We start from the raw sequence: 57,671 nt of genomic DNA on the forward strand, positions 1-57,671 counted from the left end.
AAATGATCAAATTATTACTCTAGATAGTGTGGTTTCTGCTCCTACACTGAGCTTTTCACTTACCTCGAATGAACTCACAAGTACTACTGTTGCAGTAACACTGGCAGACGACGTTGCGTCATGGGAATACAGTTTAGATGGCGGAGAAACTTGGAATGAGGGCTCCGGAGAGCGCTTTAGCTTAGCACCATTAACGGCTTATGACGCCAATGCTATTCAAGTTCGTCAAACTGATATAGCAGGTAACGTTAGTGATGTCGTAGCGAATGAATCTTTAGAAACGGATGTGGCGATAGATCCGCCAAGTTTTGAATTGGCTTCCGATACAGGGATTGCAGCTGACGATTCCATTACTTCGTCTGCGACTATGAATGTCACCTTGCTAGAAGGAGATGAAGGGGCCGTGAGCTGGAACTACAGTTTAGATGGCGGTATAACTTGGTCTGATGATCAAGATATTTCAACGACCAGTTTTGAACTGGCAGACAATACCACCTACGACGTAGGACAAATCCTTGTTACTCAAACCGATGCCGAAGGAAACGTCAGCGCCTTCGCATCGAATGACAACACAGTGATTGTTGATTCTTTAGTCGGTGCACCTGAATTTAGCCTAAACACCGATACAGGAAGTTCTGATACGGACGGTATTACCAATGATCTCACCGTAAACGTAGATCTTGCCGATGATGTAGCAACTTGGCAATACAGCTTAGACAGCGGTTCAACTTGGTTGGATGGGAATGGTACGAGCTTTGAACTTGCTGCAAATATTTCCTATGCAGCGGGTGCTATTCAAGTTAAACAAATCGATCTAGCTGGAAATGAAAGTACAGCGACTCTAAATGACAGCAATATTATTACGGATACAATCCCTCTTGATGCGCCAACCTTTAGTCTGAATAGCGATTCTGGGAGTAGCGATACAGACAATATTACCAATGATTCGGTTGTAAATGTTGTGCTCTCTGAAGACGCCGCTACTTGGCAATACAGCACAGACGCCGGCATAACTTGGCAAACCGGCACTGGAACCAGCTTTGATCTAGCCGCTAACACCACCTATTTGGCGGGAGATATCCAGGTTCAACAAATAGATGTCGCTGGCAATACTAGCGCTTCAGCCAGCAACGATGCCACGATTGAAATAGACACCACCGCACAGACACCAACTCTATCATTGAATGTAGATTCAGGCATTGATGATTCAGATGGCATTACCAATGTCATGCAGGTGGATTTTGGTAGCAATGGTGAGTCAACTATTCAAAGCTGGGAATACAGCCTTGATAACGGTGCTAATTGGACAGAGGGATCAGGGTCTAGTTTTATTCTTGTCGACAATACGAGTTATGCCGTAGGTTCTATCCAAGTTCGTCAAACGGATCTAGCTGGTAACCTTAGTGCTGTAGGTTCTAATTCGACGGCTATCGTCACCGATACCATCCCGCTAGCTGCGCCAAGTTTTACCTTGCATGAAGACACTGGTGACTCAGACAGTGATTTTATCACCAGCGACACCACCATTGATGTGACATTGGACGCAGAGGCTGCCAGCTGGGAATACTCGTTAGACAGCGGTGCTACGTGGACGGAAGGTTCTGGCACTAGCTTCGAAATGGGCGCATTGCAAACCTATGAAATTGGTCAAATTCAAGTTCGTCAGTTAGATATTGCCGGTAATATTAGCGCGGCAGCCAGCAATGAAGTGCCGTTTGTTTCGGATTCTCTGCCTGCCCCAACAGTGCAATTAGCAGAAGATACGGGGCTGTCTGATAGCGATAATATAACCAACGATCTAACAGTTAATGTCACGTTAGATGTGAATGCTGCCAGTTGGGTTTATAGCTTGGATAGCGGATCGACTTGGGTTGATGGAGAAGGAAGCAGTTTTGAGCTAGAAGCCGATACAACGTATGCCGTTGGTAGTATTCAGGTTAAACAGTTTGATGCAGATGAAAACGAAAGTGCGATCTACTCAAATGAAAGTGAAATAGTGGCGGATAACTCGTCTATGCAAGCCATGGAGGTTGGAACGGCCAGTGTTATTCAAATTGAGGTTGATGACGGATCTTATATCGGTGACAGACAAACAATATCGTTAGAAAACGGTAAATTTGTAACGGTTTGGATTCAATTTGCTGAAACTTCCATGGTTGGCGTTCAGTATTATAATGCCGATGGGTCAGAAAGTGGTCTGCCATACTTTATACCAACCGGACAATCTTATCAGGAATATTATCTACAAGACGTTTTCTCTGTAAGTAGTGACAGTGGTCTAATTGTGGCTTGGACTGGTGAGACTTACGACAAAAACACATCAGAGCAAAGTGGTTTGTACTTTCAATTGTTTAACGCTGATGGTGCGCCTGTTGGTGAGGTGCATGAAGCTACTGATGATCCAGATTGGAGTGGTGATAGCTGGCCTTATCCATTAGGAGATACCGGCAACTACATACTTACTTGGACTGAAAATGTCGGCACTGGCCAAGAAGCTTATGCTCAGCGTTATGATTCAAATGGCAACCCTATTGGTTCAGTGATAACGATTGAAAATTCAGTGGTTCCAACGGTTTTAACAGTTGGAGGCAGTGGAGCCTTTATCCTTGTCTGGAATGAAGTACTTGATCTTGATAATTCTTTGGCTGTAGTAAAAGCACAATCCTATGGGGCTGATGGCTTGCCAAACGGCAACGTTATTACTTTGACGCAAACCAGTGATGAAATGCCAGGTGAGTATCTAGAACGGGCTAAAGAAATTGGGTGGGGAGATAATGCCGCTCTGGCCGCTATTTTAGTGGATGAAACCAACTCTACCTTGAATCTACAAGTGGTTAATGTAGACACTAATGTGAGTACTAGAATAGAACTGGGTGAATTTACCGACTCAGATAACCTTGCTACAAGAATTAACTTTATCAACGAAGACCATGATTTTGCGGTGTCATGGACAGGGGCCGATGAAAACGGAGATTTGGCTGTATTTACGCAGACTTTTTCACAAGATGGTGCAGCATTAAGTGAAGCTAAGATGTTGCCGATCACACTTGATCCAGATTCTGACTACAAAATGAAGTTGTATGTAGATTGGCTAGAAGCTGATGAGAGCTATCTGGTCACTACCAGAGCGCAAACAAGAGATGAGAATGGTAATAAAATTCAAATATTTGAACTGGTACACGTGCAAGGTGACACCATTACATCAATCATTTCTGCAGAAGACAATGTGGTCGGAGTGGATGTCGTCACTTTAAATACGAATGGTGATTTTGCCATATCTGGTGTGACATTTGAGTCATCAGATACTGCGCATCACAATGACAATTACTCTTGGTTCCAACTGTTCAATCTTGATGGTAGTGCGAAAACGGAGCAAATAATAGTTAGCAATAACACCTACTCTCCACTTCGCTTTACTGTAGTGAATGATGATGGAGACTTTGTTATCACCTCATCGTCTTCTAATGGTGCCACTAATATCCATATGTATTATGCCGATGGTTCTCCTGTTTTAGAAACAGTGTATAAAGCCGGCGACGACGTGGCTGTCACAGCGAGTGAAGACGGCATCGCCTACCTTGTTAGTGCAGAATTCAGTATTGAAACATTGGACGATATTTTAGCGTTAGATGATGGCAGTTGGCGTAGTGTCACGGTGTACGCCGACAGTGCTAGTAGTTTTGCAACAGAAGGCTTAGCGAATGGGGAGTACTTTGTTTATGTTACCGATGTTGCTGGCAATATTGCTCAAAGTACCTCAATTATTGAAATACAAACCCTGTTAGCCGAGCCTGATGTTGTACTGAATAATGACACAGGTAAAGATGACGATGATGGTGTGACTAGCGATACGCAAGTCAATGTGACGTTAACTGGAGGAGCCGTTCGCTGGGAGTATTCTTTAGATCATGGTGTAACTTGGCTTGAAGGTCAGGGAACTAGCTTTAATCTTACCGATAATACTGAATTTAAATATAACGACCTGCAAATAAGGCAATATGACGAGAATGGAAACGTCAGTGAAATTGCAGCAAATTCGGATGGTTATATTGTCACAGACTCATTCGTTTCAGCGCCTCAAATTGAGATTGTCGGAACCACGGCATTCGTCACCCTAGATGATGATTTGGGGTATTGGGATTACTCCCTTGATGGCGGTGAGACTTGGACTGAAGGCGTGGGTGACAGCTTTTCATTAGAGCCGAACATGACTTATCAAGTCGGCGATATTGTTGTTTATCAAGAAGATCTAGCGGGCAACGAAGCTGAATTTACCTACAATCAAATAGTAGAAACCCCAGACGCTTATGAAGCGCCAAGCTTTGAGTTATTCGACGATACCGGGCTTTCTGATAGTGATGGCGTAACGTATGAGAGCTCGTTGAATGTGTTCTTGTCAGATGATGCGGTGGCATACGAATATTCACTTGATGGTGGTGAAACATGGCAGCATGGTTCGGGGGCGTATATTCTTTTGGCGGATGGAGAGTCATTTCCTGCGAGTGATTTTGTGGGGTATGAGTACGATGCGGATGGTAATGAATCAGAAATGATGCTCGATTATCCGGAAGATGAAGACGTTGATTTTGCAATTGGTTTTGATGTTGCTGAAGGAACGGTTAGCTGGCGTTATTCAAAAGATGGTGGAGATACCTTTACAGAGGTTCAATGGAATGAAGTAGATGGGTACTTTATAAATCTTGACAGTAAGGACGAATATGACGCTGGTGACATTTTAGTTCGTCAAATTAATAGTAGTGGAGAAGTGAGCTTAGCGGCTACGAACGAGCAAGCCATTATTATTGATGATAATTGGCCTTATGACTTAATTGTCGCGCCGAGCACTAGCAAGTTAGAAGGAGTAGAACAGTCTAATGTCTCTTATTTCCAAGAATCTTACGAGACTGTTTTATTAGGTAATACAGGCCAATCAGCAGTGGTATGGATAGAAAGTATTTATGCAGAGTCTGGCACAGACTACAGAATGATAGCGCAGCGCCTTGATACTACTGGCGATTCTGTAGGTGATGCGCAAGTTATCTTGTCAGGTAATGCAAATGGTTCTCCTAATATTGAAGATGTATTGTCCTTGGGTAACTCTGGATCTTTTATTGTCTTTTTGCGAGGTCAGGATGAGTCGTTCAATAGCGTTGGTTACTATCAAATAGTTGATGAAAATGGCGCGGTAGGCGATATACAGTCTCTCGCTGGTGACTATTTTAATGCTTCTATATCAGCCATTGGTGACAACGGCAACTTTGTAGTGATCACTGCTGGATATGCAAACGAGGCCTACTTTACCAATGCACAACTGATGGATGTGAATGGTGAACTGATTACTCAGTTGGAAAACAGAGAGGAATTTAATAGCCTTAATGTGAAGTCACTTGGAACGGACGGAAGTTTTGTTCTTTATGATGATAATTCAGTTTCTCTTTATTCTTCTGAAGGAACGCTAATCAATAGCACAACAGTAACACCGGATTCGTATAGCATGTCGCGTATCGTTGAAGATGTGGTTGAGCTCGATACTGATGGCTCATATCTTGTGCTTACGCAAGGCAGCACAACAACCGATACATCTTCTTATAGTTATATCTCTGTTTACGCATTTAATGCTGATGGATCATCACAAGGTAGTACGATTGACGTTGCACAAAGTGCTATACAATCGAGTTTTAGTAACGTCAATATTGGCTTATTAGGTAATGGCGGCTATGTAGTTACTTGGAGCGAAAATAATCAAAATAACTCAGAGTCAGTTACTTATCTACAAGCTTTTAATAGTGACGGCAGCACAAATGGTGCACAAATTAACCCATTGCTAACTAGTGAAATCGGTCGTGTATATGGCAGTAGCTTACAGTTGACAGGGTTGGGTTCTGATGGCAGTTACTTACTATCTGGTCAGTACAATGTTTATAACAGTGAAACAAATTACTATGAAAATGAGATCTACTTTGTCGATTATATCAGTGCTGATGGTACGGTAAGTAGAGTTCGAGAATCTGAAAGCTACAATCAATATGCGCTTTCTACAGTGGGTGATGATGGTGCGTTCGTTATTGCTTGGAACCGAACTGATTTAGTTGGTTATGGAGTGAGTGTTCAACTCTACAATGCTGATGGCACAGCAAATGGTGAAACATTGTTGCTTGAGGTAAATGAATATTCCTTCGATAGATCTCCTTCTATTATTGATTTAGGCAATGGTGAGTTTGCTGTCAGTTGGATGGGTGATACCTATAATCAAAATGGGACATCAACAAATGTTTACATCCAAAAATTTAATGCGGATGGCACCATTGTAGATAACACCATTGTCGATACGAACGGTGAGGTATCGGTTACTAGCAATGAAGATGGCGTTGCTTATCTAGTCAATAGTAGTCTGTTTGCTGATGACTTTTTGTCTGACGATTGGCAATGGAATGACGGCCTGTTTGAAACCACACTTAATGCGGATGATGCCTATTGGAATAGTGTTGAGGTGACTGCAGGGGAGGAAGCCAAAGTCTCTGCAGATGGTTTGGAACCTGGCACTTATTATGTATTAGTGACCGATCTAGCTGGCAATGTGAATGTGAGTGATGTGGGAATTACCGTCAATGAAGCGCCTAAAGAGATTGTTTTTGATTTAACTACAGGTGAATCGACCGATCTCGATGGGCAAGTTTTCTCTGCTGATGAAACTTACGACATTTACATTAATGTCGGAGATGGCTCTAGCTTGACACTTAATATGGGCGAGCAGTGGAGCGGCGCCGAAAATCTTGGTGATGACGATACTATTATTCTGGTGAGCGATGCTACCGTCGCTAGCTTCTCTGCAAGTACAGATATTAATTGGGAGCTCGCTGATAGCAATGCCATATTGACGGCGGAAGGTGAGTTCACTATCGCAGAGACAGTTGACTTGTGGCAGGGGGCATGGGCATCGAATCCAGATGCCGGATTACCTATGTATCAAGTTATCGCCACTGAAACGCCAGAAGTTTAGACGACAAGGAGTGATCAAGGTGAGGCTTAATGACAATACTCATGGAAGAGTGTTGGGTTAAGCCTTTCTTTGGTGTGATCATTTATGGATTCTAAACTGGCGTTACTTCGCGAAATGGCGGAGCAGCAAGAATATTTAGCACTGCAGCAAGCCTGCCGTGAACAGCTTATGCAGTCGGATTTTCGACCTGTACAAATTCTCTTTGCCTTATCTTGTGCGCATTTGAACGAGCTTGAAACAGCACAAAGTATACTTTCTCGTGTATTAGGAACGGCTGTATCTGAGCCGCTTTCTTTGCCCGAACAGCAAGATGTGAGCGCTGTGTATATCGCCATGTCCGATTACTGCACAGCAGAACTCAGCTTGGATCGTTTGCTGCAACAAGATCCATCTAACGCGCTTAATCTGGCGAGAAAAGCCTACTGCCGACTAATGCAAAACGATAGTCGAGGCGCTTATCAGCTATATACTCGCTCTATTGAACATGACTCTAGCAAAGTCGAAATATGGCTGAACCTTTGCTTGCTGTTGTTGGCAAACCAATCCGACAATAGTGAATTATTATGCTCAGATGTAACCGACTCTCTTGATCTAGTTTGGTCGCATTTAGCGCAAGCCGAAGCGCAATTTACTGAATTTCAAGACATCTACACAGCACAACGCCGTGAGAGCTTAATCCGCCAACTAGGCTCGGTACGCTTAGAATGTTGGGTATTGGAAAGCAAGTTCGCAGAGGCGGAAGCTTGGTTAAACGCTTGCTTGGGGGAGAGCGATTATTACCGAGACAATGTGCTTTTTTATGCAGAATGCCTCTTTTTACATGGGAAACAGTTTGTTGCCGAAGCGGCGCTATTAAATGCGGCCAAACAGTATCCTGACCAGGCTGAATTTTATCGTCAATTAGCTATTTTTGCTTATGAGCAAAATCGAATGCTTGATGGGCAATATTATCAAACGCAGTACGATGCTCGGATTCTTAATCACAATGAACGCTGGATCTTTGGGCAAGGCGTCGGCGTTCTTCCCTTGGTTGATTTTAAAGATAGCGCTCGAATCAGAGCGCGTTTTAATCGTGACTTTATATCACGATTTACTTCTGTAGAGTCGCAAGACGAATCGCTAAATGCCTTACAGCCGGTTTTTATTATCGGCGTGCCATTTTCTGGATTATCCCTTGTCGAACAATTGCTGCTTAGCAGCGAGCAAGTGGCTTCGCTTGGCATTTCTTCCCACTTTCCTGTGCTGGTGGAAGGTTTAAATCACCAGCATAGAAAAAAAGGTTCTAATCGATCTTATCCAGATAGTGTTGATACCTTGAGTTTACAGTACTTGGCTGAAATGGCGCAGGGGCTGCAATCACTGTATGACCGCAAAGCCCCGAATGCGTTTGTGGTGATAGACAAATGTGCCCACAACATATGCCATATCGGTCTGATAAAAAGTGTTTTTCCTAACGCCAAAATCATATCGGTTCGCCGTGATCCAAGAGCGCTCGCCTTGTCTTCTCGTGTAGCCCATTGGCTAAAGCCGCATCTAAGCCAGTCTATGACTTCCTATGATAGTGAATCTACGACGGTGCCATATTTGCTGGGGCAACAGTTGGTGCAATACAACACCTTGTTAGCACATTGGAAAAGCTTATTCGCAGAGTCAATATTTGAATTATCGTTTGAAGAACTTACTTCAAAAGGCAATATTGTTGCATCACGATTGTTTGACTTTCTGGATGTGCCCGTGCCAAAAAATATAGAGCAGGCGGTAACAAGGGGCGCACAATATGCCCCTGATGATGCCTCTATAAAATGGTCGACTTATAAACAAGAACTGTCCTTGTTATTGCGAGCCATGAGTAAAAAATCCCCCGCACCTGTTAACGACATGGTTACCTTGCCGGAGCCAAATATGTTGTCGAACGCTTATGAATATTATCAGCAAGCTGCTTATCAAGAAGCCGAATACCAATGCAAGGTAATCTTGCATCATTTACCGGATTTTGCGCCTGCGTTGTACTTGCTTGGTGAAATTTACCTGCGTAATGATTTACTCGCAATGGGCGTTGAATATCTTAATAAAGCAATAGATCTAGCACCGTGGAAGCGTCAGCAATGGCAGCAAAATTTAACCAAAGCCGTGCAGCTTTTGACGTCTCAGGAGTCGTCTTCAAAACAGTTTCCATCGACTCATTCTCAATGCGATATGGAGGCAAAATGAGACATTTTGTTTTGTCGATTGTAAAAGCTTCATGGTTTATAAAAGTACCGCTTATAAAATGCTGTTTGGACTCTTGGTGATGGCATTTTCTTCAGCTGCATTGAGTGAAAGCGATAGCAGTACGAGTTTTGCAAAAGCACTAAACGCCATGCTAGAGCGACATCCCGCGCTGCTTGGCAAGCAAGCTCAGATCGAATCGAAAGAATTTTTACTTAAAAGTGCTGAGGCAGAACGCTATCCAAGCTTGAATGTCTCCTATGGTGAAGATCGAGATGACAACCAAGAAGGGGCCTTCATCTTAAAACAGCCTTTATGGGCGTTTGGACGTATCGATGCGGGTATTGATTACGCCAATATTGACGTAACAGCAGAATCTATTGATAAGTTGAGATTAACCCGAAAACTTTTGGAAGACACCGCTATTGCTTACGCCAAAGTGATCGGAGTGCAAGAACAGCTGCGGATTATTAAGCAAAATATTGTGCAATATCAGGAGTTTGTAGAGCAAATTGAACGCAGGAAATTGGGTCGATTAGCATCCGAAACAGACACCCAATTAGCCGCATCTCGGCTGACTCAAGCGCAAGCGCAGGAAATCCAAACTCAAGGAGATCTAAGAGACGCCTTGATGGTTCTGCAAACGTTAACGCAATTGCCCATTGAATCAGTCGATCTTATTTCGGCAGATTTATATCAATACCTACCGGACGATGTTGCGATTCGGGACAAAGTACTGAAGCAAAGTGCCGAAGTGCAATACAAGGAACAGCTGGTGGACCTTGCGCTAAAAGATGTAAACCGCAAACGTTCTAACTTTATGCCCACCTTGTATGTGAAGTTCTCTCATGAATACAGTGACAGCGCCACCTATCCAGATGAATCTCGTGTGGCCTTAGTGATGGAAGGCTCTTTGGAAGGCTTAGGTTTGATCACCATGTATCAAGAACAATCGGCCGCATCACAGCTTCATGCGGCTCAGCGGGATGTGGAAGTGACGCAATTTGATCTTAAAAATCGCCTTAATACTCTGCTGTTAAACCGTAAAACCCAACAGTCATTGATTGAAATACATCAGTCTTCCATTGATACGCTAAGTGCCACTTTGGCGTCTTATTTACGGCAATACCAAAGCGGCCGAAAAGAATGGCTCGATGTATTGAACGTACAGAGAGAAATGACAGAACAAAAGCTATCTCAGGCCAGAGCGGAAAACAGTTTATTAATTAACTTACTAAGCTTAGTGGCATTAACTGGCGGCCTAGATGCCGTGCCGTTCTCCAATTTAGTCATCCAATGACGCAGTATTAAAAGGGGTCTTAGATGAGTGATAAAGCAACCGAACAAGAAAGCACGCTGACAAGTGCGGCTTTACACAGTTTATTTAAGGATATGGGGCTTGGTGTCTCATTTGGTGATGTTAGCGTGGCGTTAGAACGAGCGGATGTTTTGGCATTGCCGTTATTGGAACAAATTAAAGCAATTTTGCATGGCCTGAATATCAAAGGTGTAAAAGGCGGCATGGTGGCGTGGCGTCGTTTTGATCGCAGACAGCTACCAGCACTGGTGCAATATGATGGGCAATGGTGGTTGGCTAAAAATGGCGAACAAGCGGACAGCATATTACTTCAACAAGGAGAAGGTCTGCCAGCGCAAACTGTGTCCAGTGAGGAGTTGGTTGAATCTTTGGTACTCTGGTTACAACGCGCCAAGCCTAACCACTTGGAAGACAATAAAGATCAAGATATTTCAACTGCGCGAAAATTGATCCTGAGCGCCTTGTTTCAAGACAAACTCTGGCTCGGTAATGTTTTAGCGGCGACTGTCGTTATTAATTTACTTGCCATTGCGACGTCGCTATTTGCCTTGCAAGTTTATGATCGAGTGGTGCCGACGTTAGCCTATTCAACCTTGGCGACCTTGGTGGTAGGTATGTTGGGAATTGTTCTGCTTGATTGGATGCTTAAAGGCATTCGTGCCAAAGTATTGGATAGCCTAGCGGCCGATGTGGACATGCGCTTGTCTAAACAAGTGTTCCATCATCTGCTTCATCTTCGTCTAGATAAACAACCGAATAGTCTTGGTACTCTCAATGCCCAAGTAAATGGACTGGAATCTGTCCGACAATTTTTCACCTCAGGCATCGTATTTGGCCTGATAGATTTACCTTTTGCCCTTATGTTCATCGCTTTTATTGCAGTTATTGGCGGTGTGGTAAGTTGGGTGTACGCATTGCTATTCCCCTTAGCAATACTCTTAGGCGTGGTCACTCAGATCCGCCTAAGAACTTTAATCAAAAAACAAATTCTGCGCTCTAATGAACGGCAGGGTTTGTTAATCGACGTAATCCGAGGGTCAGAAACCATTCGATCCAACAATGCTGGTTGGCGTTTTTCTAACGAATGGGAGCAAATAACTCGCTCTTTGGCTGGCTATCAAGTGCATCAGAAAGCCATCAGTCAAATTAGCACAGCAACAACTGGCAGCTTGTCGACCATTGCTTATGTCTCTGCGGTAGTAGTTGGCGTATTCCAAATTGAAGCGGGTAATTTGACGATGGGTGGCATGATTGCCTGTAGCATTTTAGGCGGACGAGTAATTAACCCAGTGGCGCAAGGCGTGCAATACCTAGTGCAATGGCAATCAGTTTCGCAATCATTGACCATGGTAGATCAATTGCTGGCATTGGATTTAGAACGTAAACCTTCTCAGCATCTTTTGGTGGGCGAGCAAGCAATAAGCTCGTTATCTGCTGAACAAATTCGCTTTGTTTATGGCGACTCGCCAGTGAAACACTTGGACATAGAGCAGCTCACCTTTAACGCCGGTGATCGCGTGCTATTGGTGGGACCAATTGGTTGCGGAAAATCTACCTTGCTCAAAGTACTGGCAGGCTTATATCGACCATCAGAAGGGCGGATTAAACTGGGTGCGTTAGATTTATGGGAAATAGATCCACAGTTTGTGACTTCGCATGTCAGCTACCTGCCTCAAAATGTACATTTGTTCAAAGGTACCTTAAAAAGCAATCTGACATTATCTGGCACAGTAAGTGATAGTGAAATGATGCAAGTAGCAAGTGAACTGGGTGTCGATGCTATCGCCCAGAGCAACCCCAAAGGAATGGAGTTAGACATAGCAGAGGGCGGCGAAGGATTGTCTGGTGGGCAGCGTCAATTGGTTGCCTTATCCCGTACTATTACAGCCAAACCAACGGTTTGGCTGTTGGACGAACCGACAGCATCGTTAGACGCAGATACGGAAAAACGCGTTTGGGAAGTGTTAGAAAAACATATCAAACCTGATGACATTCTCATCGTGTCGACACATCGCCCAATGCTCGCGGCGCATATTGCCAATCGTGTATTAGTAATGCAGCAAGGTAAAGTCACCCGTGATGGTACGCCTGCTGCTGTCTTTCCTGCGATGATGAATAATACAAAACCGACCACGCCACAAACTCGAATCAAGCGAGGCTTCAATGCCATCTAATACCTCCTTACAACCTAGTGAAAACGCCCAAGGTGATTTTGACGTGTTTGGTTATCATAAGAAAAAACGCTCGCTTATTGTTTGGCCAATCCTTACTGCTTTGGTGGCGTTTGTGGTGTGGGCAGAATATTTCTACATTGATGAAGTCGCACAAGCCCAAGGGGAAGTAATTGCCAGTAGTCGAGTGCAGTTGATTCAATCCGTTGATGGCGGCGTGATATCGGAACTCAATGTCCGCGAAGGGGATCGAGTGCAAGCTGGACAAATCCTCGGTCAGCTTGATCAAACTCGTCTAAGCGCCTCAGTAGGGGAGATTGAATCCCGTGTGTTTGCTTTAAAAGCCAAAGCCATTCGCTTACGTGCGGAGATTCTTGGGGATAAAAAACTTACTTTTCCCCAAGATATGCTCAGCCGTTATCAAGACATAGCACAAGTGGAAAAAGCGCTTTTTGAACAGCGAAAAACCGGCATCAAAGAAGAGCTCCGAACTCTACAAGTATCCGTGTCACTGGCACAAGAAGAGCAAGACATAGTGAAGCACCTGCAAGCATCTGGTGACGTTAGCAGCAGTGAAATGCTCAAAGCAAGAGAAGCGCTAAATGCGGCAGAAGCGAAACTTATTAACCGTAAAAACCAATTTTTAGAAGAAGCCAGCGCAGAACTTGCAAAAGTCGAAGACGACCTAGGACAAAGTGAACAAATCTTAGCGAGAAAACAACAAGAACTTCAAGACAGCGTCTTTATTGCCAAAGTCCCAGGCATAGTAAAAAACGTCAGCGTAACCACAGTTGGTGGTGTATTGCGAGCGGGTGAAGAAATTATGCAAATCATCCCGATTGACGATGAACTGCTTGTGGAAGCAAAAATACGTCCACAAGACATCGCTAGAGTAAAACCAGGCCTACTGGCGAACATCCGCCTCGACCCTTTTGACTACACCATCTACGGCGGAGTAGAAGCCAAAGTCGTCTACGTCAGCGCAGATACACTAAAAGAAGAAAGCTCAAAAGGTGAAGAAATTTACTACCGTGTACACGTTATCCCACTACAACAACCCATAACCACAACCATAGGTCGCCAGATTGAAATGCTGCCAGGCATGACAGCACAAGTCTCCATCAAAACGGATAAACGCACCCTAATGGACTACTTACTCAAACCCCTACGCAAAACGCTCAGCCAAGCATTTGGAGAAAAATAAATTCGACCTACACAAACCAATCACACCAACCCCAAATCACATGTAGGTCGGCCTTCAGGCCGTCAAAAGCCGATCACACCAGACCAAATCACCTGTAGGTCGTATATGGACTCCTCTGGGGATGCAACAATAGCGTCCCTATTTTTTAATAAAGAATCATGCGTACTCTACTTGGTTATTAACAATATTTATCAACGGTCATAACAAACTTGCGTTAGCTTTCGTATATTCGGTCTTATTATGGAGAGCTACTCCAGACCTTAACGGCTTTGATTCGCCGTGAACCAAACGCCTTATCGGCGTGACGGCTTTAAAAGCCGATGACCTACTCAGGTTTCATTTGGTTTGCTTGCTAGCTGTTCATTCCGTTCAATCTATATTGCTAACTGTCTCGGTTGGTACTTTCTTTTATTCACTGACTTTTAAAAACCATCATCACTGTGCGACAGGTTGACGATATTCAAGCCCACTTTTCAGCATGGCTGTCGCCATTCTGACCAGTTTGTTGGCGACAGCTACAATGGTTTTATTAAACCCTTTCGTGCTGAGTAATTGTCTTACCCAACAACTCAAGCTGTCTGTTTTTTCTTTAACATGGATGACCAAAGATCGGGCCCCATTGATGATCAATGTACGCAGATACGTATCACCTCGTTTGGTAATCCTGCCGATGGTAACTTTACCGCCGCTGCCACTGTGCGCTGGCACAAGGCCGATGCTGGCACTGGCATCTCGGCCACGCCTGAAGCACTCAGCCGAACCGAACTTAGCATACATCATGCTGGCACCAAGCCAAGCAATACCGGGTAATTGAACCAATCGCTGGCAAGCATCTATTTGCTTTGCTATTGCTTCGATCTCATCAGTGACCTCTTTCATCAGCAAGATCACATGCCTAAGTTGTTCTAACAGTCTAAATACGACTCTGCGTGCAACAACCGTCATTTCATTTTCAGCATCCTCAAGCGCAATAGGCACTTGCTTAAGGAGCTTACTGATACCTAAGGCAAAATTAACGCCATACTCGCGGCCAAAACCGCGAAGGCGGTTGGCAAGTTGATTGCGTTCTTTTTTATAGCCTTCGCGGAATTTATGTAACGTAGCAATATCTTGCTGCTCTAATGTACGGATCTGAACGCAGTGTAACTGCTGATTCTTACTGGCCTCATAAATACTAAGAACATCATTTTTATCACTCTTATTACTGACTCGATATTTTGCAGCAATGTGTGAGGGGATGAGGCCCACTTTATGACCTGATGATGTAAAGCGCCTAGCCCAATGATGAGCAGAGCCACACGCTTCCATAAAGATCGCTGCATCAGGGTATTGAGCAATGATGAGACACATTTTTTTCGCTGAGACTTCTTTATTTAACTTAGCTTTACCGGCTTTATTGAAGACAGCAACTTGGAAAACTTCTTTCGCTAAATCGATACAAATTGTCGTACTATTATTCATGGTATGGCTCCTTTGGTTTGGTCGCCCCCCAATTTATCGGAATTTCGCTAAATTGGGGGGGGAGTCCATACCATTGGCCTTTAGGCCGTCAAGAGGGATCACACCAAAACCAAATCACATGTAGGTCGGCCTTCAGGCCGTCAAGAGGGATCACACCAAAACCAAATCACATGTAGGTCGGCCTTCAGGCCGTCAAGAGGGATCACACCAAAACCAAATCACATGTAGGTCGGCCTTCAGGCCGTCAAGAGGGATCACACCAAAACCAAATCACATGTAGGTCGGCCTTCAGGCCGTCAAGAGGGATCACACCAAAACCAAATCACATGTAGGTCGGCCTTCAGGCCGTCAAGAGGCGATCACACCAAACCAAAACCAAATCACATGTAGGTCGGCCTTCAGGCCGTCAAAAAGCATCCAACCTTTACAAACTTCCTTGTCGCACCTTTAGGCCGTCAAAAAGTTAAAATGCTGCAATCTATAAATAAACTGAATCCCAAAAAGAATAGTCTTTTACACTTTTGACTAACCCTCTTCGTAATGGGTTTGCAATAATATATCGAGCAATACTAAGACGATCGTCTTCAGCTCGTAATGCGCGGTCATAAAAGGAAGGTTGCCATAAAGTGCCATTTTTTTTTCAGATGTTTATTTACTTGGAAAGCGCTAGCGCCTTTCAAATTACCAACAATAGTCGGTAATGTTGAACTATGATTTTTAAGTTTAACTAGGCCGTGGAAGTGGTCTGGCATGAGAACCCATGTCAGCCATGTGCATTTATGATGTTTTTGGTTTGTTTCTATTTGTTGGCAAAACAAATGAGCAAGAGAGAAATCATTGAAATGCGGAATTCTATCAAGTGTATTAAAAGTAATGAAATATTCGCGATTGGGTTCTGATAACCTTCCTTTCCTTAGGTCACTCCATGACATAAAGCCTCCTTTTAAATGTGATTTCTTGACGGCCTAAAGGCCGACCTACAAAAAACATAACCCCATCGTCGCCATGAATCACGACATAAAACCAAATCACATGTAGGTCGGCCTTTAGGCCGTCAAAAAGCATCTGGCCTTTACAAAACTTCCTTGACGCGCTAAAGCACGACCTACATAAACCATGAACCACGACCTAAAATATATAAATCATTAATTCTGGTTAGGGCGTTGATACCAAGGTGACACCATATCGGTAATGCCATATAAACTGTTACGTTTTCCTAGCATTTGACCACCATCCCTAGTAATAGGTTGCCAGTTTAGGTACCCACGGCTATTGGTTGGTTTAAGCGATATTGTGTCAAACGGAATAGACAAGTAGAACCCTTTGGTAAAGCTACCCTCGCCAAAGTCTTTCGCAGACATGTTGGTTTTACTTGCGTAAGCCCCAACAATCACACCGCTTTTATATTGTTTAGAAAAATCAAATCTAGCGCCAACATCAGTAGCCAAGAACTTACCCATGTCTACTCGGAACATAGTATCTTCTAAAAATGACCACTGAGGTTGATAATAAATTGATAGGTGGCCAGTTGTACCTCTGGATAGTACTTTCGTACCGGCACCGTAAGCGTAATCGTTCTCAAAAATACCAAACATAGAGTCAGGATTTCGCTGTGCAATAGCGTTTATATCTGCGCCAATCGCCCAATTTGAATCAGGTTGACGGTACAGTACTTCTGTTCCGACACCAGCAAACATAGTTTCAAGATATCCGCCATAAACTTGTTGGTACCAATTTTGTCCATATTTTTGGAACCAAGTAAGTTGTAGGTTGCTGACATTGGCATCATTATCACGAACATAGGCTCGAACAAGTGTCCGTACACGGTAGTTAGAAGTACCATCCGGAGTGACTTTAAAATTAAATTTGTCATAATTGTCGACCATATTGATCGAGATTGCGCTTGATAACTGTAGGTTATTCGTTAACCAGTACGAGGCATCACCTTTCATAGTCAAGCTGTATAGATAAAAGGTTTCTGGACTGCCTACGGATTGAGTTAAGTGTGGAGTAAAACCATAACTCAAAGGCTCAAAATTGTCATACAAAGGCTCAGATTCAATGTTTTCTACTGGTAAATCAACAATAGCGTCTTTAATAGAAGGATTAAAATACTCGACGTTTGCTATGTCTCTATAGCCTTGAGCCGAAATTTTTGTTGATTTAACCGGAATGTTTTTTGATTCCTCAATGATCTTATAAGATTGAATATCAGTAGGCAGATGATTCACTAATACAGCAGCGGCTCGTTCTGCGGCCACATCACGATCGCGATATTTACTGTTCTGTTTAGACACAATCGTAACAGTATCGTTTTCTTGATAGACCCTCTCTGTTTGGTAACCTGCAACTTTACTTAATTCAGCGTCGAGTTTTTTCCAGTCAACACCATCTAATGTTGTAGCTTGATCTGTTCCTAGTGCTGGAATTGGATCGTCTATCCAAGGGGTCTTGATGGTGTCAAAGTTGGTTGAAAGTGTAAAACCAAGCGCCACAGTCGTACCGCGTTCATAACTCAATCGTACATCGAAACCATCACTGATGGCATAAAGGGCACCCACGTTCCAAGGAGTGCGTGGCGTCATGTCTATACCACCATTCGTAACGGGGCGATCTTGGCTATAATTGTTACCATCGTATTCAAGTTTTAAACGTAATGGCTCGTAAGGTGTTTGATATTCAACGCCACCAAATATTGAGGCAGGGCCAGTAAACCAGCGATTATAGTCAACTGATCCACCATTGCCTGAAAAGCCCGAAATACGATCACAGAAGTGGTCTGCAGCAGTACAAAGAGGGTTACTAATGTTGCCTCGTGTACCAAAATAACCCCAACCTAAGCCTAGGGTGAAATCAAATTGGCCGTAATCATCCGTCGAAAGGCGTTTTGTTGCTGCAATAAACTCGCCATCAAACAGCCCTGTACCGCCAATGTCTCTTAATCCTACAGAAACCTCCGGTAGCCAATGGCTTTCTTCTAGTAACCTTAGTTTGGCGTCTATACCCTTATCTGCCAATTTTGTACTACCACTGAAGCTTTCATCATTGCTATATAACAAATCTTCCACCTGAGTATAGCGAATGGTGGTTTCTAACCACGGCATTAATTGCAGGGCTATGCTGTAAAACTGATATTCGCTGCTTTTGGTGTAGTTAAAACTAAACGCGCCGTCTTCAGCCATGCGGCCAGAAGGCATTTGCATTAGCCCCACACCACCTAGATTGCCTTGCGATGGTTTGAATTGAGGACCTTGAAACGGTATCGCAAAGTAATCGGCTTCCTCTGCATAGGCGTGTGTGATCAGCAATAAATTGGAGCAAATAAGAAGTGATGAAAGTGAAAAGCGTTTAAACAGCATTATGGCTCCAAAAGAAAGGCAAGTAGATGAGCGATATCTGCATTCAAATCGCGATATTTTTCAGGTAGGTCCGTTAAACCAATAAACACTATGGCACCGGGGCTTAAAAAATAGAGTTTACCTTTCCACTGGATATCTGTGGCCTGATACACATCTTGATTAGCTTGAATGATCCACGCGGAATCATAGGTATAGCGATTAGCTTCAAACTGCTCGGCTAGGTAATCCTTCAAATTGCTATTTGCTGTTAATTTAAGGGTTAGGTAGTTGTGATCGTCGGCATTAATTAGGTAAATATGTTGCGGACGTTTAGGTAAAAATAGCTGATAAACACCTTTCAGCATAGGGTCGTACTTTGGATTGACTCGAACCTTGCTGGGGTCTGTTTCAATTCTTTCTCGATACACAAAATCTAATGAATTCAATTTCTTAGCAATATAGTTAGAAGCTGGGGTGTTAATGTCTTGCAGCTTTTTTAATATGGCGTGTTTTTTTTCATCTATTTGTTGCTGCTTGCTTAGGTCTATTAATGCAGTGCCAAGAGAATAGGGTTGGTAGTCTAATTGTGCATAAGCGTCTGTTAATACCTGTGATAAACGCACCTCTTGTGGGTACGACAGTGTCACTGATTGTTGCGGGTAATACAGTGCTATTTGTTCTTGTGAAAGTGTTTTTTGTAAAAATGGCTTGCGTAAAAGAGTCACTTTAGTAGGTTCAGCCATTGTAGTAGATGATATTAAGCTGACTAAAACGCCACTAAAGAGAATAAATATTTGTAACAACCGTGTCATGACTCCGGATCCTTAGTTTGTTGTGTTTAGCTTTTGTTCGATAAAGGGTTTTACCATCAATATTTCAACCTTATCCATGTTCGGGCCCAGATATTGAATACTTTTTACTACGAAAGGTTTATTGCTGTTAGTCTCTGGTGCTACCCAGAAATCATTTATAATCTTGCTATTTAAAGAGTTAAAAGCCACTTGTTCCTGAATGTGTTCGGCTTGCTGTGTCCATAAATCGGTCACTATTGTTTCCATACCTAATGACATACTAGTGATATCGGCAGAAAAATTATATCGATAGCCAGGAGACCAATCATAGATAGCTTGCCAAGAACTTGACTGTCCAGGTAAAGAGAGTTGCTGACCTTTAATTAACAGTGTTTCTAAATTGCTAGTGTCAAATCCTGTAGTATGGATAATTCGGCCATTTTCAGTGACGATAGTGCCTTTATCTTCTGCAATCCAAGTAAGTTGGTAGGCTGCATTTGTGGGATTTTGTTCAGCTAATCCTAATATTAATAAAATAGGTTTAGCATCGTTAATGGTAACTAGGCTGCTAGCATAAGGGGTAGCGGCTATATATTCGGTGGTAATTTCAGTACCTTTATTTAGCTCTCTCGCTATTTGTATAGAATCAAGGGCGCTTTTGAAATTGTCTGTGCAGCCAGATAAAGAAAATATAGAAAGGGAAGCAATAAAAACGGCGCTGTAACGAAGAATATGCATGAGTTAACCAGTAGGGAGGAAATGAAAAAAACGCCTAATAAATTTTATTAGGCGTCTTTAGTATTAGTTAGCAGTGCTAGTAGTTGTCGTTGGTGTTACGTTATTGTCGGAGGTCGTTGCAACAGCGACACCAACAGTAGCAGCTGCTGCAACACCAGCCGCAGCAGCAGCGGCACCTACTCCGATACCACCTGCAGCGGCCGCACCAGCAGCACCAGCACCAGCAGCAGCACCTGCGCCAGCTCCAGCAGCACCTGCGCCAGCTCCAGCAGCACCTGCGCCAGCTCCAGCAGCACCTGCGCCTGCACCAGCTCCTGCGCTCGCACCACCAGCTCCTGCGCCCGCACCACCAGCTCCTGCGCCGCCAGCACCACCACCAGCGCTAGCACCAGCGCCAGTACTACCACTAGCTCCTGTACCAGAACCGGCAGCTTCACCATATGCTTGGCTAGCTAGGCCAAGTGCTACGATTGTAGCCAAAGTAACAAGTTTCATAATATTTCCTTATCATTAAACATCGATGTTTGAAGAATAGACTTCACGGACGATTTTAGATCAAGATTTATGACAATGTAAGCGCTATGAACAGACTTTTCGTTAATTTCTTGATCAATTCTAACGCTGTCGCCATCAAGTCCGACCCTAAATGCTGGTGAAATGTGCGTTAAGCGGACAAATACCAATAATGAACAATGTTTAAAAAATGCCGCGCTTTGTGAAAGCATTGAGTAAGCAGCCTTTATTTTTGCTGTGTTTTGAGACATTATGTGCGGCATCTTAATAATAGTCAGATAGGAAGCATGCTCATGAAAGTGTTATCTCTATCAATACAAGGAACTGTGACCTATTAATGTTCTCTTCTAATGTAAAAAAAAAACCGATTCTACGTCTTCCAAAACTCAGCTTTCTTAGTTGCTGTCGCGCTAATAAACTGGTTCATAAAGCTTTGCTGGTGCCGTTTCTAGGTTGCACTTCTGCTGTTGCAGTCGCGTCGCCTTGGCTGGAAGCCAATGATCCGTTTTTGCGCTCATCTTTACTGTTACTGTCTGATTCAGGTCAAATTTCTTCGCCTGTTAATCACTATCCCATGCGTTGGTCGATGTTTGGTGACGATTTAACCTATGCGGATCGAAACGCAGATAGCGTATTATTAGCGAATCAAGAGCTACTTTATACATTAAACTCGGCTAGATTAAATCGCGGTAATCGATTGTTCAAAGTTGTAAATGGTTCTAATCCTGCAGTGCCTTCGGGTTTTGGGCAGTTCAATGAAGATGAAAAGGGCGTTTATACCAGTGTTGAGCATCTAGGGAATTCATTCTCTTATCGTTTAACGGCGGGTTACAGTGAATATCAAGACGATATGACCTTAAACATAGACAATAGTTACCTTGCTTATAGCTCTGGCGCTTGGCTTTGGTCTGTTGGAAATGTTGATCGTTGGTGGGGGCAAGGCTGGCAACATAATTTAATTTTAGGTTCGTACGCTAAAGCGGCGCCTGATGTAAGTGTTAGTTATATTGGCGAGAACAATATTTTGGGTGTTTGGAGTGTCGAAAGTATATTAGCCAAACCTGCGCACTCTGATTACGACTACCACAGTGCAACTCGTTTAGTATCAAAGCCTTTTTCTCTTTTTGAATACGGCGTTACCTACCAAACCTGGTTTTCAGGTGTTGATTCGATACAAGACGAAAAACAGCTCGCGCTGGATGCGAAGTTGACCTTACCCAGCATGGCCAGTTTTTATCACAGTGTTTATGCCGAAGCGGCTTCTACTTCTAACCAAACTGAGTTGGGCGCTTGGTTGGTGGGTTGGACGGGCAGCCTTCCTCTTGGTGAAAACATTGCTCGTATTGTATTGGAATCTCAACAATCTACCGATGCACATGATGCAACCCCATGGAAATCAGGAAACTATCCATCTATAACCGATGGCGTTGCTAATACAACTTATATGTTGGACGAAAGTGTTTCGGTCGCTTTATATTTGCAGCTTAAAAACGATCATCAGATAGGATTACGCTACCAGAACTCGACACAAGACAATGAAAAAATAAAGACCAGTCAGTTAACGTATAATTTACCCGCTTTAGCTGGAATGGTACGTGTAGGGGCGAGTCGCCAGCAGGTACAGAACAGCGATACCAAAACGAATATATGGGCAGGTTATGAATTTCGCTTTTAGGGAAATTCATAACGGCTGCAGTTAATAGCTAATATTAAATCTTTATTGAACCTAAATAGACCACACAGTATGCGACTTACAAAACGACTCTTACCAATACTAATGATGACGCTAGCGGGAAATCTACTCGCTTTTACACCGACTGCAGAACAGATTAGCCAGTTTCAGAGTATGCCTAAGGCGCAACAGGAGGCGCTAGCCCGTCAATATGGTGTGGATCTTGGGGCTTTGACTGGAGGTGCGGCCAATACTGAAGCGGCCCCAGTGCAGCAGGCACCAGTATTGGAACCTGTCGTGAGCGAAGCAAAACCAGCTCCTACCGTTCAAGCGGCAGCAGACAGTGGTGGCTTGACTCAGTTTGGCTACGATGTGTTTGGTAATAATAGTCTAGGTTTAACCATAGTGGACAATTTGCCTGTGCCGCTCGATTATCAAATGGGTCCAGGTGATGTTATTAGTGTGCAAACTTTTGGCAAAAACAATCAGAATCTATCTTTAACTATAGACAGAGATGGCTCTATCAACCTTCCTGATATTGGCCCTGTGGCCGTAGCAGGGCAAACATTCGCGCAGCTGCGTAAACAGCTCAATGACGTGATTAAAAACAAAACCATTGGTGTAGATGTATCTGTCACTATGGGCGCCATGCGTACCATGCAGGTCTATATCGTCGGGGAAGCCATACAGCCCGGCGCCTACAATGTAAACGGCTTAACCACCATTACCCAAGCATTGATCGCTAGCGGTGGAGTCAAGAAATCCGGCAGCTTGCGTCATATTAAATTAATGCGCAAAGGCCAAGTGGTATCAGAATTTGACCTATACGACTTATTACTCAAAGGTGATACCTCGAAAGACTTACGTCTATCATCGGGTGACACGCTTTTTATTCCACTTCGTGATAACCGCATTACTATAGAAGGACAAGTGACGCGTCCAGCGGTGTATGAAGCCAAAGGCGATATCACACTGGGGCAATTATTGTCGTTAGCCGGTGGGGCAAAACCTCAAGCCTATTTGTCGCGCGTCAGCGTGCGCCGAGCGGGTGCAAACGGATTACAGTTGTTTAACTTGGACCTTGCGACACCTGCAGGACGGAACTTTAAGCTACAAAATGGCGATGACGTAAACTTATCGGCCGCTTCCTCGTCCCTACGTAATGCCGTTGCCGTGCGTGGTGAAGTAGTCAGACAAGGCGCGCTTAATTACAAACAAGGTATGAAAGTAAGTGATGCTATTGGTTCTATAGATGATGGTTTAAAGCTAACGGCCGATTTGAATTATGCTTTATTGGTACGAGAAATAAATGCCAATCAAGATGTTGAAATTTATCAATTTAGTTTGTTGGATGCATTGACGAATCCAGGCTCGGCGGCCAATTTAACTCTGCAAGAAAAAGACCAAATCTTTGTTTTTGATAATGGCTTGGCACAAGGTTACTGGTCTGGCTCTTATGCAAACAGTAAAGCAAAATCGGATGGAGTGGTGGATCATGCACGTGAAGTGCTAGATGCCGAAACAGGGGCAGTTGTCACTATAGAAGAAAATGCCACCTTGAAAATTGCTGATAAAGAAGTCGAATCTAATGCGTCTGGATTGCGTAAAGCCAGTCGAGAGGCATTACTTAAACCTATTATCGAACGATTAAAGGCGCAGGCTAGTTACGGAAGTCCTGCAAAAGTGATCGATGTATCTGGGGCGGTTAAATTTCCAGGCCTTTATCCACTAGCGAAAAACACCAGTGTTTCTTCTTTGTTGGCAGCCGCGGGTGGTTTAAATCAGAATGCTTATTTATCGTCGGCAGAATTAACTCGTCGTACCACAGAAGGCGATAAATCTACTATTGACCGTATTAATTTTTCACTAAAAGATGCAATTAGTGGCAAGTACCCAGTTGCCTTGAGCGCACAAGATCATTTAATCGTAAAATCCCAGCCAGGTTGGCAAGAGGGAATGGTGGTTGAGTTGCAAGGAGAATTTGTTTTTCCTGGTACCTATACCTTTAAACGTGGCGAAACCTTAAAAGACGTGATTGAGCGAGCCGGTGGTTTTACGGAGTTTGCTTACCCTTCTGGTGCTGTATTTAGTCGTGAACGCTTAAAACGTCAGGAAGCAGAAAGGCTTAAGTTCCTAAACGCACAGTTAAAGCAAGAAATTAGCGCTATGTCGTTGCGTCGCCAAGGGTCAACCTCGGTATCAGACCCAGCACAGGCTATTGCTGTAGTGGATCAGCTGGATAATGTGGTGCCAGTAGGGCGTTTAGTGGTTGACCTTAACTATGCAGTGAAAGGCGATAAATTGGCTAACCTAATGCTAGAAAAAGGCGACAAGCTGTTCGTGCCAGCCTTGAACCCCGTGGTCAGCATAGTGGGTGAAGTGCAATTTTCATCGAACCACACTTTTAACCCCAACTTAACAGTAGAAGACTATATAGCATCTGCTGGCGGCACTAAACGCCAAGCAGATACTGATCGTATTTACATAGTGAAAGCGAATGGCTCTGTAGAATTGCCGAATAACTCCTTCTGGTTTAGTCGTGACTATGACCCGCTAGAGCCAGGCGATACTATCATAGTGCCTATCAATACAGACTACCTAGATGGCTTAAGTACCTTATCTACAGCTACTCAGATACTGTATCAAATTGGTGTCGCGTGGAGCGCTATTAAAAATTAATGTCGAATCACAGAGCCCTGTGTGATAAAGCAAGGCGAAAGTCGTAGGCAAAATAAACAGAGGTGAGTTTTAGTGCAAAACTTATCTCGCTTACTTAATAGAATTTAATAGGATAAAACAGAAAAGGATAGGTGTTAGCGAATAAAGCTAGTATCCATCTTTTTCCTAATTTAAATATGGCTGATAATTACAACTTACCTCCGCAAGCGTATCACCAGCAAGACGATGAAATAGACCTAAAAGAGCTGTTTATAGCGCTTTGGAAGGGCAAATGGATCATCATATTTACCACCTTCGTATTTGCCGTAGGTGGCGTGCTGTACGCACTATCTCAGCCCAACACCTACAAAGCCGAAGCAGTATTGGCTTCGGCCAATGATAACAAATCTGGCGGTTTGGCCGGCATGGCCGCACAATTTGGTGGCCTAGCGTCTTTGGCTGGTATCAACCTAGGTGGTGGTGGCACAGACAGCAAAGCCATGGCGCTAGCAATACTTCAGTCTCGTCAATTTATTAATGCTTTTATCAATAAATACGACCTAATGGTTCCCCTAATGGCGGGTGAGAAATGGAGTGAATCTACAGATACCTTACAGTTGAATCCTGAGCTATATGATGCGCAAAGAAAAACATGGGTCCGTGAAGTTGAACCTGGGAAATCGCCAATACCAACCGATTGGGAAGCCTACAAAGAGTTCAAAAAACTGATTGCCGTATCCGAAAGTAAAGACAATGGTCTAGTGACCCTGTCTATCACCCACTTATCACCCACCATAGCCAAACAATGGGTGGACTGGTTAGTGATAGACCTAAATGCTTGGGTTAAAAAAGAATCACTGGATGAAACACGCCGTAACATCGGCTATCTAGAAGAACAAATCCAAAAAACCAGCATATCAGACATGCAGTCGGTCTTTTATCAATTGATAGAAGAGCAAACCAAAAACCTAATGCTGGCACAAGTACAAGACGAATTCGCCTTTAAAACCATCGACCCAGCCGTCGTACCAGAAGAAAAAGCCGGCCCAAAACGTGCCCTAATCTGCGTACTCGCTGTACTACTCGGCGGCATGCTAGGTATGGGGATCGTACTCATCCGCTTCGCCTTCACCAAAAAAGACTAACCACAACGGACACTCCATATGTCAGATTCGCCGAAGCACGAGGCGTAATCTGACATTCCCAACCCACGTCGTCAAACGGCACATTATACTTCGTTCATGATGCCCTACGAAACCATCACGAAACCAACCACATGATCCAAACCAACCCATCCCGTAGGTCAGATGAGACGAGGTACGAGGCGTAATCTGACATCCCCAACCCGCAACATCAAACGGCACATTACGCTCCGCTCATGATGCCCTACGAAACCAACCACATGATTCACACTAACCAATCCCGTAGGTCAGATGAGACGAGGTACGAGGCGTAATCTGACATCCCCAACCCGCATCATCAAACGGCACATTACACTTCGTTCATGATGCCCTACGAAAAAACCAACGTCGTCAAACGGCACATTACGCTCCGTTCATGATGCCCTACGAAACCATCACGAAACCATCACGAAACCAACCACATGATCCACACCAACCCATCTCGTAGGTCAGATGAGACGAGGTACGAGGCGTAATCTGACATTCCCAACCCACGTCATCAAACGGCACATCATACTTATTTGCTCTAAAATACCCCATTCCAATGAATATCAAACAATCCCAATTTCACGTCACGATGAAAACTTGAATATGGCCAATCACGTGTTGATAAAACGTAGCCATGTTTTACGGGGTTTAAATAACAATAATGGATGTGGGCTCTTAAATCGTCATCTGATTTGATCTCATGTTCCCAAAAACGATTTTGCCAAATACTCGATTGATGGTGTGTTTGATTTTTTAGCTTCTTGGTAAACAAGATTTTAATTAACTGCCAACGCCGCGAAAAATCATTATCTCCTTTTGGTAATCGCCAAATGGCATGGATATGATCGGGCAAAACCACCCATGCAATAATATCAAATGGTCGTCGAGATTTTACGTATCGAACACTCTCACGTAAAAGATCAACATGATCAACCAGAACAGAAGAATGTCGATTCTTGACCGTCACTGTAAAGAAAAACGTACCGCCAAAACGCTTACTTCTAATATATCTAGGCATCCATGCCCTCCAAGAAATATCTTACACCAACCCATCCCGTAGGTCAGATGAGGCGAGGCACGAGGCGTAATCTGACATTCCCAACCAGCGTCATCAAACGGCACATTACACTTCGTTCATGATGCCCTACGAAACCATCACGAAACCAACCACATGATCCACACCAACCCATCCCGTAGGTCAGATGAGACGAGGCACGAGGCGTAATCTGGCATCCCCAACCCACGTCGTCAAACGGCACATTATACTTCGTTCATGATGCCCTACGAAACCATCACGAAACCAACCACATGATCCACACCAACCCATCCCGTAGGTCAGATGAGATGAGGTACGAGGCGTAATCTGACATTCAAAACCAACGTCATCAAACGGCACATTACGCTCCGTTCATGATGCCCACGAAACCAACCACATGATCCACACCAACCCATCCCGTAGGTCAGATGAGACGAGGTACGAGGCGTAATCTGACATTCAAAACCAACGTCATCAAACGGCACATTACACTTCGTTCATGATGCCCTACGAAAAAACCAGCGTCATCAAACGGCACATTATGCTCCGCTCATGCCCTACGAAAACATGCGTTATTTCATCTGCATAAAACGATCAGCGGCTTTGGCTAAAAAATCCGACCGATCTTTAAACTCATGATGAAATCCAACATAGGCATCAACTCGAGCCAATAGCGGTTCGGATAAAGTAATGTTGACGCGCTTCTGTTTACCTTTTAAACCTTCGACAGGCACTTCAATGGCTAACCATTCGGTAAACTCTGGGTACTTAGCACGATAATCAACAAACCCAGTATTTAATGTTGATAGCATATGTCCATCCGCTATCACCTCTTCGGCCATCAAAAGAATGACCTCTTTGGCGCGATATAATACTTCTTCTTGTTTATCGGCTGCTGAGATACAGCCGTATCCTAATTCCTCAAATACTGGAACAATAATGCCCCATGCTGTGTTGTTGTCCTGTGGGCGCTCTATACCAACCATAAATAACATAATCACCTCGTGTGCTAGCGGTGTTCTCAAGGTACTGATTAAATTCCTGCCATTTTTTTTATGCTTTCTAATGTACCAATCGGAAGGTGTTTTTTGGGGTGAGGTACGGAAAATTTCTTTCCTGTTATGGGAGAAAACCATATTTGATGGTCTCCTTTACCATGCCTAACAAACACGCATCCATTGTCTTTGAGTTGCTTAATAAGATCCTTCGAGTTCATTTTTGCATCCTTGTTTTGAACCGATGTTACTTGGATCAATATAAAATTATACACACGCGTAAGTATAATTCTATGTTTATTTTATTTCCTACGGCACCACCACCTCGCATTCTGGATTTTCCATTTCAATCAATCCTTTTAATGTACATTTGGCGTTATCATCTCCATGCACCAAATGTATTTTTTGGGGTTTTACTCGCATACGCTTGATAAAATTTAACAAATCCCGCTGCCCCGCGTGGGCGGAATAACCGCTGATCTGCTGTACTTTTGCACTAATGGTGTAATGCTCTCCGTCGAATACCACATAGCCATTTGGCTTGTTGTGGTAACGCAAAATATCCCGTCCTGGCGTCCCCGCTGCCTGATAGCCCACGAACAACACATCGTTACGTTCATCGCCCAATAAGGCCTTTAAATAATTCACAATACGACCGCCAGCACACATACCAGAGGCGGCGATAACAATAGCAGGGCGGGTTTGGCGTTGCAGGTAAGAAACGGTTTGCAGGTGGGTGGCGTGATCGTCAATCGTGGTGACTTGCTCAAAACTTAACGGATGGCGTCCCGAACTCACGCGGCGCTTGGCTTCGTCATCCCAATAATTCGCCAAAGATCGATACACCTCAGTAAAACGGCTCGCCAACGGCGAATCAATAATAATATCGATATCTTCCCAATTTAACGAAACACCGGAGCTAGTCTTACTCACGGCCTTGTGTTTATTCTGATGAATAATATGTTCCAGCTCGTACAGAAGTTCCTGAGTGCGGCCAATGCTAAATGCTGGAATTAACACTGTGCCAGAATCACTCAATGCATGTTCTAAACTTTGCTGTAAATACTTGCGCCTTATTGCTCGGTTTTCATGATTTCTATCACCATAAGTGCTTTCTAAAACAAGCTGATCTGCCCGATAAGGTGACTGCGGTGCAGGTAATAAAGGCGAGTAGGGCGCGCCCAAATCCCCAGAAAACAACACATCATGGTAGCGTTTCTCTTGTGATCTAATCTCTTCATTAGAAACCCGAAAAATCACATAAGCCGACCCTAAAATATGCCCAGCACGACACAGTCTTACTTGTACTTTAGTATTGTTGTTTAAAGGAATGTCAGCCCAAGTTTTATAATCCAACGGCACTAACTGAGAAGCCAATCTATCTAAACAGGCCTGAATGATATTGGCATTACGCGTAACACCAACTTTTAACGCATCTTCAATAACTAGAGGTAACAGAGCGGCGCTGGGTTTAGAGCAATAAATCGGGCCAGTAAACCCAGCAGCCAACAAATAAGGCAAACGTCCAACATGGTCGATATGAACGTGAGTAATAACCAAAGCCTGAACAGCAGAAATATCAAAGTCTATTTCTAAACTATTTGAATCTGCTCCAGACCCAGACGTCTCCGCCCCCTGAAACAAACCACAATCCACCAACACCGACTGATCAGAATCAACAAACAACTCATGACAAGACCCAGTCACACCCTGCACAGCACCATGATGCTTAATAGATAACATACAAATCCCTTTGCATTATTTTTTAAAGAAGTATCAAAGGTATACCATCAACCAGACCAACATCAAACCAACATCCCCAAACGGCACATTACACTCCGCTCATGATGCCCTACGAAACCATCACGAAACCAACCACATGATCCACCAACCACCCGTAGGTCAGATGAGGCGAGGCACGAGGCGTAATCTGACATTCAAACCAACGTCATTAACCGGCACATTACACTCCGCTCATGATGCCCTACGAAAACACAATACAAACCAACTATACACACAACATCCCGTAGGTCAGATTAGCCTCGGCACGAGGCGTGATCTGACGAATGATCATAACCAACATATTCATATAACCAAAAGAGCTTAAAAAACGTCCGCTTTACAAACTCTTTTCAAACACATTCTTTGCATGATTTCATGTCTTGTATTATCATTGTTCACCAATTGAACGCAGCATATATTTGTCCCTTCCTCTTATAACTTCCAAGGGGAGGCTAGGATGGGGTTAATAGTTCTTTAGTAATTAAAATGGATAACATTAAACGAGGTAAATGCATGGAAAGCACACTCACACCTTCATACACCACACCTTTCCGCGCTTATTATTTTTCGTATTTATGCATCACTCTTAGCCTTATATCTAAGGTGCTTAAATGTTAACCGACGAATACCGCTACAAAATTTTAAAAGAACTACAGCAAGATCCTGACATTAGTCAGCGTGAGTTAGCTAAACGCCTAGATATTAGTCTAGGAAAAGCCAATTTTTGCCTAAAAGCACTAATAGAAAAAGGCCTGATAAAAGCGGAAAACTTTAAAAACAGCACCAACAAAATAGGCTACCTATACCTACTTACCCCAAAAGGCATAGAAGAAAAGGTTTCTCTTACGCAGCGCTTTCTGCAACGAAAACTAAAAGAACATGAAGTCCTAGAAAAAGAAATAGAACAACTAAGGCAAGAAGTAAAAACATAACGTGTCACTTGTAGGTCGCGCCTGTAGGTCAGATTAGCCGAGAAGCTCGTTATGTAGGTCAGAAAAGCTCGTTATGTAGGTCGGCCTTTAGGCCGTCAAAAGATGCGCCGCGGCAAATCACTGCATTATGTAGATCGCGCCTCGTAGACCAGACGAGCCGAGAAACGCGTTATGTAGGTCGGCCTTTAGGCCGTCAAAAGACGTGTCACGGCATTATGTAAGTCGCGGCTCGTAGGTCAGATGAGACGAGGCACGAGGCGTTATCTGACGCATGATGCGTGCTCTGACAATAAACGACGTAACTATAAACACGTCGTCATCTGGCAAATGACTTTATAATTATGGAAAACACAATGAAGAAATACAAAATCGCCATTGCTGGAACCGGCTACGTTGGCTTATCTAATGCCATGTTGCTGGCGCAACACAATGACGTCATAGCGGTGGACATTGTTCCTGAAAAAGTCGCCATGCTGAACAACAAACAGTCACCGATAGTCGACACGGAAATAGAAGATTTCTTAGCCAATAAAACACTGAATTTTACCGCCACGTTAGATAAGCAAGCAGCCTATAAAGACGCGGAATTTGTGATTATTGCCACGCCAACAGACTACGACCCTAATACGAACTACTTCAATACCAAGTCGGTTGAAAGCGTCATCCAAGACGTGTTGGCGATTAACCCAAATGCGGCCATGGTGATTAAATCGACCGTGCCAGTGGGCTACACGAAAAGCGTGAATGAGAAATTCAACACCTCGAATATTTTCTTTTCGCCTGAATTTCTACGAGAAGGCAAAGCCCTTCACGACAATCTGTACCCGTCTCGAATCATAGTCGGGGAGCGCTCACCAAGAGCGGAAGTCTTTGCGGGCTTGCTGAAACAGGGCGCTCTAAAAGACGAGATTGATATCCTCTTTACCGACAGCACAGAAGCCGAGGCGGTTAAGTTATTTTCAAATACCTATTTGGCCCTTCGTGTTGCCTATTTCAATGAGCTAGACACCTACTGTGAATCTCACGGCTTAGACACCAAGCAAATCATTGACGGTGTGTCATTAGACCCGCGCATTGGCAACCACTACAACAATCCAAGCTTTGGTTACGGTGGCTATTGTTTACCAAAAGACACCAAACAATTGTTGGCGAATTATCAAGACGTGCCAAACAACCTGATCCGTGCGATTGTGGATTCGAATACCACCCGTAAAGATTTCATTGCTGAAAGCATTTTGAAACGTAACCCGAAAGTGGTGGGGATTTATCGATTGGTGATGAAAACCGGCAGTGATAATTTCCGTGCTTCGGCCATTCAGGGCATTATGAAACGCATCAAAGCCAAAGGCATTGAAGTGGTCATCTACGAGCCAGTATTAGAGGAAACCGAATTCTTCCGCTCGAAAGTCATAAAAGATCTAGTAGAATTTAAGAAAATAGCGGACGTGATTATTGCCAACAGACAAGACAAGGTTTTGAATGATGTGGTGGATAAAGTGTATACACGGGATTTGTTTGGGAATGATTAATCAAACAAAAACTGTAGGTCAGATGAGCCGAGGTACGAGGCATAATCTGACAATGAAAAATTTGAAGATGATTTAAATTAACCAAAAAAGAGCCATACAACACAATGAAAGTACTTACCGTTTTTGGTACCCGACCTGAAGCCATAAAGATGGCCCCTTTAGTTCATGCGCTTGCTAAAGATGAGCGTTTTGAAGCAAAAGTGTGTGTGACCGCACAACACCGCGAAATGCTTGATCAAGTGTTGAGTCTTTTTAAAGTAACACCAGATTATGACTTGAATCTCATGAAGGCAGGGCAAACTCTGCCCGAAGTCACCAGCCGTATTTTACTTGAATTAACGCCAGTACTAAAAGAATTTAAACCCGATGTTGTACTGGTTCATGGTGACACAGCCACCACTTTTGCTTCTAGCCTGGCCGCTTATTATGAGCAAATTGCCGTGGGACACGTAGAAGCGGGTTTGCGTACGGGTAATATTTATTCGCCTTGGCCTGAAGAAGGTAATCGTAAGTTAACCGGTGCCTTAACAAAGTACCATTTCGCGCCGACAGAAAATTCCAAGCAAAATCTGCTGAATGAAAACTACGCCAGTGACAATATCCATGTAACAGGCAATACCGTTATTGATGCCTTGCTTCTCGTGAAGGCTCAAATTGAATCCGATGTAGCTTTAACCGATTCTCTGGCTGCTCAATTTCCTATGCTAGACAGCAGTAAAAAGCTGATACTTGTGACAGGTCATCGACGCGAAAGCTTTGGTGGTGGTTTTGAACGTATTTGTGAAGCATTGGCGAAAACAGCAAAAGCGCACCCTGATGTTCAAATACTTTACCCAGTGCATTTAAATCCCAATGTGCAGGAACCGGTGAATCGCATTTTGAGCGATGTGAATAATGTGCATCTTATTGAGCCGCAGCAATACCTTCCGTTTGTCTATTTAATGAACAAAGCGCACATTATCTTGACCGACTCAGGCGGTATTCAAGAAGAAGCTCCTAGTCTAGGTAAACCCGTACTGGTGATGCGTGATACAACAGAACGCCCTGAGGCGGTAGACGCTGGTACGGTGAAGTTGGTTGGAACCGATGTGTTAAAAATTACCACGTCCCTAAATGAACTACTAACGAATGACCTGGCGTACAGTGAAATGAGCCGAGCTCATAATCCCTATGGTGATGGTAAAGCTTGTCAGCGAATTTGCGATATTTTGGCTAAATAATAAATCTAGGTCTCGCCTTGAGGCGGACCATGGCAACAGTAACAAACATTTTTGAAAATTAAGGAATATCATGTCTTTTAATACGATTTCTGTGATTGGTTTAGGGTACATAGGTCTACCAACCGCGGCTATGTTTGCCTCCAGAAAGAAAAAAGTGATCGGTGTAGATGTTAATCAACATGCTGTAGACACCATAAATCGAGGTGAAATACACATTGTTGAGCCTGATTTAGACATGATAGTGCATGCAGCCGTTACAGAAGGCTATTTAAAAGCCGTGTTAAAACCTGAACCTGCCGATGCTTTTTTAATTGCGGTGCCTACACCCTTTAAAAAATCGTTAAATCAAGATGATATCCCTGAGCCCGATTTAACTTACATCCAAAAAGCGGCTGAAGCGATTGCGCCAGTGTTGAAAAAAGGCGACCTGGTCATCCTGGAATCAACGTCACCAGTGGGCGCCACAGAGCAAATGGCAGAATGGCTAGCAGCAGCGAGGCCAGACCTATCGTTTCCTTCTGCTAATAGTGAAGCAACGGATGAAATGGTGGATGTGAATGTGGCTCATTGCCCTGAGCGCGTTTTACCAGGCCATGTTGTGCGTGAATTAGTAGAAAATGATCGTGTTATCGGTGGGATTACCGCGAAATGTTCTGCCCGCGCCGTAGAACTATACAATACCTTCGTACAAGGTGAGTGCGTTATTACCAATGCCCGTACTGCTGAAATGGCTAAATTGACAGAAAACTCATGCCGTGACGTGCAAATTGCCTTTGCTAATGAGCTTTCTATTATTTGTGACAAGCTAGACATCGACGTATGGGAATTGATTTCACTCGCGAACCGTCACCCACGTATTAATATTTTACAACCGGGGCCGGGTGTTGGCGGACACTGCATCGCGGTTGATCCTTGGTTCATCGTCAGTAAAACCCCAGAAGAAGCCAAGTTGATTCATACGGCTCGTAAAGTGAACGACGCTAAACCGGAATGGGTCATCAATAAAGTAAAAATAGCCATTGCCGATTTTTTACAAGCGAATCCAGAGAAAACAGCGAAAGACGTTACCATTGCTTGTTATGGCTTGGCATTTAAGCCGGATATAGACGATTTACGTGAAAGCCCAGCACTTAATATCACGAAAAAAATTGCTAAAATGCATTCGGGAAGAATTATTGCTGTAGAGCCTAATATTAAGGCATTGCCTATTATAGCTGCTGAAATTGAATTGCAAAAATTAGGAAATGCTATAAACATTGCTGATATTCATTTATTGTTAGTAGATCATGTGATGTTTAAGGCGAATCGACCTGAAAAGGGCGTTATTATTGATACAAAAGGAATATGGTAATAAGGACAGTAGGTTTTTTTATTTTATAGGTTAAGGAAAATAATGCGAAAAAAAATAATAATGTATGGCTTAAGTGAAGGTGTATCAAAAGGATTAAATGTATTATTAATCCTTTTACTTCCTTTGTTTCTTTCAGTGTCTGATTTTTCAAAGGTAGTATTGTACATTGGATTTGAACAAGTAATTTTTTCATTGATTTTATTTGGACAAAATACTTCATTTATAAAATGGTATGACGCTTCAGAGCCTTTATATTCTTCTACGGTATTAAAATCTACTAATTCAATTTTTTTGTTCACAAGCGTTGTATTATTGTCGTTGTTGTTTTGCTATCTGCTTTATTATGAAGACTACTGGTTGATTTTGTTTGTTTTTTCAGGTTTTTTTATGGCCAGAAATGAAGTACAGAATATAAAATTTAGAGTTGATGGTAGGCATTATGAGTATTTTAAGGCAAAAAATATACTATACATAGCAAAATTTTTATTGTGTCTTTGTTTTATTTTAATCTTTGAGTTTGGTGCTGAAGCATATATTATTTCAATGTTTTTATCTGCAGTACTAATTCATTTTTTATATAATAATGATAGGTTTTTTAAAAGTATTGTAGATTTTGATAAAAAACAATCTGCTAGCATTGCTTTGTATTCCTTACCAATTGCTATACAAGCTGCTATTAATATCGTTTTTTCTTATGTGGATAGATTTATGGTTAGTAAAATGCTGCCTGAAGATGAGCTTGCTGTGTATGGTTTTTCATATAATATCGGAGCGTTAGGGTTTTTTTTTGTTAGTTTGTATTCAGTAGTTCTACTGCCAAATTATTATAAAGAAAAAAGCTTAAATGATAAGGCTAAGAATATTTTAAAATCTTTTTTCTCTTTGTCGATTGCTTCTATTTTTTTATATATGTTTGTTATATTTATTTTCTATTTTTATTTTTCTAGATTTTATCCTTCTGAATATAAGGCTGGGCTTGTTTCAAGTTTAATTGTTTGTACGAGTTATTTTTTTCATGTTGTGTATTTGGTGAATTTTTACAAGTTAAATATAATAGGAGAGTTAAGGTATATACCTTTTGTTAGCTTTTTTTCGTTGCTGATTAGTGTTTTTCTAAGCTATTTTTTCATTCCTGTTTTTGGTATAAATGGTGCTGCTTTTTCATTGTTTATTTCTCAGTTTGCACTAGCTTATTTAGCATATGTTGTATTTAAACGAGTTGAATTTAAGTATGAATCTTAAAAGATGGATGTTGTTTTTTTTTCTTTTTCCGGTTTTTGTTGTTATTTTTATTGAAGAGGAGGAACTAAGGTCTTACGTATATGTTGCATATGCATGTCAACTCATAGTTTTGTTTATTTTTCTTTTTTCTTATAGAAATGCTCTTGTTTTTATAAATCCATTATCATTATCTTTAATATACGTGTTGATATCTTTTTCACTAGGAAGTTGGGCTTTTAGTAATGATTTAGTCTATGTTAAAAAGAATCTAATCGATTCTTTTTCTTGGAAATACTTTAAAGAAACAACATTTCTAATTTTGTTTTTCAATTTTATTGTGTTCTATATTTTGTCAAAATTTAAATTTAAATTTTTTCCTCTCTCGTCGAAGGATAGAGATATAGCCTTGTTTAGAGCTAAGAAGCTGTTTTTTGGGGTTTTATTAGTCTGCTTTCCATTTTTTTTCTTTGATATTAACCTAGAGATAGTAGGTGGTAGTGGAGGCTTATCAGTAATACCTAAATCAATATTTTTTATTTCGCTTATATATATTCTTGCAGTTGGAAAATATAGATTTAGAATTGTATTTTACATTTTTATATTAATCGGTTTTTCTGTTTTTTCTTATGAAGACAAAAGAGATGCGATATTTTTTATTTTTCCGATCTTTTTCTTGGAGTCACTTTTTAATGATTTAAAGCTGAATTTTAAAGGAATGGTGATCGGTGTTTTCTCATGTGTGAGTATATTGATTTTAATTATCCTGATGTCAATAAGTAGAGGTTATGGTGGATATGAGCTTTCATCATCTATTGATTCAGTTTTTTATATATTCGATTATATAAAATCTGATTTATTTTATATTTATCTCTTTAATAATTTAGAGGTTAATTATACTTATTTTCATACTATGCAGGCATTCGATTATATACAAGATGATATATGGCTAATCAAAGCCGGGTCTACTTTAGTGAAATTTTTATTTTTGCTGGTTCCAAGATCTGTTTTTTCTGATAAACCTGATAGTTTTATTGATATTTACACATCATTATATGATCCAACCTTTAGAGCTCTGGGAGGGTCGTGGCCTCCTAATTTTTACGCTGAGCTGTTTTGGAATTTTAGCTATTTTTCTATTTTTTTATTGTTTTTTTTCTATTATTTGTTCTTTTTTATATATAATAAAGCTATATTTTCTATATTTAGAGTGAATATAATTTCATCTATGCTTTATCTGTATTTTATATATTTGTTTTTGAGTTTGGTAAGAGGATCTGGTTTTGATTTATTCGTTTTTAACTTTATAATCGCGGCGTGGATAGTGCTATTAGCTTGTTTTATTGTTTTTTTAGTTGACATCTTCATTAAAGAGGGGGAGAGGGATAAATGAAAACTGTTGTTATTTTTCAAGAGAAAGTTATGCATTATCGTATTGATTTTTTTAATGTTCTTTCAGAAAAATTTAATGTGATTGTTGTTACAAATGAAGTTAATCAATATTTAGAGCTATGTAGGTTTGCTACTGTTGTATTGAAGTGCAAGAAATATGGTGTGTTTAGCATAGTTCCTAAGCTCAATCGTTTTATCAAAGAGATATCACCAGATATTGTTATATCAACTTTTGATATAAGGTTGTTGTCAGTTGTCTATATGATGTTTAGGAATAAAAATAAAGCTATTTGGTGGGGGTTGGATACAGGAAAAAATATGCTAGCAACAAAAGTTAAAGTGTTGATAGCTAAAATGAAAATACCTATCATTTTTTATAGTAAACATAATATGGAAAAGTTTATAAAAAAAGGCGTGAAAAAAAATAAATGTTTCTATGCTAATAATACTTTTCACGTACATCAGCGGACAAAAAGCTTTCTTTATAAAAAAAATTCATTCATCTTTGTTGGAAGCTTTGATAAACGTAAAAAAATAGAAGTCTTAATTAAGGTTTTTTATGATGTGCTTCCAAAACTTGATCCGAGTACTAAATTATATTTGATAGGTGATGGAGATACTTTTTCAGAAACTCAATTACTTGTTAATGAACTAAATTTATCCGATAGAGTTAAAATGCTAGGAAGAATAACGAATTCAAGTGAATTAATAGAGTACTATAATTCTTCCTATGCTTCAATTTCTCTAGGTCAGGCAGGGTTATCTGTTTTACAAAGTTTTGCCTTTGGTGTTCCATTTATAACATATAAAAATGCTATATCAGGTAGTGAAATTACAAATATAATTAATGAGTATAATGGCTATCTTATAAATAATATGAATGAACTTGGTGATCTGATAGTAGCTATGGAGTCAAATAGTATTGATGCAGCTAAGTTAGGAGAGAATGCATATAGATACTACGATGATTACTGTTCAATTGAAAAAATGAGTGAAGTTTTTTCTCGTTTGGTTGAAGAGGTTAGTAATGATTAAGGTATTGGTAAATGGTCTCAATTCTAACTCTGCTGGTGGTTTAAATGTGTTGAGTAACTTCTTATTGAGTTCTCTGAAAAATAAAGACGAAAGAGTTGAATATTTTGTGCTGGTATCAAGTGATATACTGTCTAAAAATTCTTTGTTTGAAGGTGTTCATTTTATTAAGGTTTCTAAAATTTTTTCGTACTCCTATTTTAATTTATTTAGTTATTTTTTATTGTTTTTGTTTATTGAGAAAAAATATAAAATTGATGTTGTTCTAAATTTCGGGGACTTAATACCAGTTTGTCGTTCAAGAATGGTTTATTATTTTGATTGGGCTTATGCTGTATATCCTGAAAGTGATATTTGGAAAGATATGTCGGTAAAAAACCTTATTGTAAGAAAGTTGAAGGTTTTTAATATAAGGCTTTTAATTAAATACTGTTCTTTGGTTATTGCTCAAACAGAGGTTGTTAAGAAAAAAATTAAAAGCACACTTTTTTATGATAGAGTTAAAGTGGTGAATAATACAGTGAGTTTTGATTTTGGAGAGGCAACTAAAGATCTTGTTTATGATTTCAAAACTGGCTTTAAGTTTTTGTATATTACTAGGTATTATCCGCATAAAAATATTGAATCTCTAATGGAAGTTGCGAAAATAATAAAAAAAAATGGAGATGACTTTAAAATTGTCTTAACTATAGATGAAACACATCATAAAAAATCCAAAAAATTGATTGAAGATATTCATATCGAAGGTCTTGGTTCTGTGATAATTAATGTTGGTGAGGTCAAGAGGGGTGATATACCTGCTTTGTTCTCTTCTGTTGATGCTTTGCTAATGCCTACATTATTAGAGTCATATTCTGCATCTTACTTAGAATCAATGTATTTTGGAAAACCTATTTTTACGAGTAACTATGATTTTTCTAAAGAGGTGTGTGCTGATGTAGCTATTTATTTTGACCCTCTTAACCCTCAGGATATATATTCTAAGATTAAAGAGGTTGTATTGAATGGGGGGGGCATTAGTGAGAGGGTTAAAAAAGGCCAGGCTTTGGTACATGATATACCTAGTTCGGATGATTGTTTTAAAAATATTCAGGAATCATTGATAGAGGTTTATTATAAGTGAATGTATTAAAAGTTTGTACAAAGTGTGTTATGGACACAACAGACACTAAAATAGTATTTGATGAAAATGGAATATGTGATCATTGCAATACTTTTTATTCAGATATTCAGCCTAACTGGCATCCAGATGAAAAGGGTTGGGCCGAAATATCTGCAATTGCAGATGATATAAAAAAAGAGGGTGAGGGAAAGGAGTTTGATTGTATTATAGGGATGAGCGGAGGTATTGATAGCTCGTATCTTGTTTATCTTGCGAAAGAAAAACTTGGTCTACGTCCTTTAGTATTCCATGTAGATGCTGGTTGGAATTCTCAGCAAGCGGTTCATAATATTGAGCAAATCGTAGATAGGCTAGGTTTAGATTTATACACTGAAGTTATTGATTGGGAAGAGATGAAGGATCTTCAGCTTTCATTTTTTAAAGCTGGCGTGTCTCATACTGATACGCCTCAAGATCATGCTTTTTTTGCGACCATGTACAAATTTGCATCAAAGCATAATATAAAACACATTCTTACCGGTGGAAACTATTCTACGGAGTGTATTCGAAACCCCCTAGAGTGGATGTATTTTCAATCAGACTCTCGTCAAATTAAAGATATTCAGCGTAAGTTTGGTTCTAAAAAACTTAAAAAGTTTCCGCTCACAAATATTCTTTGGCATAAAATTTATTTGCCCTATATCAAAGGGATAAAACTTTATAGACCTCTTGATTACATGCCATATGATAAAGAAGAGGCTACGCAATTTTTGGTTGATAATTATGGTTATCAACGTTATGCACAAAAGCATTTTGAGTCTCGTTTTACGCGTTTCTATGAGGCTTATTGGCTGTATGAGAAGTTTGGTTATGATACGAGAAAAGTGCAATATTCTAGCTTGATAGTCACAGGGCAAATGACGCGTGAAGATGCGCTTGAGAAACTTAAAATGCCACCATATGACCCAGAGACAATCGATGATGATTTTAGCTACATTGCGAATAAACTTGGTATAACTACAGCTGATTTAAGAGGTTATTTAGAGGCACCGAATAAGACATACAAGGATTATAAAAATATACAGTCTATATATGAAATAGGTGCAAAGGTTATGAGAAAGTTAGGTCTCGAAAAGGGAGGTAAGAGGTGATTGCAATAGTTGACTATGGTTCAGGAAATATTCAAGCCATCCAGAATATTTTTACGAAATTAAAAATAGAGACATTTTTCGCCAGCCGCCCTGAGGATCTTAAAAAGGCCAGCAAGATTATTCTGCCTGGAGTTGGTGCCTTCGATACTGCGATGATGCAGCTTGAACAGTCCGGAATGAGATCAGCTTTAGATGCTTGTGTGTTAGTAGAAAAAAAACCTGTAATGGGTATTTGTGTTGGTATGCAGATAATGGCCAAAAGTAGCGAAGAAGGTGTCTTGTCTGGCCTAGGTTGGTTTGATGCTACGGTAAAAAAATTCGATGAATCAAAAATCGAACATAAACCTAAACTACCTCATATGGGATGGAATGAAATAGTCCCAAGAGAAGAGCATCCAATATTAAATAATATTGATCAAGAGAAAGGGTTTTATTTCATTCATTCTTATTATTTTAATGCCCACGATCCTAATGATATTTTCATAGAAGCATATTATGGATGTGATTTCTGTTGTGCTGTCAAAAAAAATAATATTTTTGGTTTTCAATTTCATCCTGAAAAAAGTCACTCTAACGGTATAAATTTATTTAAAAATTTCTATGAGTTTTCATTATGTTGAGGTCAAGAGTTTCACCATGCTTGCTCGTGCAAAACAAAGGCCTAGTGAAAACAGTAAGATTTTCGGATCCTAAATATATTGGTGATCCTATTAATGCTGTTAAGATATTTAATGAAAAAGAAGTGGATGAATTAATTATTCTAGATATAGATGCGACTAGCCAGAATTGTGAGCCAGATTACAAGATGATTAAAAATCTGGCTAACGAGAGTCGAATGCCTCTATGTTATGGTGGGGGAATTAAAAATGCTCAACAAGCTCAAAAAATAATTAAACTGGGAGTTGAGAAGGTTGCTATATCTAGTGAGGCACTTAATAATCCGAATGTTCTTAAAGAAATGGCGGCTATAATTGGTAAGCAGAGTATTGTTGTTGTATTGGATGTTAAGAAATCACTATTTGGTAATTACGAAATATATATCCATAATGGTAAAAAGAAATTTAAGAAAAAACTTGAGCAAGTTATATCGGAGTTAGAAGAGATTGGTATTGGTGAATTGGTTATTAACTCAATTGACCGAGATGGTATGATGAATGGTTATGATATTAAATTAGTCGAAAGAGTAAGAGAATTAGCTACAGTTCCCTTAACAATTATTGGTGGTGCTGGTAAACCAGAAGATATTCTAGAGCTTATTGAAAAATTTAAGGTGATAGGAGCTTCTGCTGGGAGTTTATTTGTTTTTAAGGGTGTTTACAAAGCTGTACTAATTAGTTATTTGACTCAAGAAGTGTTGATTAAAATTAGAGAAATCGCGCGTTCACAATCAGGAAAGTAAGATGAAGCAAGTACTCCAAGACATGGCTAAAGGGGGCTCAGCCATCGTTGAAGCTCCTGCACCGCAAGCAACAAAAAACAATGTTGTCATAAATACAACAACAACTCTTATTTCTGCTGGTACTGAGCGGATGTTAGTCGATTTTGGTAAGGCTAACCTGATTGATAAGGCGCGCTCTCAACCAGACAAAGTAAAGATGGTATTGGAAAAGGTGCAGACTGATGGATTGATGACAACCGTTGATGCTGTGCGATCCAAACTGGCGCAACCACTCCCACTTGGCTATTGCAATGTCGGTGTTATCGATAGTGTTGGTAAAGGTGCTGATCATTTTAAAGTGGGCGATCGTGTTGTATCTAATGGTCCTCATGCCGATGTGGTACGTGTTGCTAAAAACTTAGTGGCTAAAATTCCCGATAATGTGACGGATGAAGAAGCGTCTTTTACTGTTGTCGCAAGTATTGGGCTGCAAGGCATCCGTTTGGCTAAGCCAACAATGGGAGAATGTTTTGTTGTTACTGGTGTTGGTCTAATTGGCTTACTCACTGTTCAAATGTTACGAGCGCATGGTTGCCGCGTACTCGCTATCGACTTTGATCAATCTAAACTTGAGCTAGCTAAGCAATTTGGTGCAGAGACATGTAATCCTGGAAAGGGTGAAGACCCAGTAGCAGTCGGGATGGCATTTAGTCGAGGCATTGGTGTCGATGGCGTTATTATTACGGCCTCCACCAAGTCTAATGACCCTGTTACACAGGCAGCGAGAATGAGCCGAAAACGTGGCCGTATTATTTTAGTGGGTGTAACTGGTCTAGAGCTTAGTCGTGCTGACTTCTATGAAAAAGAGTTAACCTTTCAAGTCTCTTGTTCCTATGGGCCTGGTCGTTATGATCCTAGTTATGAAGAGCAAGGCAATGATTACCCTCTTGCTTTTGTTCGTTGGACGGAGCAGCGTAACTTTGAAGCGATACTGGATATGATGTCTGGTGGGCAGTTAAATGTTAAGCCATTGGTAACTCATCGCTTTAAGTTCGAAAATGCCAGTGACGCTTATGAGTTACTAACGACGGATAAAAGCGCACTGGGTATATTGCTACAGTATGAATCTATCCCACAGGATAGACATGAAACAACAGTGCGAATGCTCCCCGCTGTTCGGTACCAAGCAGGCGAACCTGTGGTCGGTTTTATTGGTGCGGGTAATTACGCTTCGCGGATGCTGATACCTGCTTTTAAAAAAGCGGGGGCAAAGTTTCATAGCATTGCAACCTCTGGTGGTATTAATGGGGTAATTCATGGTGAAAAAGCGGGCTTTTCAGAAGCCACTACTGATACCCAGGCGTTGATTGAAAATTCAAGTATTAATACCATTGCCATTGTTACTCGTCACAATAGCCATGCTTATTTTGTAAAAGAAGCGTTAAAGGCTGGTAAAAACGTATTTGTCGAAAAGCCTCTCGCCATAACGCATGAAGAACTTGCTGAAGTCGAAGCCGCTTATAACGAAGCGCTTAAAGCGGATAAACCACCCAAATTGATGGTGGGCTTTAACCGTCGTTTTTCACCACAAGTCCAAAAAATGAAAGCGCTACTAGAGCCAATAAAAGAGCCTAAGTCTTTTATCATGACGATGAATGTAGGAAGTATCCCCGCAGATCATTGGACACAAGATAATAATGTAGGCGGCGGTCGAATCATTGGTGAGGCCTGTCACTTTATTGATTTAATGCGTTACCTTGCGGGTAGTGAAATCGTATCTGTTCAGGCGCGTAGAATGGGTGATACTGATTCAGTAGAAATTACAGAAGATAAAGCCGCTATTATTTTAGGTTTTGCCGATGGATCGTTTGGTACTATTCATTATTTTGCAAATGGTGCGGCGAGTTTTCCTAAAGAGAGAGTTGAGGTGTTTGTCGCTGGAAAAGTTTTACAATTAGACAATTTTGTGAAGCTCAAAGGTTTTGGTTGGAAAGGCTTTAAGAAATTTAATTTATGGAAACAAGACAAAGGTCAAAATAACTGTTCTAAGTTGTTTTTAGACTCAATTAAAAATGGATCGGTTGCACCTATTACTGCGGCTGAAATTTTTGAGGTTGCGTCAGTTTCTATCAATGTTGCTGAGCAGCTGCGAAAACAATGAAGTCTATATTCGCTAAGTTTTCTAAGGTATTTCATACTTTGAAATACCTTAGGTTTGAACAGTTTTATTTTAGACTTTTCTATAAAATGAAAAAGCCTAAAGTTGATAATCTATTAATTAATAGTAATAATAATTGGTTTTGGAGTGCGCCGGCTCTTAATAATCAATCATTTTACGACGATGAAAAGGTTTCTTTTTTAAATCAAGACGGTTTAATTAAGAATTCTTTTGATTGGAACTCACCTCATTATTCCAAGCTTTGGTTATATAATTTACATTATTTCGATGATCTTAATTCTGAAAGCTACGCAGAGCGTGAAATAATTCATTGTCGATTTATTGACCGTTGGATTGCTGAGAATCCACCTTGCCAAGGCAATGGCTGGGAGCCTTATCCTATTTCGTTACGCTTAGTTAATTGGGTTAAGTGGTTTAGTAGAAAAGACAATGTTGATAGCAAATACCTTAACAGCATTGCTATGCAGGCGGATGCGTTAACTCAGCAAGTTGAGTACCATATTTTAGGTAATCATTTATTTGCGAATGCTAAAGCATTGGTTTTTGTTGGGGCTTATTTGCAGGGAAAGGATGCCAAACGATTTTTAGATTTGGGCTTGAAAATACTGGATCGTGAAATACCTGAGCAGTTTTTAGATGATGGTGCTCACTTTGAGTTGTCACCTATGTACCATGAAATTTTGCTTTGGGATTTACTGGAGCTTATAGATTTGGCTGACATAAGCCAGAACCCTAGTTTATTAGAGCGTAATGCTGAATGGCGTAACGTTGCGGAAAAAGCACTTACTTGGTTACAGAGCATGCTTCACCTTGATGGAGAAATTACTTTTTTCAATGATGCTGCGATTGGAATAGCAGCAAAGCCACAACAAATATTCGATTATGCTAAGCAGCTAGGCCTTTCTTGCTATGGTGATGAAAGCATACTGATTTCAAATAAGAGTAGCGGCTATAGTCGCGTTAATACTGGCGTTTATAGATTGTTTTTTGATCACGCTAATGTCGGACCAGATTATTTGCCAGGCCACGCCCATGCCGATTCGCTAAGTTTTGAAATGTCTGCTGGAGTGCAACGTGTTTTTGTAAACTCTGGCACGTCGCTTTATGGTGTGAGTCCAGAGAGATTAAGACAAAGAGAGACCGCAGCACACAATACCGTCGTGGTGAATGGGCAAAGTTCTTCTGAGGTTTGGTCAGGATTTAGAGTTGCACGCAGGGCCTATGCAACATTGTTAAAAAGCGACGAGACAGATGGCGTGGTGACCTTATCGGCAAGTCATGATGGTTATAAGAGACTAAAGCCCAAAATAGTCCATAAGAGAACCATTACATCGAATGCAGAGCACTTTATTCTTTTGGATGAGTTATCTCAGCCTACCGACGCTTCTTTCCATTTGCACATTCACCCTGATGTTCTTGTCATTAATGTAGAGGAACAGAAGCTAATGCTTCAATTACCCTGTCTAACATTGGTACAATTTGAATGTGAATGCCCTTTGATATTAGAAGAGAGTACGTGGCATCCTGAGTTTGGCGTTTCTTTTCCTAATAAAAAAATCATAGTGCCTTTTAATACAGGACGTTTAAGTACAAAGATTACTATTTTAAAGGACAAAAGTTGAAAATTTTAATACTGACTTTTTATTATGCCCCTGATCTTTGTGCTGGTTCGTTCAGAACGACAGCCCTTGTTGATAAGCTCAAAAAAATTCCTGGTGTCGAAGTAGAGGTTATAACCACACTTCCTAATCGTTATGCCTCTTTTTCTGCAGATGCCCCGGCGCATGAAATAAAAGATGGTATAGAAGTGCATCGGATTTCGCTGCCTTCACATAAAAGCGGCATGCTTGATCAGGTGAAAGCCTTTACTGCTTTTTATCGGCAAGCGGTTACTTTAACCAAAGGCAAAGATTACGATTTAGTTTTCGCGACATCTTCTCGATTATTTACTGCATTCTTGGGGGCTCGCGTAGCATCCTCTAAAAAATTACCTTTATATCTGGATATTAGGGATATTTTTGTAGATACGATTAAAGATGTGCTGTCACCCAAAATCACTTGGCTTGTAAAACCCTTGTTTTCGTTGGTTGAGTCTTATTCCTTTCGTAAGACGGATCGTATTAACTTAGTATCTAAAGGGTTTGCTGGTTATTTTTCTAGCCGTTATCCTAAAACCGAATATCGCTGGTTTACCAATGGCATAGATAATGAGTTTTTGGCTGTTGCACCTCAAACAGCAGATACTTCACAGAAGAACAGCATTTCAACAGTGCTCTACGCTGGTAATATTGGGGAAGGTCAGGGTCTTCATACTATCCTCCCTAAACTAGCTAAGCGTCTAGAGGGAAAAGCGAAGTTTAGAATTATTGGTGATGGTGGGCGAAAACCATTATTACAAAACCAGTTAGATGGAGTAACGAATGTCGAGTTACTGCCGCCCGTGGGTCGTGCTGAATTGATTAAAGAGTATCAGAATGCAGATGTGTTGTTTCTTCATTTGAATGATTATCCTGCTTTTCGTAAGGTCTTACCATCCAAAATATTTGAATATGCAGCGTTAGGAAAGCCTGTTTGGGCGGGCGTTTCAGGATATGCGGCAGACTTCCTAAAAGAAGAGGTTGTTAACTCGTCGGTATTTTATCCAGGTAATGATGAGCAAGGTTATCGTTCTTTTGATGCGCTAGCATTGGGTGTTCGGCCAAGAGGGGAGTTTATTAGTAAGTTTTCTCGAGAGCAAATCATGACTGAAATGGCCTATGATATTGTTGAGTTTGGTAAAAAAAATGAGCGATAGAAGAACTTTTATTACTGGCGGTTCTGGCTTTGTTGGTACTATTTTATTATCCGTTTTACCAGCTAATAGAATATGTATTTTTGGGCGGAGAGATTTGGTTATCCCCAATGCTAATTTTGTTAAAGGGGAAATACAACCAGATACTCAGTATTTAACTGCATTTAATAATGTAGATGTTGTCATCCACCTTGCCGCTCGTGTTCACATCATGAATGACTTTACCTCAAACCCTTTAGCTGAATTTCGAGCCGTCAACACGGAAGGCACGTTAAATCTCGCTCGTCAAGCGGCAGAAGCTGGAGTTAAGCGGTTTATCTTTTTGAGTTCGATCAAGGTAAACGGTGAATCCACGTCTGGTCGTCAGCCTTTTTCGGCGTTTGATGTACGTAGTCCAGAAGACGCTTATGGTCAGTCTAAGTCGGAAGCGGAAGAACAGCTTTTAGCACTTGGTAAAGAAACTGGCATGGAGATTGTGATTATTCGTCCGCCGCTGGTTTATGGGGAAGGCGTAAAAGCCAATTTTGCTTCTTTGATGCGCTTGGTTGGAAAAGGCTTTCCCTTACCATTTCGTGCGATTAATCAGAACAAACGTAGTTTGGTTTCCGTGTATAATTTGGTGGATTTGATTAAGGTGTGTATCGATCATCCCAAGGCGGCCAACCAAGTATTTCTAGTGTCCGATGACGATGATATGTCGACGTCTCGTATGGTTGCCTTGATGGCAAAAGTGCAGGGTAAAGCAAATTTGTCGCTTCCTGTGCCTGTGTGGTGTTTTAAATTAGCGGGTAAATTGTTCAAAAAAGAGGCCGTGGTCGATCGTTTGGTTGGGTCTTTGCAGCTCGATATTGAGCATACTAAAAAAACACTTGATTGGGTTCCTCCTTATACGGTTGAACACGGCTTTAAATTGGCGGCTAAAAAAGCGCTTAAATAACTGGATGTTAGAATGTTTCGTGTATTAGATTTGGTGTTTTCTCTGTTGGGCTTGGTGTGTGGCTCTCCGGTGTTGTTGGTGATTTATCTGATTGGCTTATTTGATACGGGTTCGCCTATTTTCCGACAAGAGCGCGTAGGGCGTAACAAAAAGCCGTTTGTGTTGGTGAAGTTTCGTACCATGTCGGTGGATACGGCTTCCGTGGCGAGCCATTTGGCGTCTACGGCTTCCATTACTAAACTAGGTGGTTTTTTACGCCGTACCAAGCTAGATGAATTGCCACAGCTTTGGAATGTTCTAAAAGGCGAAATGAGTTTAGTTGGCCCGCGTCCTGGTTTGTTTAATCAAACTGAGTTGACCCAAGCCCGTGATGCCAAAGGTGTGTTTAATGTGCGTCCTGGTATTACTGGGTTGGCGCAAATTTCGGATATTGATATGTCGACGCCTGAGCTGTTGGCGGAAACCGATGCGAAGATGATTCGAGATAAGTCTTTGAAAAACTACTTCGTTTATATCATTAAGACGGTAACAGGAAGCGGTTCTGGAGATAGAGTTAAGAGTTAGTTATGATTTTCGCAAACCTTACATGCATATTGTTTGCAAAATTGGTGTAAAATGTTTTTACTTAGGTTTGTTTTGTAGGTCGTGGTTTAGTGCGGCATTTTCGTTTTTGTAGATAAAGTTTTTTGACGGCCTAAAGGCCGACCTACATGTGATTTGGTTATGTTGGGCTTTTGACGGCCTGAAGGCCAACCTACAGGTGGTTTGGTGTTGTTGGTTTTTTGATGGCCTGAAGGCCGGCCTACATGTGATTTGGTGATGTTGGGCTTTTGACGGCCTAAAGGCCGACCTACATGTGATTTGGTGTTGTTGGTTTTTTGACAGCCTAAAGGCCGACCTACAAGATGGGTTTTAAAATGTCAGATTACGCCTCGTACCTCGGCTCATCTGACCTACGGGGAAGTTTGTTTTTTAATGGATAGTTACATTACAAGATGTTTGGTTTTAGTACATATAGGTTGTACATGATGATTAAAAAGTTTGATTTCCTTTGGTCTCTTCCTCGTTTTTATAAACGTCTTATCAGCTTAGCGGTTGATTCTATTTTTGTTTATCTTGCTTTTGTTTTTGCTTACTGGGCGCGATTGGGTGAGTTCAGTGCCTTTAAAGGCCATTCTATTTGGCTTGTGGTGGCGGGTACTATCGCTGTTACTTTGTTAGTGAATATAAAGCTTGGTTTATATCGAGCTATTTTGCGTTATTTAACTTTTCATGCTTTTAGTGCGATTTTAGTTGGTGCGGCTATTTCTGCATTGAGTATTACGTCTTTTGCGTATTTCTTTGAGGCGAATATTCCACGTACTGTGCCAATTATTTATTTTCCGTTTTTGGTTATGTTGTGTGGTGGTTCTCGGGTTTTGATTCGTGGTTTATTGACGCAGGCGCCACAAAAAGGTTCTGAATCTGTATTGGTTTTTGGTGCTGGATCTACTGGTCGGCAGCTTACTTTGGCACTTCGTCAGGCTTCTAGTTATCGCGTGAAGGGTTTTATCGATCGTGATGAGTCTTTAGCCAATACCATTATTCAGGGTGTGCCTGTTTATAATGTCGATAAAGTTGGTGAGTTAATCGAAAAATACGACATTGAAAAGGTATTGTTAGCTATTCCTAAGGCGAGTCGTTCTGAACGGAAGCAAGTGATCGAGCAACTTATGCCTTATCCGGTGGAAGTGCTTACCGTACCAGATTTTAATGACATAGTGACAGGTAAGGCTAAGGTAAGTGAGTTACAAGATGTCGCTGTCGATGATTTACTTGGTCGGGATGTGGTAGAACCTGTTGCTTCGTTAATGCAGGCGAATATTTCTGGTAAAGTCGTCATGGTGACTGGGGCTGGCGGTTCGATAGGTTCGGAGTTATGTCGTCAGATTATAGCGCAGCAGCCTAGTACCTTGATTGTATTTGATGTGTCTGAATACGCTGTGTATCAGATCGATAAAGAGCTTAATGAGATTCTTGAGCAAGAGTCGTTTAATGTCAAAATTGTGCCTTTGATTGGCTCTGTACAGCGTATTAATCGCTTAGCTTCTACCATGAAGGCGTTTGGAGTTCATACGGTTTACCATGCGGCGGCTTATAAACATGTGCCATTGGTTGAATATAATGTGGTCGAAGGGGTGCGTAATAATGCCTTCGGAACTTATTACTCAGCTAAAGCGGCGATTGAAAGTGGTGTGGAATCCTTCGTATTAATCTCTACAGATAAAGCCGTTCGACCAACGAATGTGATGGGCGCAACAAAACGTATGGCGGAGCTGGGGCTGCAAGCCTTGGCCGAAGCTGAAGCGAAAAAAGCCGCTAAACAAGAAAAATTCACCCGTTTCTGTATGGTACGTTTTGGTAATGTGCTTGGTTCGTCTGGTTCGGTTATTCCTGTCTTTAAAAAGCAAATTCTTGAAAACCAGCCCATTACGGTGACACACCCAGATATTATTCGTTACTTTATGACCATTCCAGAAGCCGCTCAATTGGTTATACAAGCCGGCGCTATGGGCAAGGGTGGGGATGTGTTTGTATTGGATATGGGGGAGCCTGTTAAGATTGTTGATCTTGCCAAAAACCTAATTCGCTTGTCTGGTTTGGAAGTGAAGTCCGATGCTAACCCAAATGGCGATATTGAAATTCAATTTACCGGGCTGCGCCCTGGTGAGAAGCTTTTTGAAGAGCTATTGATTGGCGATAATGTAAAAGAAACTCAGCATAAACGTATTATGACCGCCAATGAGCGGTTTTTATCCTTACCTGATTTTGTTCAAACCATGGAGCAATTGGATAAAGCTTGCCATGATTTTGACCATGAAAAAGTGCGTGAGATCTTGATTACGGCTCCAACCGATTTTCAGCCAACCGATGGTATTGGCGATTTGGTGTGGAATGCGAAAAAAGCGTTAGATCAGCAAGTTGAAGATTCAAATGTTGTTCACTTGAAAGCAAGTGTTTTGTAGTTGCCCTTTTATAAATTGTATTTCATTCCGGAGAATGCTTTTCTTCAGGGAAGATTAAGTTTTTTCCTATTCTTCCCTGAAGAAAAGCATTTGTTGCTCAATATGTGATGAGGGGCTGAGTTCATAATTGAATTTGCTGTTTTATATTTGCTGTTTTATATTTGGGGGCTTATACCATTAGATAATTTTAAAGTTAATGTAGGACATGGGAAGAACTTTTCCGGATTTTTCTTAAGCGTTTTGAAGTATACTCAATACAGATGCCTAGGATATAATCTTTACTGTAAGCTCAAAAAAGCTAAGATCTATACAAAAAAAGTGACAAGATGCCTAAAATTGCTGAAATTCTAAGTTTCTCCTTTACTGAATCGAAATGGAAACACTTGATACATGAATATAATAGTTCAAGAGTAGAGCCTGTAACTTCGATAAACGGGAAAGAGTTTGATCATCAAGTTCGGAAGTTTTCTGCTATATTGCAGCGGTTGCCAGTTTATAATCAAAGAATTGTATTGCTACTTGATGCAGGTTTTAATTTTTTAAATACTTTTATTTCATGTCTCTATGCGGGAATTACAGTTATACCGTGTGCAATTCCTGTTAATGATAATGATAAAAAAAGATTGCAAAAAATTTTACAGGATAGTCAATGTTCAGCTTTAATTATTCAGCAGAAATATGAAGAGGAATTTAGACAAGTTTTTTGTCACCTTCATCTTTTTATTTATGAAGAACTCGTTTGTGCTGCTAATTTTTGCCAGCCAACAAAAAAGTATTGTGATTTTATAAATGGCATTGCTGTTATTCAATATTCTTCTGGTTCAACTCAATTTCCTAAAGGAGTTTTAGTCACTGAAAAAATGATTATTGCGAACCACAAGGAAGTTGCCGAGCGCTGGAATTTTCACGATCAAACTAAAATTTTGTCATGGCTACCTCACTATCATGATATGGGGTTATTTGGAAAAATTCTTTACCCCTTGATGTCTGGTTCATGGTTGATGCTATTATCTTCAAATGAATTTATTAAACGTCCATCCAGATGGTTAAAGTTGATATCAGAATATAGAGTAAATGTGAGCGGAGGGCCCCCCTTTGCTTATGAGCTATGTACAAAGTTTTGTTCAGACTCCCTTGCTCTGCAACTTGATTTAAGCTGCTGGAAAATTGCATTTTGTGGGGCAGATTATGTGCCAAAAAAGGTCGCTCAAATGTTTGTTGAAAAATTTACTCAGAGTCAGTTTAATCCAATATCTTTTTTTGCTTGTTATGGTCTTGCTGAAGTTGTTCTTTTCGCAGGTGGTGAACCTACAGCGGATCAAGGCTATTTAACCAACGATATCAATCTGGGTAGTGATTTATTACCCTGTTATCTTGGCGAACATCATCCTAATATTGCCATTTTTGATCCGCATACACATCACCCCGTAGAAGATGGCGAAGAAGGCTATATTTGTTTTAGTGGTGATAGTGTTGCCACTCAATATTGTACTTCGCAAATTGATACAATTTATTATGATAAAAAGTGGCTGATAACTGGTGATTTAGGCTTAATCAGCAATCATTATTTAACGGTGACGGGACGTATAAAGGATATTGTTAAGGTTAGAGGTAAAACCGTTCATCCTATTGATCTGGCTATTTTGGCGAATGAAAACTTTCCTGAATTAAATTTTCATGCATTCTTGATGCAACAAGAAAGCTCTGAAAATGAGCTTTCTTTTACTATAGAGTGTTGGAATAGGAAGTTACCGGAAAATCCAGTCATTGTTGAAGACAGTCTTCAAAGTCTTTTTTCTAAGAACTTTGGCTTATTTATTAAAAAGATAGAAATATTGCCAAGAAATACATTAGCACGAACTTCAAGTGGAAAAATTAGACGCTGGTCATAAAAGGGGGGGGGATGACATTTGATAACTGTATTAACTCACAGAGAGTAGCGCAAAAAGTATTGACATCAAATAAGATGTTTCCGCCTTCGATAAGAGAACATTTGCTGAAGTTACAGAAACAGGCCAATGTAGATTTCTCTAAACTTATTAACATTGTTGATGGTTTTATGAGTTTTATGTCAGGCGAGGAACATAAAGAAATAAAAGTTGCTCTGGCGCAACCTATGGGCAAAAAAAATTTACTCTCTTATGAGGAAACGATCCAAAAAACGGGGGCGGTACTTGTAGGTAAATTACAACAGCAGCGTGAAGGCAATATTAATTTAGTAAATGATATTGAGACTCCGTTGTTTTTAACAATTGTCAAAGAAATTTTTGGGTTTCAACCTGAAAATGATGAAGCCCTGTTAAAAGATATTAATATAGCTGTGTATATTATTGAGCCTATGCAATCTATAAAGATGTTATTGCAGATAGAAAGTGCTTTTGAAAGAATTATTGGCCAAATTTCGAAGCAAATTGTCTTGCCAGGGTCAACAGGGCTGATTAAAGATATTCACAGCGCACTGTTAAATACAAGAATTAGCGATAATTCAATTGAGAAAATCGCTATCGTTATAACTAATTTGCTAATTGCATCTAGAACAACAACGGAAACCTTATCAAATATTATAATTGCAAATAAGGATTTAAGTGCTAAAGAGTGTGAAAAATTTGCAGATGTCGATTGGGTGAAAGATAATCTTTCTGGCTTAGTACGTTTATGTGGATCAGCTGTTTATTTAACTAGAACTGCAAGTGAAGATGTATGCTTTGATGAAATTAAATTGCAGAAAAATGACAATTTATTGATCCATTTGCCTTCAGCTAATCGCGATGGTTCATACTATCAAAATTGCGATTATTCTCATCTAGACCAGTCACCAAAGCAGCGAAGCATTGCTTTTGGAGGTGGTATTCATCGTTGTCCCGGTGAGCAATTAGCGCTTATGACCTTAACTGTAGTATTACCGATTTTATATCAAAATTTTCCTAATATCGAAGTAGATATAAATAAAGTAGAGTATATGACAACTCGTTTGGCCATTCGTTTGATATCTGCCCCCGCAACTCTGAATCGAGTGAACAGCTAGGTCCATTTGAGAAAATACTTATGAAGCTTATTGAACGACAACCATCCAAGTTTCTTGAAAACTCAAGGATGCTAATAATTACTGATACAAGCGAAGCTGAAACAGTATTACGCAAAAAAACATATACGATACCCAATTTGTATCGATTTCTTGAAAATCTTGAAAATGCCTCAGGTGAATCATTAGAAATGACACGGTGTTTTGTTAATGTTGCCCCCTTTTTTTTAGAAAATGAACGGCATCAACTCATTCGTAAATTAGCCCTTGAATTTTTCCATCACAAAAATCTTGCAAACTGGGAGGCGTTTATTTCTTACCAAATTAATGATCTGGTAAGTGCAATTCCAAAGGGGCAAAAAATTGATCTTGTCCAAGTTATCGCTTACCCACTGTTTGATCGTATTGGCAGGCCTCTTTTAGGTGTTTATCCTAATGACTATAAAGCTTTTGATCGTCGTGCAACAGTTCTTCAAAAGCTGGTCGAGCCAATGCAATCAATCCGTAAGCTGAAACTATTTGAAGAAGATGTTAAATTGTTAGTGAGTATGTTACGTGAAGCATCAAACAAGAAAAAGCCAGAGGTGATATATAACTGCGCACTTCCAGATGCATCATTTTTAGAAAAATTATTAGATAGACGCCCATTGGATGAAACATCTTGTTATGCTTTATCAATAGCAATGTTCGCCGCGTTGGCGCCATTAGTTCAAACCACAGTAAATATGTTGGCACTTATTATATCGAATTTAAATGGTAAGCCTTTTATTAAACAAGACTTTCTTGATGATTTAGATTATTTTATTCATTTATCAACTGCCCCTAAATATATTCACAGAATTGCGAATGAAAATAATTATATTGGAGATAAATATATTAAAGAAGGTACAACTATACTAATTGATATTCAAAAAGCCTTTGATGTTGACACCAAGAAAAATAGTCGATTATCAAAACACTTCTCTTTTGGTGTTGGTACACATTTTTGTATTGGCGCCCAAATATCGAAAAAAATATTAAAAGAACTAATTCCCATTTTTTTCGAAAATTTTCCAAATACAACGATTGTGTCGTATGAGATAGATGTTGATAACAGTATAGCTTATGCGTATAAAAAATTTATTGTTAGTCAAAATTAAGAGTACAATTACTATGAAATTTAATTCTAGAGTTACGCTAAATGATATTGTTGATTTTATCCTAAATAAAGTTTCTCTGCATACAAAAGTACCGAGAGATACTCTTAATGCGGATACTTTACTGGCAAATGTTGGTGTTGATTCTTTAATAGCTGTTCTAATATGTGGCTATCTCGAGGACGAGTATAATTTAGAAATCGAACCTTTTATCATGTTTGAATATAAAACCGCAGATGAGGTCGCTAATGTAATTTTTAAAAGAGTGGCGTCCGAGTGAGCTTATATCATGTAGGTTTATCAACAACGGGTCATGATCCAGCGGTTGCAATTGCAAACGCAGAAGGAAAAATTATTTTCGCTGAAGCAACTGAACGATTCTTACAAGATAAGCGCGCCTGGGGAGCCGTGCCTGATCAACTAAATCATTTAAAGCCCATCTTTCAGAAAATTATTGAAGATGATGCTGATGCAGAATTCCAGATAGCCACAACGTGGAGTCAATCTAAAGGTGAGCTCCCTATTGAATACAGTGATTGTTTTATTCAACGCTCGGTAATAGATTGGATGAAGAGCCTTCATCAGCAACAACAGGTATTTGCTGGAAATAATCTGAAGTATATTTCTGCGCAAAGGGTTAGGCAAAACATATTTCGATTTGACCACCACTTATGCCACGCCACAAATGCGGCTTACTCGGCTCCGTTTAGTGAAGCTGCATGCTTGGTACTAGATGGTGAAGGAGAGGTTGGGGCCGCGGCTTTGTATTATTGGAAAGATGGTGATCTAAAACGTAATTGGCGCTCGTGGGGCCCTGGAAGTGTCGGTGCTTTTTATGCTTGGCTTACGGAATTATGCGGCTTTAGTTCAATAGCTGGAGAAGAATGGAAAGTAATGGGCTTAGCCGCTTATGGTATTGTGAACTCAACCTGGTATGATCGGCTAACGTCAGTTCTAAAGATAGAGAGTGGTAGAATACTCTGGGCTGATAGAGAGAAATTAAACGATATTATTCAATACTTTGAGTCTAATGTCTCTTTTAGAGGGAAACCGTATGCTGAATCAGCAGAACTAGCAGCAACAGCTCAAGCAGCGTATGCATTTTATGTTAAGAAAATTCTCCTGGATATTTATCTTCAAATTGGAAGTGAAAATCTTATTTTATGTGGTGGTTGCGCATTAAACTCTGCCTTTAATGGTACCATATTAAGTGAAACATCATTTAAGGCGGTTCATGTGCCTTTCGCCCCAGCAGACGATGGAAATGCGATTGGTGCAGCTATTCTTTCTTGGAAAAAAACTGAGTTTGAAAATGGGAAACAAGTCTCTTTACCTTTTAATCAAAGCTCACCTTATTTAGGATCGGTACCGGAAAAGATAAATATTAAAAAATTGTCGGATTACGCTTTTCCATATACGGTTGCCAAGTGTGAATCAGATGGGGTAAAAGAAGTTGCATCATTACTCGCAGAAGGAAAAATTATAGGTGTAATGAGAGGTGCTGCTGAATTCGGGCCTAGAGCATTGGGAAATCGCTCAATACTAGCAGATCCGCGCTCTCCTGATATGAAAAATAGAATTAATGCAATTGTAAAAGGCAGAGAAGCATATAGACCATTTGCTCCTATAATCTCAGTAGAAAAAGCTCCAGAGTGGTTTGAGAATGCTCAGTCTTCTCCTTATATGTCTTTTACTCTAAAATGGAAAACAGACAAACTTTCACTAGTACCAGCGGTCGTGCATCAAGACCATACAGGGCGTCTTCAAACACTGACGGAACATACAACCCCTTGGTTAAAGGCTTTGGTTGATGCCTTCGAAGAATTAACTCATGTCCCAATATTATTGAACACTAGTTTTAATGTAATGGGTAAACCCATTGTGCATACTATAAATGATGCCTTAGCTGTGCTCTCGACAACTGGTTTAGATGCTGTATTAATCGATAATATTCTTATTAAAGGGCTGCGATAAAAATGTTAGCTTTTTCATTCAGCTTATATTATTTTTACCTATTCCCACTAAGTTTAGTTGTATTCTACACTTTAAGATCTATTAATAATAAACTTGCCTTGCCATTTTTGGCGTTACTCTCTAGCGTTTTTTTATTTCTAGTAGATTGGGAGTCATTTTTACTACTTACTGCGCTTGTTTTAATGAATTTTATCTTTGTTCAGTCAGATAATCGTTCAAAGCTACTTCAAACACTATTTATCTCACTAAACTTGTTGCCACTGATGCT

General features: G+C 40.8%; 41 protein-coding genes (2 of these 41 only partly in view). 31 read left to right on the top strand and 10 right to left on the bottom strand.

The features are described 5' to 3' along the window. The 5 genes from B6N13_RS01985 to B6N13_RS02005 form a co-directional block, all read left to right on the top strand. Window positions 1-7,000, top strand: partial view of a hypothetical protein gene (locus tag B6N13_RS01985; RefSeq protein ID WP_169458287.1) — the 3' portion only. 2,603 nt of this gene lie to the left of the window's left edge; the window shows 7,000 of its 9,603 coding nt (coding positions 2,604-9,603); its start codon lies off the left edge, out of view; it ends in the stop codon at window positions 6,998-7,000. A gap of 84 nt (window positions 7,001-7,084) precedes the next feature. Continuing rightward, window positions 7,085-9,211: a sulfotransferase gene (locus B6N13_RS01990; protein WP_169458288.1), complete on the top strand. Its 2,127-nt coding sequence runs from the start codon at window positions 7,085-7,087 to the stop codon at window positions 9,209-9,211. Between the two features lie 79 nt (window positions 9,212-9,290). After that, window positions 9,291-10,508 carry a TolC family protein gene (locus B6N13_RS01995; RefSeq protein WP_169458289.1) on the top strand — a complete coding sequence of 406 codons (1,218 nt, stop codon included), beginning with the start codon at window positions 9,291-9,293 and terminating at the stop codon, window positions 10,506-10,508. A 23-nt stretch (window positions 10,509-10,531) separates the two neighbouring features. Further along, window positions 10,532-12,700, top strand: a complete 2,169-nt coding sequence (locus B6N13_RS02000; protein WP_169458290.1) for an ATP-binding cassette domain-containing protein — start codon at window positions 10,532-10,534, stop codon at window positions 12,698-12,700. Further along, complete coding sequence (locus tag B6N13_RS02005; protein ID WP_211172728.1) at window positions 12,690-13,901, top strand: HlyD family efflux transporter periplasmic adaptor subunit; 1,212 nt, start codon at window positions 12,690-12,692, stop codon at window positions 13,899-13,901. The genes B6N13_RS02000 and B6N13_RS02005 overlap by 11 nt, the downstream gene beginning before the upstream one ends. Window positions 13,902-14,336: 435 nt before the next feature. On the opposite strand, the gene B6N13_RS02010 is transcribed toward B6N13_RS02005, so the two are convergent. From B6N13_RS02010 to B6N13_RS02035, 6 genes are all read right to left on the bottom strand, one after another. Beyond that, a complete protein-coding gene (locus B6N13_RS02010; RefSeq protein WP_169458291.1) occupies window positions 14,337-15,362 on the bottom strand; it encodes an IS110 family transposase in 1,026 nt (341 codons plus the stop codon). 602 nt (window positions 15,363-15,964) lie between these two features. Continuing rightward, window positions 15,965-16,294, bottom strand: coding sequence for a transposase (locus B6N13_RS02015; protein ID WP_248280193.1), 330 nt, complete (start codon window positions 16,292-16,294; stop codon window positions 15,965-15,967). A gap of 213 nt (window positions 16,295-16,507) precedes the next feature. Beyond that, complete coding sequence (locus B6N13_RS02020) at window positions 16,508-18,721, bottom strand: YjbH domain-containing protein (RefSeq protein ID WP_169458292.1); 2,214 nt, start codon at window positions 18,719-18,721, stop codon at window positions 16,508-16,510. Then, entirely contained in the window at window positions 18,721-19,512 is a 792-nt protein-coding gene (locus B6N13_RS02025; RefSeq protein ID WP_169458293.1) for a capsule biosynthesis GfcC D2 domain-containing protein, read from the bottom strand. The genes B6N13_RS02020 and B6N13_RS02025 overlap by 1 nt, the downstream gene beginning before the upstream one ends. A 12-nt stretch (window positions 19,513-19,524) precedes the next feature. Beyond that, complete coding sequence (locus B6N13_RS02030; RefSeq protein ID WP_169458294.1) at window positions 19,525-20,229, bottom strand: YjbF family lipoprotein; 705 nt, start codon at window positions 20,227-20,229, stop codon at window positions 19,525-19,527. Window positions 20,230-20,292: 63 nt separating this feature from the next. Then, on the bottom strand, window positions 20,293-20,724 hold the full coding sequence (locus tag B6N13_RS02035) for a hypothetical protein (RefSeq protein WP_169458295.1): 432 nt from the start codon (window positions 20,722-20,724) through the stop codon (window positions 20,293-20,295). 355 nt (window positions 20,725-21,079) lie between these two features. On the opposite strand from B6N13_RS02035, the gene B6N13_RS02040 reads away from it, so the two are divergent. The 3 genes from B6N13_RS02040 (at window position 21,080) to B6N13_RS02050 (ending at window position 26,217) form a co-directional block, all read left to right on the top strand. Continuing rightward, a complete protein-coding gene (locus B6N13_RS02040) occupies window positions 21,080-22,417 on the top strand; it encodes a capsule assembly Wzi family protein (protein WP_169458296.1) in 1,338 nt (445 codons plus the stop codon). Between the two features lie 69 nt (window positions 22,418-22,486). Then, window positions 22,487-25,093, top strand: coding sequence for an SLBB domain-containing protein (locus tag B6N13_RS02045; RefSeq protein ID WP_169458297.1), 2,607 nt, complete (start codon window positions 22,487-22,489; stop codon window positions 25,091-25,093). 131 nt (window positions 25,094-25,224) lie between these two features. Continuing rightward, entirely contained in the window at window positions 25,225-26,217 is a 993-nt protein-coding gene (locus tag B6N13_RS02050; RefSeq protein WP_348981514.1) for a Wzz/FepE/Etk N-terminal domain-containing protein, read from the top strand. Between the two features lie 562 nt (window positions 26,218-26,779). On the opposite strand, the gene B6N13_RS02055 is transcribed toward B6N13_RS02050, so the two are convergent. From B6N13_RS02055 to B6N13_RS02075, 4 genes are all read right to left on the bottom strand, one after another. Then, window positions 26,780-27,259: a transposase gene (locus B6N13_RS02055; RefSeq protein ID WP_169458298.1), complete on the bottom strand. Its 480-nt coding sequence runs from the start codon at window positions 27,257-27,259 to the stop codon at window positions 26,780-26,782. 180 nt (window positions 27,260-27,439) lie between these two features. After that, window positions 27,440-27,637: a hypothetical protein gene (locus B6N13_RS02060; protein ID WP_169458299.1), complete on the bottom strand. Its 198-nt coding sequence runs from the start codon at window positions 27,635-27,637 to the stop codon at window positions 27,440-27,442. 212 nt (window positions 27,638-27,849) lie between these two features. After that, window positions 27,850-28,272 carry a type II toxin-antitoxin system HicB family antitoxin gene (locus B6N13_RS02065; RefSeq protein ID WP_169458300.1) on the bottom strand — a complete coding sequence of 141 codons (423 nt, stop codon included), beginning with the start codon at window positions 28,270-28,272 and terminating at the stop codon, window positions 27,850-27,852. A gap of 309 nt (window positions 28,273-28,581) precedes the next feature. After that, window positions 28,582-30,015 (bottom strand): MBL fold metallo-hydrolase, encoded by a 1,434-nt coding sequence (locus tag B6N13_RS02075; RefSeq protein WP_169458302.1) that lies wholly within the window; start codon window positions 30,013-30,015, stop codon window positions 28,582-28,584. Between the two features lie 650 nt (window positions 30,016-30,665). Here B6N13_RS02075 and B6N13_RS02080 point away from each other — a divergent pair. The 23 genes from B6N13_RS02080 to B6N13_RS02190 form a co-directional block, all read left to right on the top strand. Beyond that, complete coding sequence (locus B6N13_RS02080) at window positions 30,666-30,986, top strand: MarR family EPS-associated transcriptional regulator (protein WP_011978625.1); 321 nt, start codon at window positions 30,666-30,668, stop codon at window positions 30,984-30,986. Window positions 30,987-31,339: 353 nt separating this feature from the next. Further along, window positions 31,340-32,515 carry a nucleotide sugar dehydrogenase gene (locus tag B6N13_RS02085; protein WP_211172729.1) on the top strand — a complete coding sequence of 392 codons (1,176 nt, stop codon included), beginning with the start codon at window positions 31,340-31,342 and terminating at the stop codon, window positions 32,513-32,515. Window positions 32,516-32,619: 104 nt separating this feature from the next. Continuing rightward, window positions 32,620-33,735 (top strand): UDP-N-acetylglucosamine 2-epimerase (non-hydrolyzing), encoded by a 1,116-nt coding sequence (gene wecB, locus B6N13_RS02090; RefSeq protein WP_169458304.1) that lies wholly within the window; start codon window positions 32,620-32,622, stop codon window positions 33,733-33,735. A gap of 70 nt (window positions 33,736-33,805) precedes the next feature. Then, entirely contained in the window at window positions 33,806-35,086 is a 1,281-nt protein-coding gene (gene wecC / locus B6N13_RS02095; RefSeq protein WP_169458305.1) for a UDP-N-acetyl-D-mannosamine dehydrogenase, read from the top strand. A 42-nt stretch (window positions 35,087-35,128) separates the two neighbouring features. Then, entirely contained in the window at window positions 35,129-36,328 is a 1,200-nt protein-coding gene (locus B6N13_RS02100; protein ID WP_169458306.1) for a polysaccharide biosynthesis C-terminal domain-containing protein, read from the top strand. After that, on the top strand, window positions 36,318-37,697 hold the full coding sequence (locus B6N13_RS02105) for a hypothetical protein (protein WP_169458307.1): 1,380 nt from the start codon (window positions 36,318-36,320) through the stop codon (window positions 37,695-37,697). The genes B6N13_RS02100 and B6N13_RS02105 overlap by 11 nt, the downstream gene beginning before the upstream one ends. Then, window positions 37,694-38,731, top strand: coding sequence for a glycosyltransferase (locus B6N13_RS02110; protein WP_169458308.1), 1,038 nt, complete (start codon window positions 37,694-37,696; stop codon window positions 38,729-38,731). The genes B6N13_RS02105 and B6N13_RS02110 overlap by 4 nt, the downstream gene beginning before the upstream one ends. Further along, window positions 38,724-39,851, top strand: coding sequence for a glycosyltransferase (locus tag B6N13_RS02115; RefSeq protein WP_169458309.1), 1,128 nt, complete (start codon window positions 38,724-38,726; stop codon window positions 39,849-39,851). The genes B6N13_RS02110 and B6N13_RS02115 overlap by 8 nt, the downstream gene beginning before the upstream one ends. Further along, window positions 39,848-40,981 (top strand): N-acetyl sugar amidotransferase, encoded by a 1,134-nt coding sequence (locus B6N13_RS02120; RefSeq protein WP_348981515.1) that lies wholly within the window; start codon window positions 39,848-39,850, stop codon window positions 40,979-40,981. Before B6N13_RS02115 ends, B6N13_RS02120 begins: the two co-directional genes overlap by 4 nt. Next, window positions 40,978-41,601 carry an imidazole glycerol phosphate synthase subunit HisH gene (hisH, locus tag B6N13_RS02125; RefSeq protein WP_169458311.1) on the top strand — a complete coding sequence of 208 codons (624 nt, stop codon included), beginning with the start codon at window positions 40,978-40,980 and terminating at the stop codon, window positions 41,599-41,601. Before B6N13_RS02120 ends, hisH begins: the two co-directional genes overlap by 4 nt. Continuing rightward, window positions 41,595-42,380 carry an AglZ/HisF2 family acetamidino modification protein gene (locus tag B6N13_RS02130; RefSeq protein WP_169458312.1) on the top strand — a complete coding sequence of 262 codons (786 nt, stop codon included), beginning with the start codon at window positions 41,595-41,597 and terminating at the stop codon, window positions 42,378-42,380. The genes hisH and B6N13_RS02130 overlap by 7 nt, the downstream gene beginning before the upstream one ends. Before the next feature lies 1 nt (window position 42,381). After that, on the top strand, window positions 42,382-44,520 hold the full coding sequence (locus B6N13_RS02135) for a bi-domain-containing oxidoreductase (protein ID WP_169458313.1): 2,139 nt from the start codon (window positions 42,382-42,384) through the stop codon (window positions 44,518-44,520). Window positions 44,521-44,606: 86 nt separating this feature from the next. Next, window positions 44,607-46,160, top strand: a complete 1,554-nt coding sequence (locus B6N13_RS02140; protein ID WP_248280194.1) for a heparinase II/III family protein — start codon at window positions 44,607-44,609, stop codon at window positions 46,158-46,160. Next, window positions 46,157-47,332 (top strand): glycosyltransferase family 4 protein, encoded by a 1,176-nt coding sequence (locus B6N13_RS02145; RefSeq protein WP_169458315.1) that lies wholly within the window; start codon window positions 46,157-46,159, stop codon window positions 47,330-47,332. Before B6N13_RS02140 ends, B6N13_RS02145 begins: the two co-directional genes overlap by 4 nt. Further along, on the top strand, window positions 47,322-48,266 hold the full coding sequence (locus tag B6N13_RS02150; RefSeq protein ID WP_169458316.1) for an SDR family oxidoreductase: 945 nt from the start codon (window positions 47,322-47,324) through the stop codon (window positions 48,264-48,266). The genes B6N13_RS02145 and B6N13_RS02150 overlap by 11 nt, the downstream gene beginning before the upstream one ends. A 12-nt stretch (window positions 48,267-48,278) precedes the next feature. Then, window positions 48,279-48,830, top strand: coding sequence for a sugar transferase (locus B6N13_RS02155; protein WP_169458317.1), 552 nt, complete (start codon window positions 48,279-48,281; stop codon window positions 48,828-48,830). A gap of 461 nt (window positions 48,831-49,291) precedes the next feature. Then, window positions 49,292-51,271 carry a nucleoside-diphosphate sugar epimerase/dehydratase gene (locus B6N13_RS02160; RefSeq protein ID WP_211172731.1) on the top strand — a complete coding sequence of 660 codons (1,980 nt, stop codon included), beginning with the start codon at window positions 49,292-49,294 and terminating at the stop codon, window positions 51,269-51,271. Window positions 51,272-51,597: 326 nt separating this feature from the next. Continuing rightward, window positions 51,598-53,163 carry an AMP-binding protein gene (locus B6N13_RS02165; RefSeq protein ID WP_169458318.1) on the top strand — a complete coding sequence of 522 codons (1,566 nt, stop codon included), beginning with the start codon at window positions 51,598-51,600 and terminating at the stop codon, window positions 53,161-53,163. An 11-nt stretch (window positions 53,164-53,174) separates the two neighbouring features. After that, window positions 53,175-54,296: a cytochrome P450 gene (locus B6N13_RS02170; RefSeq protein WP_169458319.1), complete on the top strand. Its 1,122-nt coding sequence runs from the start codon at window positions 53,175-53,177 to the stop codon at window positions 54,294-54,296. Window positions 54,297-54,316: 20 nt separating this feature from the next. Then, window positions 54,317-55,432, top strand: a complete 1,116-nt coding sequence (locus B6N13_RS02175; RefSeq protein WP_169458320.1) for a cytochrome P450 — start codon at window positions 54,317-54,319, stop codon at window positions 55,430-55,432. Window positions 55,433-55,445: 13 nt separating this feature from the next. Then, window positions 55,446-55,709, top strand: coding sequence for an acyl carrier protein (locus B6N13_RS02180; protein WP_169458321.1), 264 nt, complete (start codon window positions 55,446-55,448; stop codon window positions 55,707-55,709). Continuing rightward, window positions 55,706-57,403 (top strand): carbamoyltransferase C-terminal domain-containing protein, encoded by a 1,698-nt coding sequence (locus B6N13_RS23645; protein WP_169458322.1) that lies wholly within the window; start codon window positions 55,706-55,708, stop codon window positions 57,401-57,403. Before B6N13_RS02180 ends, B6N13_RS23645 begins: the two co-directional genes overlap by 4 nt. A 2-nt stretch (window positions 57,404-57,405) precedes the next feature. Further along, window positions 57,406-57,671, top strand: the 5' portion of a protein-coding gene (locus B6N13_RS02190) for a hypothetical protein (protein ID WP_169458323.1). 1,282 nt of this gene lie beyond the right edge of the window; the window shows 266 of its 1,548 coding nt (coding positions 1-266); it begins with the start codon at window positions 57,406-57,408; its stop codon lies beyond the right edge, outside the window.

The organism is Marinomonas sp. UCMA 3892 (assembly GCF_012726345.1).
Lineage (GTDB): Bacteria > Pseudomonadota > Gammaproteobacteria > Pseudomonadales > Marinomonadaceae > Marinomonas.

Coding starts and splice junctions, on each gene's coding strand:
- B6N13_RS02165 (WP_169458318.1), top strand. CDS start 51,598: ATGCCTAAAATTGCTGAAATTCTAAGTTTCTCCTTTACTGAATCGAAA.
- B6N13_RS02015 (WP_248280193.1), bottom strand. CDS start 16,294: ATGTCATGGAGTGACCTAAGGAAAGGAAGGTTATCAGAACCCAATCGC.
- B6N13_RS02140 (WP_248280194.1), top strand. CDS start 44,607: ATGAAAAAGCCTAAAGTTGATAATCTATTAATTAATAGTAATAATAAT.
- B6N13_RS02160 (WP_211172731.1), top strand. CDS start 49,292: ATGATGATTAAAAAGTTTGATTTCCTTTGGTCTCTTCCTCGTTTTTAT.
- B6N13_RS02040 (WP_169458296.1), top strand. CDS start 21,080: ATGTTCTCTTCTAATGTAAAAAAAAAACCGATTCTACGTCTTCCAAAA.
- B6N13_RS02135 (WP_169458313.1), top strand. CDS start 42,382: ATGAAGCAAGTACTCCAAGACATGGCTAAAGGGGGCTCAGCCATCGTT.
- B6N13_RS02175 (WP_169458320.1), top strand. CDS start 54,317: ATGAAGCTTATTGAACGACAACCATCCAAGTTTCTTGAAAACTCAAGG.
- B6N13_RS02180 (WP_169458321.1), top strand. CDS start 55,446: ATGAAATTTAATTCTAGAGTTACGCTAAATGATATTGTTGATTTTATC.
- B6N13_RS02055 (WP_169458298.1), bottom strand. CDS start 27,259: ATGCCTAGATATATTAGAAGTAAGCGTTTTGGCGGTACGTTTTTCTTT.
- B6N13_RS02100 (WP_169458306.1), top strand. CDS start 35,129: ATGCGAAAAAAAATAATAATGTATGGCTTAAGTGAAGGTGTATCAAAA.
- B6N13_RS01990 (WP_169458288.1), top strand. CDS start 7,085: ATGGATTCTAAACTGGCGTTACTTCGCGAAATGGCGGAGCAGCAAGAA.
- B6N13_RS02085 (WP_211172729.1), top strand. CDS start 31,340: ATGAAGAAATACAAAATCGCCATTGCTGGAACCGGCTACGTTGGCTTA.
- wecC (WP_169458305.1), top strand. CDS start 33,806: ATGTCTTTTAATACGATTTCTGTGATTGGTTTAGGGTACATAGGTCTA.
- wecB (WP_169458304.1), top strand. CDS start 32,620: ATGAAAGTACTTACCGTTTTTGGTACCCGACCTGAAGCCATAAAGATG.
- B6N13_RS02065 (WP_169458300.1), bottom strand. CDS start 28,272: ATGTTATTTATGGTTGGTATAGAGCGCCCACAGGACAACAACACAGCA.
- B6N13_RS02130 (WP_169458312.1), top strand. CDS start 41,595: ATGTTGAGGTCAAGAGTTTCACCATGCTTGCTCGTGCAAAACAAAGGC.
- B6N13_RS02150 (WP_169458316.1), top strand. CDS start 47,322: ATGAGCGATAGAAGAACTTTTATTACTGGCGGTTCTGGCTTTGTTGGT.
- B6N13_RS02110 (WP_169458308.1), top strand. CDS start 37,694: ATGAAAACTGTTGTTATTTTTCAAGAGAAAGTTATGCATTATCGTATT.
- B6N13_RS01995 (WP_169458289.1), top strand. CDS start 9,291: ATGGCATTTTCTTCAGCTGCATTGAGTGAAAGCGATAGCAGTACGAGT.
- B6N13_RS02105 (WP_169458307.1), top strand. CDS start 36,318: ATGAATCTTAAAAGATGGATGTTGTTTTTTTTTCTTTTTCCGGTTTTT.
- B6N13_RS02045 (WP_169458297.1), top strand. CDS start 22,487: ATGCGACTTACAAAACGACTCTTACCAATACTAATGATGACGCTAGCG.
- B6N13_RS02030 (WP_169458294.1), bottom strand. CDS start 20,229: ATGCATATTCTTCGTTACAGCGCCGTTTTTATTGCTTCCCTTTCTATA.
- B6N13_RS02010 (WP_169458291.1), bottom strand. CDS start 15,362: ATGAATAATAGTACGACAATTTGTATCGATTTAGCGAAAGAAGTTTTC.
- B6N13_RS02080 (WP_011978625.1), top strand. CDS start 30,666: ATGTTAACCGACGAATACCGCTACAAAATTTTAAAAGAACTACAGCAA.
- B6N13_RS02035 (WP_169458295.1), bottom strand. CDS start 20,724: ATGAAACTTGTTACTTTGGCTACAATCGTAGCACTTGGCCTAGCTAGC.
- B6N13_RS02075 (WP_169458302.1), bottom strand. CDS start 30,015: ATGTTATCTATTAAGCATCATGGTGCTGTGCAGGGTGTGACTGGGTCT.
- B6N13_RS02020 (WP_169458292.1), bottom strand. CDS start 18,721: ATGCTGTTTAAACGCTTTTCACTTTCATCACTTCTTATTTGCTCCAAT.
- B6N13_RS02000 (WP_169458290.1), top strand. CDS start 10,532: ATGAGTGATAAAGCAACCGAACAAGAAAGCACGCTGACAAGTGCGGCT.
- B6N13_RS02115 (WP_169458309.1), top strand. CDS start 38,724: ATGATTAAGGTATTGGTAAATGGTCTCAATTCTAACTCTGCTGGTGGT.
- B6N13_RS02025 (WP_169458293.1), bottom strand. CDS start 19,512: ATGACACGGTTGTTACAAATATTTATTCTCTTTAGTGGCGTTTTAGTC.
- B6N13_RS02155 (WP_169458317.1), top strand. CDS start 48,279: ATGTTTCGTGTATTAGATTTGGTGTTTTCTCTGTTGGGCTTGGTGTGT.
- B6N13_RS02005 (WP_211172728.1), top strand. CDS start 12,690: ATGCCATCTAATACCTCCTTACAACCTAGTGAAAACGCCCAAGGTGAT.
- B6N13_RS02170 (WP_169458319.1), top strand. CDS start 53,175: ATGACATTTGATAACTGTATTAACTCACAGAGAGTAGCGCAAAAAGTA.